We start from the raw sequence: 55,756 nt of genomic DNA on the forward strand, positions 1-55,756 counted from the left end.
CCGTTCTCTCGCGCGGGACGAAGGCAGGAGCGCGAGCCGCCCCCGCCACCCCCGCACGATGAGGAACGAACGAGCGAGCCGGCATGCGGGGTCGACTCTGTCTCGGGAGGTCAGGCCTCAGGAGCGGCTACGGATCACCGCATACCGGCTCGCTCAAGACGTTCGCCAGCAGGATCAGAACCAACGTCTTATGACGCCATTAGGAGCGCAGGCCCGGCCGGGGGCCGGGCCGCGCGCGGTGAGCGGAGCGAGCCGCCTTGAACCCGTGAAGAAGGTTGTAACTCACGACCGGCTGTGTCTGCGATCACGGGATGGCTGTGTCAGAACGGTGGTTCGTCGGCCCATCCGGCCTTCGGCCCTGCGTTCCAGGGTGAGCTGTGCGCTGGTGGGTCGGTGTCGCAGAACAGGAAGGGGTTCTGCTGGCCTTCGATCCCGGACGGGTCTTCGCCCCAGGTTTCAAGGGCGCTTATGGCTTGCTCTCGGTGCTGCCATAGCTCGCTGGTTCCGAGTGCCTGCCGTATTTGAGGGATCACAGTCGATCGATGGTGGATCAACTGAGGGTCGTCCAGCAACGGGATGCAGGCTCCTATCGCCGATTCGCGTACGTGGCGGTCGGTGCTGTCGGCGTAGGTGAACACGGCGGGGAACAGCAGCGGCCGTATCTCACGTACGGCTATGGCCGGCCCGTAGTCGTCGAGAGGAAACCCGTGCTGTCGGCTTACGGCTTCAGCCTCGTCGGTGACCTCACGGGAGACAGAGGCGATCCAGGCCAGTAGCTCTGCACGCATGTTGCCGGGGAAGTCTTGGCGGCGCTTGTCGACCGGTCGTTCAGTCCTTGGGTCGGACAGGATCGCGGCGACGTATAGCGCCGCGGGGGCTGTCACCGCGTAGAGCGTGTTCTGGTGGTGCAGGATCTCGTGGATGTCGCTCAGCGCCCTGGTCCTCACTGCCTGGCGCTCGTCCAAGAGCCCGCTGAGCATTCGAGGAGCGTCTACGGCCGGGCCGTAGGCATGGTCCAACCGGACCCAGTCGGTTCGGATGAGCGTTTCCTGGGCCGCGGGTAGATCGGTAAGGGCTGAATGCTTGGGGTTGCCCCTCACACGATCCGCCACAAGGGCGCTTCGTACTGCCTCGGGCGCACGCTGATCAGTAGTCGGCGGAGATCGTCTCGCTGAGAACCGTTGAGGTTCAACACCTCGGTGAGGTGCCGGAACGTCGTGTGGGTGATGCCGCGGCTGCGGGCCTCTGCCTCGAACTGGTCGAGCCGAGGAAGCAGCGACTCGGGGTCGAGATTCGTCGGCCTTTGCTCCTTGAGCCACAGCGCCTTGTTGCGTTCGTAGTCGATCTCCGAGTAGCCGCAGATTTCGCGGCTGTGCGCTTCGACCTCGTCGAGGCTCTCCGTCGCCATGATGGCGCGGGCCAGCTGGTTACGACTCAACGCGTCGTCCATGTCGGCCTCGTGGACTGTCGGCCCTTCGACCGTGAGCGGTACGGGAAGCCCGGCGTCCCGTACTTCGCAGGTGCCGCGTACTCCTCGTGCCGTTGCCGCGAGCATCCCGGTCGCCTCCGACGGGTGCCACTCCAGGACCGAGCTGATCGGCTCCGTGTCCTTCGCCGTGAAGGTGTGGGCGAGGGGGCCGAGCATGACGCGCAGGTCTTCAGACGGGAGTTCGCCGTCCAGGCCGGGGCCGGCCACCAGGAGACGGATGGGCGCGTTCACCTGGCAGCACGTGGCCAGGGTGAGGGCGTCGGCAAGTGGGCTCTTGAGCGTCGGCTCATCGCCTCGCGCCAATATGTCGCCGCCGACGTCCAGCAGGTCGATCGACGCTGGCTCCAAGTGGCTGATCAGCTCTTCAAGTTGGCGAGTGACACCCTCGACGCCCTGGTGCGGGTCGATCAGCGCGAACGTGTGCGGGAGCTCTGCCGCGAGCCGGGGGAGGGTGGAGCCTGCCGGAGCGACCGGGTGGGCTTTCGCCGGCACCGCCGACACGGATGGGGTGAGCTGTTCGAGGCCGGTGAAGTCACGAGCGCCTCGCGGCCCCGGTACGGGGTCGATCAGCAAGCGGTCCCACGCGTACGTGAGGATCACTGCCCGGTCGCTCTCGCCGCCGTACAGGGCGGCGTCAAGCATTGCGGCGGCGACTGCGTCGCCCCCTCCTCCTGCTGCGACGATCAACCGCGTCATGGGGCCCAAGCGTACGGGGTGCGGGCTTGACCATTCACCCTATAGTGGCTAGAGGCCTTAGCCACTTTGCCCTAGCGGGCGGCACCAGGACGAGGAGGGCGCATGCCCCAGATCGAGGAGGCGCAGCCGAAGTATCTCCAGATCGCGCACTTCATTCGCGATCAGATCCTTCGGGGCGACTTGCGGGCGGGGGACGAGGTTCCCTCGGAACGGCAACTGGCGTCGGACTGGAAGGTTTCCAGGCCAACGGCGGCGCGAGCGCTGGAAGCGCTGAGCCATCAGGGGCTTGTCGAGAAGCGGCAGGGATCCGGCACGTACGTGCGCAGCCTCGAAGTCAACCGGCGCGCACGCGAGTTGTACGGCCGCGCCCGTCAGACGGGGAAGATCTACACGACCGGCGAGTACGCCGTCATCACCTCGGCCGGCTGGCTGGATGCGCCGGATCATGTGGCTGAGGCGCTGGGCCTGGCGAAAGACCGTCGGGCCGTGCATCGTCGGCGAGTAACCAACAACCAAGACGGGCCGATCACTTTGTCCACGTCGTGGTTCGCGCCGGATTCAGGAAGGCACCCTGATGTACGTCGAGAACATGACGGGACGGCAGGGGAGTTACGCCGAGGACCGGATGTGTGCCCGGACGGCGACCGACGAAGAAGCGGCCGATCTCCGGCTTGAGCCTGGATCCGCTGTCCTGGTCGTGCATCACGTCGTCTACGACCTCCAGGACCGGCCGTTGGAGTTCGCCGAAGCCACTTACCCGCCGCTTCGCTGGGCGTTCGAGCAGGGCTACCCGCTCACCTGACGGCTCGGCGCACGAGTTCCGGCGAACTGCTTGCGCGCTGCAAGTGGCCAATGCCACTATCCAGTAAGTGGCTAATGCCACTTGATCGGAAGGGGGCACGGCGTGACGAGTCAGCGGCCGGATCGGGACACGTCCTTACCCTGCCGGGGTTGCCGAGGGCGCGGCTGGAAGCGCGTCGGTTCGCGTACGACCCTGGCGCTCGCCGCTACCGCCGACCGTGCCCGTGCCACATCGAAGCGGCGCTGCCTCGACTGTGAGGGCAGCGGCAAGGAGTGAGCGCGGATGGCCTACACGATCGACCGCTACCCCTCTGAGGAGTCCCCGCGACTCGGCGCGATGACCTTGCATCCGGTCGCCGAGTCCGTACCCCGGGCCCGACGCTGGTTCCGGAAGTTCATCGCCCCGTATGGCCCGACCTGTGCCCTCGGCGACTGCGAATTGATGATCTCGGAGTTAGTCACCAACGCCATCCTCTACGGAAGATCCGAGGGTGACTGGGTCGTACGGGTGGAGTGGTTCCGAGAGAAGAACTCCCTCCGGGTCGACGTGCACAACCCGGGATTCCCTGCCGCCGTCCGGCTGCGGCACCCGGATGCCGACGACGCCCACGGGCGCGGACTCCTCCTGCTCGACTCCATCGCCGACTCGTGGCACTCCGGCCCCAGCCCCTTCGGTGGCACGGTGGTCTCGTTCGTGGTGGACGATGCTTGGTCGGCGTGAAGGAGCGTCCGGGTTCTCTTCTATGTGCACTGCCGCTAGTCTGGTTGACCAGTTGACTTGGCCAATCTCGACAGGCGGCGGCGCGCATGGCGTATGAAGTGGAGGCACCTAAGTACGTCCGCCTCGCTCAGACCATTCAGGGTCGCATCGAGGACGGAACGTACGCGCCCGGCAGCCGCGTCCCCAGTGAGAACCAACTGGTGCAAGCCTTCGGAATGTCTCGCCCGACCGTCGTCCGAGCGCTGGAGCTCCTGAAGCGTGACGGCTGGCTGGAATCCCGGCAGGGGTACGGCACGATCGTGCGCGGCCGTCCCGCCGTCGTCGAGCAGAAGGACCGCCGGGGCACCGAAGCGCTGGCACGGGATGAGTCTCAGGCTCCAGGGCGGCTGATCGCCGTCGAGAGCACCCCTGTTCCGGTGCGCGTCGCCTCGGTGCTTGGTCTGCCGAAGCGAGCCCAGGTCCTCATGCGCCGGTTCCTCGTCGAGGAGGACGGCGAACCCGTCGAACTGATCTCGTCGTACTTCCCCGCCGGCCTGGTCGAGGGCACCGAGTTGGCGAAGTCCGATCCTCTGGGTGGCAGCACCCGCGCCCACCTGGAAGCGCGGAAGAAGGTCCGCTTCGACCACGTGACAGAGCGCGTCTCGGCTCGACTCCCCGAGCCCGGCGAAGCCGAACTGCTCGACCTTCCGGCCGGCGTTCCGGTGCTCAGCGTTCTCGTGATCGCCTATGACGCATCCGGGCAAGCGCTGCAAGTCTCTGACGTGCTCCTTCCTGCCGATCGGCAGGAGTTGGAAGACACCTACCGCCTGAACTGAGCCTGATCCAGGGCCAGTTAACCCCGGAACCACACTTGACAAGTCAACCTGGCATCCCTAACTTCGAACTTGCTAAGTCAACTTGTCAGGTGGCTGGTTGATCGAATCTTGAAGGAGACATCCCTGTGCGCATGATCCGAATCGACGCCTCGACCGCCACGATCCTGCTCACTGAAGCGCCGGCGCCGAAGGTGCGCGACCGGCAGACCGGTGAGATCGCCAAGGACGCCGTGAGTGGTGAGGCGCTGATGACCGTCGGCGTCGTCTACATCGACGAGGGCGAGTCGTCGCTGATCCAGGTCACGATCCCCGAGAGCGGTGTGACGGACGGATTGACCGTCGGTGCTCCGGTCTCGCTGCCGGGGCTCGTCGCCCGTCCGTGGGAGAGCGTGTTCAACGGTCAGCAGCGGCACGGCATCGCCTACCGGGCTACGGCCATTGCTCCGGGCGCCTTCCCGCTGGCTCAGGCGGGCTGATCGACGTGACCGACCTGGTGACGGTGGCCGAGCTGGGCGGGGCGCTTGCTGCGTTAGGTGGCGCGGCCTATGCCCGGCACGCCCACCCGGCGGCGTATTGGTCCACGGTCGGGCTGCCGGTCTCGGTGGTCCGGCTCATGGCCTCGTACTCCTCGACCATGGACGCGTGCGGCCTGACGGTCGAGCCGTCCCGCTGGCGGGCGCTGGCCGTCAAAGCGACCACTCGCCGTGAGGTACGGCCAGTCCCTCCCCGCCGGGGCATGATCCGCCCCACCTCGACCGGCCTTCGGATCCGGCTTCGGCTGGCTCCGGGCCAGGAACCGGCGGACGTAGCGGCATCTGCCGAGCGTCTCCGGCATGCCTGGGGCGTCCACGCCGTGTACGTCCGGGACGTCAAGCCCGGCGTCGTCGAACTCCGGCTCGTCGGCTTCGACGTCCTGCGGAAGGTGCGGATGCCACGCCGGACCGACAGCGGACACCTCCGAGTGCCCGTGGCTCTGCGGGAGGACGCAACCGCGGTCGTACGCGACTACCGCGCCGTTCCGCATGAACTCGTCCTCGGCGCCACCCTGTCCGGCAAGTCCATGTACCAGCGGAACCTGCTCACGGGCCTTGCGACTCAGCCCGTGGTCCTGGTCGGCATCGACTGCAAGCGGGGAGTCGAGCTGGCGCCGTTCGCCCCTCGCCTGTCCGCGCTGGCGACCGACCCGGACCAGGCGGCCGAACTGCTGCCCGTCCTCGTGAAAGAGATGGAGGACCGATACGACCTGATCAAGGCTCGTCAGGGCATCGTCCCCGGTACCCCCGATGAGCTGATCACCTCGGACGTCTGGGGGCTCCCCGAGAGCGAACGCCCGGCTCCCATCGTCCTGTTCATCGACGAAGTGGCCGAACTCTTCCTCGTCGCCACCAGGAAGGAGGAGGAACGGCGGGACGAGATGGTCACTCAGCTCATCCGCCTCGCTCAACTCGGTCGTGCGGCCGGGATCTACCTGGAGGTCTGCGGGCAGCGCTTCGGCGCCGAACTGGGCAAGGGAGCGACCATGCTCCGCGCGCAGCTGACCGGCCGCGTCTGCCACCGCGTCAACGACGAAGCCTCCGCGAAGATGGCACTCGGCGACATCGCACCCGAGGCGGCCTACGTCGCCTGCGCCATCGCCGCCGACCTGCCCGGATTGGCCGTCGCCGGCGACACCTCCGGCGGCTGGTCCCGCATCCGCACCCCCTATCTCTCCCTCGCCGATGCAGCGGCCACCTGCCGCGAAATGGCCCACCTCGCCCCGGACGTACCGGCGTTCACGCCCTTCCGGCCCTACGTCCCGCCCGTCCCTGCGCGGGACTCCGGACCGCTGACGACTCCTCGCCCGGTCACCGAATAACCCCACTGCCCCCAACGGCTGGCGCGGCCGTCCCCCGCCAAGTCCCTACCTCCGCCTTGCCGGAAACAGGAGAGGAATCCCCGTGACTGCCTCGATGTCCTTCTACGCGGACACCCACACCACCGTTCGCCTCAGCAAGTACGGCACGCGCCACGCCCCGATCCTCGCCCTGGACGGCGAGGACCACACCCTGACCGTCTCCGCCTTCGACCACGTCCCGATCGCCGACCACCTGTCCTTCGCCCGAGAGCTGGCCGCCGCCTGCACCGACTACGTCAACGCGCTGGAGACCTACGCCGCCGCCTTGTCCGACGGCGACCAGGAGCCGGACGGGGAGCGCGGATGAGGCTGCCCGTCCAAATCGACGCCGTACTCGTCCAAGCCCTGATCGCCGCCGCGTTGTCGTTCGCCCACCTGCATGACCTGGCCTCGGCTGCCGGTCAGCAGGGATGGAAGGCGTGGGCCTACCCGGTCTCCGTCGACCTGCTGTTGGTCGCGGCCTGGCGGCGACTGCGCTCCGGCGGGTCGAAAGCGGCTGGGTGGTGTTGGTTCCTGGTCGCGCTGACCGCGTCACTGGGCGCCAACGTCGCCACCGCCGGACTGCTCGACCTGAACGCCGTCCCGGCCTGGCTCCGCATCCTCGTCGCCGGATGGCCCGCCGTCGCCTTCCTCGGCGGAACGCTCCTCGCCCATGGACCGACGACGCCCCATGAGGTCCCGGCAGTCAAGAAGGAAGCGGCTGCGCCGCCGCCCGCCCCTGAACTGCCCACCCGAGAGCCGGAATCGACTCCGCCCTCAACAGCCTCCGTCCCGCCGGCACTCGTCGCCCTCGCTCGCAAGGTCGCCGACGAACACCGCGCACGGACCGGCTCCGCCATCGACACCTCGACGCTCCGCGTCCGGCTCGGCGTCCCGATGCCGCTCGCCGAAGCCATCGTCACCCAACTCATCTGAACCCGGAGGACTTTCCTCGTATGCGCCCCACCACGCTCCGCGCGCTGAAACGCGCAGCCGAGCTGACCCGCCAGAACCGCCTCACCGAAGCCGTACTGATCGCCGAACCGGTCATCCTCGCCGCCGACCGCTACGAGGGCGACGAGATCTTGCGCTGGCTCGCCGACCACGTCACCGACTTCACGGGCGAGACGAAGAAGGAGATCGCCTGATGCCCGCCAACCGCCGTTTCCGCAACGTCATCCGTATCGGCCCCGTCCAGGTCGGCACGTACTACGACGGCCGGGGCCGCGAGAAGCACACCGCCGCCTGCACCGCCCCGCGCTGCGGCTTCTCCACCGACTACGACAGCCGCCCCGCCGCCGAGCTGGCCGCCCGCACCCACCGCTGCCCCGTCCGCTGAGGAGAGAACGCCGTGACCGTCTCGCTCCCGCTCGTCTTCGTCCTGGGCGTCATCGCCTGGGCCGCGATCAAGTTCCTCGGAGTCCGCCTCTGGGTCGCCGTCGTGATCGCTCTGTTCGGCTTCTGGCTCTCGCACACCTTCCTCGCCCCCGCCATCGAGTCCGGCACCCGCTCCGGGGTCGACGTCGTCAACGGCACCAACAAGTGAGAAGGAGTCCCGTGATGTTCCGCCCCAAGCTGCCTGACACCCCGTACGTCCCGAGCATCACCACGCACGTTCCGACGGACCACGTCCCGGCTCCTGCTGCCGCTCGTCCGGTCGCCCCCTACGTGGGGGCCGTCGCAGCCGTGGTCGTCGTCGGTGTCGTGCTCACCGCGCTCCTGGCGGCCGTCGCCATATCGGCCGTGTCCGTGGCCATCGCCGCCGTGGTCCTGCGCTCCCTCTTCAACAGCGCGAACAAGCGCTGACCGGCCGCCGGGGCGGCAACAAGCCGCCAAGCATCCCGCCGCCCCGGGGCCGTCCCTCCCAACCGCCGAAACAGCCGAAAGGAACTCCCATCATCACCCGGCAGACTCCGCCCCCACTGGCGGAACTCTCCATGCTGGCCTCCCTCGGCACCCTGCCCGAGCTGGGCCGCCAACTCTCCGGCCTAGGCGGCTGCACTCACCCCGTCCGCCTCGACGGCCACCGCACGGAGTACGCCGTCAACACGGCAACCGGCGAAATCGGCAACGTCCTGCGCCACCTGGACTCCGCCACGCTTCCCGCCGGCCAGCTCCTCACCCGCTGCAACAACCGCCGTGCCACGCGCTGCCCGGCCTGCGCCGAGGTCTACCGCCGCGACACCTACCACCTGATCACCGCCGGGCTCCGTGGCGGCAAGGGCACACCTGAGTTGGTCTCAGCCCACCCACGCGTCTTCGCCACGTTCACCGCACCGAGCTTCGGTCCGGTCCACAACCGCCCCTCCAGCGGGCGGCCCTGCCGCTGCGGCATCCGGCACGACGACCCAGACCCGGTCCTCGGTACGCCCCTCGATCCGGACACGTACGACTATGAAGCGGCCGTGCTCTGGAACGCCCACGCCGGGGCCTTGTGGCGACGGTTCTCCATCTACCTCCGCCGTGAGGTCGCCAAGCGCGCCGGCCTCACCCAACGGGCCTTCCGTGACCACGCCCGCATCTCCTTCGCCAAGGTCGCCGAGTATCAGAAGCGCGGCGCGGTCCACTTCCACGCGGTCATCCGCCTCGACGGCCCCGAGGGCGGCGAGACCTCGCCCCCGGTCTGGGCCACGGCCGAGCTGCTGAGCGACGCGATCCACGCCGCTGCCACCGCCACCCGCGTCCACGGCCCGACCGTCGACGGCCGTCCGCACTCCTTCGTCTTCGGTCGTCAGCTTGATGTCCGTCCGATCCGGTCCGCCGACTTCGACGACGGCCAGGACCTGACCGACCGGGCCGTAGCGGCGTACATCGCCAAGTACGCCACCAAGGGCGCGGAGACGGCAACGGGCACCCTCGACCGGCCGATCCGCTTCCTCGCCGAGCTGGCCGGAGCCCGGATCACCGACCACGCCCGCCGCATGATCCGAACCGCTTGGACTCTCGGCGCGCGTCCCGAGCTGGCAGACCTCCGCCTACGCGCATGGGCCCACATGCTCGGCTTCCGCGGCCACTTCTCCACCAAGTCCCGCCGCTACTCCACCACCCTCGGCGCCCTCCGCAACGCCCGCGCCGAATGGCGCCGCGCGCAAGCCGCCCCGCCAGCACCCCAGGACGGCGAAACCACGCTCGTCCTCGCTCACTGGGTCTTCGCCGGAACGGGCCTCAGCGCGGGCGAGACCTGGCTTGCCGCATCCCTCGAACCCGCCCCCGGAACGGAAGGAGAGCCGACCACATGAACGACCGCTACCTGTCCGTCGACCAGGTCGCCGAGCTGCTGGGCACGACTGTCCGCTTCCCCCGGCGGCTCGTCGAGGAGCGGCGCATTCGTTACGTCAAGGTCGGTCGACACGTCCGCATCCCTGAGAGCGCACTTCGCGAGTACCTCGCCTCTCGCACCGTGGAACCGCTGAGGCGGCGGCCTCGATCTCGCTTCGGGAGGGCTGCTGCCTGATGGCCAACAGCAAGGGCAGGCGCCGTCGTTTCGGCGCGATCAGACGGCTTCCCTCCGGCCGCTATCAGGCGCGCTATCCAGGCCCTGACGGCGTGATGCGTCCGGCTCCCATCACCTTCGAGACGACGGCGGATGCCGACGACTGGTTAGCCGAGAAACAGACGGAGATCCGCCGGGGAGACTGGCGCGACCCCGAGGCAGGCGCGGTGAGCTTCCGGGCCTACGCCGATAAGTGGGTCGACGAACGGGAGCTCGCACCGCTCACCCGCGACCTGTACCGCTACCTCCTCGACAAGCACCTGTTCGCCTTCGCCGAGTCGGACTTGGACGAGATCACAGCTCCGCGTGTCCGGGAGTGGCGAGCAGATCGGCTGCGGACCACGAACGCCAAGACGATGACGGCAAAGGCGTACCGGCTCCTCAAGGCCATCATGGAAACGGCCGTGGACGACGAGCTGATCAGCCGCAACCCGTGCAGGATCAAGGGCGCAGGGAAGGAGAAGGCGGCCGAGCGGCGCATCGCCACCGTCGCCCAGGTCGACGCCCTCGCCGAAGCGGTAGGGATGCGGTGGCGGCTCATGGTCTACCTCGGCGCGTACGGCCCGATGCGGCCTGAGGAGCTGGCCGGCCTCCGCCGCCGTGACGTCGACCTCGACAACCTAAGAGTCCGCGTCCGCCTCGCCGAGCCAGAGCGCATGAACGGACGGCGCGTCCAGGGCGACACCAAGTCGGAGGCGGGCACTCGGACTGTGATCCTTCCCGCGTTTCTCCACCGGGAGCTCCGCTGGCATCTGGAGAGCTACGCCGAGCCGGGCCCCGATGGGCTGATCTTCGTGGGGGAGAAGGGCGCTCCGTTCCGGCGCAGCACCTTCGGGCGGAAGTGGCGGCGGGCGAGGGAGGTCGTGGGGATGCCCGAGGGCTTCCGCTTCTACGATCTCCGGCACACGGGGCACACGCTGTCCACGCGCTCCGGGGCCACGCTCAAAGACACCATGGTCCGGGCCGGGCAGTCCTCGGAGAAGGCGGCGCTGATCTACCAACACTCCGACGACAAGCGACAGCAGGAGGTCGCTGCGGGACTCGACGCGACTGTCCGCAAGGCACGTCAGGCTGCAGGGGAAGCCGCTGCCGTGCCAGATTCGCCAGAGGAGCGCTGACTCGCCAAGGGGGCAAGGTTTTGGACGTCTGGGGCAGCAAGGCGGTAGTCAGATGCTGGCGAATGCGGACAGCAGAGTGTCGGTGCGGAGCTGGAGCTCGGGCGTCTCGGCCCCGGTGACACTGACGGACATCACCTCACTGCCGACAGAGCGGGCGAGGCCGACTTCCAGGGTGGCGCTCGTGCCGGCGAGCGGATACGAGTACCAGCCGTCGGACTTCTCGTCGTCGGTGTTCCAGACACCGGTTTCGATGGTGTCCCAGTCGGTGTCATCGAATGCATAGCCGGCGTAGCGGGACAGCAGCTCCAGGAAGGCGCGCAGGTTGCGATCCATGATCCATCCGGCGATCTGCTTGCTCATGTCCTCCCCCAACGATCCAGACGATCAGTGTTCTGGCACGGATCTGGCACGCGGCCAGTGGTCGCGGCGGACAGCAAAACGGCCCAGGTCTCTGACCTGGGCCTTAATCATGGAGCGGGTGACGAGAATCGAACTCGCGCTCTCAGCTTGGGAAGCTGATGTTCTACCATTAAACTACACCCGCATAAGACGCCGAATGAGTCGGTGTCCGAATGCTCGCTCACTGTACCTCATGGCAGACCCCCGGTGCTCAGGCCGTGGGGTCTGACTGGTTTTCAGGGGTGGGATGCGGCTGCGGGGGGCCGGAGTTGGGGCGTACCGTGGGGGCGTTGGAGAGGGTCCGGGTGGGATCGGAGTGCCGCCTGGAGGGCCGTCCCTTCCATCCCGTAATGTGCCTTTTGTCGTCAGGCAAGCAGCAGCCAGACGCGGCTCTTGGGGAAGGGACTCTTGGACTTGATGGAGCGCACCGTCGTCCGTTGTGCCGATGGGCACGTGTTCAGCACCGCTTCGTTCCCGATGCAGCAGGCCGATCGGCTCGGCCCCGGCCGGCTCGTGAGGTGTCCGCGGTGTGCCCGGCTCCGCAGTGCGGTGCCGGTCGCCATGGAGAAGCGGTAGCGGGACAGCGGTAGCAGGACAGCAGCAGAGCGGTAGTGAAGGCGCGCGGGCCGTCCGATTGTGGTCGGTCCGCGCGCCTTGCGTATCCTCGGGGCGTGCTTCTCTCAGACAAGGACATCCGGGCCGAGATCGACGCCGGGCGGGTGCGGATCGATCCCTACGACGAATCCATGGTGCAGCCGTCCAGCATCGACGTGCGGCTTGATCGGTATTTTCGGGTGTTCGAGAATCACCGGTACCCGCACATCGACCCGTCGATCGAGCAGGCCGATCTGACGCGGCTCGTGGAGCCGGAGGGCGACGAGCCCTTCATCCTCCACCCCGGGGAGTTCGTCCTCGCGTCGACGTACGAGGTCATCTCCCTGCCCGACGATCTTGCCTCGCGGCTCGAAGGCAAGAGCTCGCTCGGGCGGCTCGGGCTTGTCACCCACTCCACAGCCGGGTTCATCGACCCCGGTTTCTCCGGGCACGTGACGCTGGAGCTCAGCAATCTCGCGACCCTGCCCATCAAGCTGTGGCCGGGCATGAAGATCGGGCAGCTGTGCATGTTCCGGCTCAGCTCGCCCGCCGAGTTCCCCTACGGCAGCGATCGGTACGGGTCCCGGTACCAGGGGCAGCGTGGACCTACCGCCTCCCGTTCTTTCCTCAACTTCCATCGGACCCAGGTGTGAGTGACGCAGGCATGAGCGAAGTACGCGAGAACCTGACCTACGAGCGGTTCGGCACCGCCATCCGTGAGCTCGCCCAGACCATCGCCGACGACGGGTACGAGCCCGACATCGTGCTCTCCATCGCCCGTGGCGGGGTGTTCGTCGCCGGCGGGCTCGCCTACGCCCTCGACTGCAAGAACATCCACCTTGTGAACGTCGAGTTCTACACGGGCGTGGGCACCACCCTCGAAATGCCCGTCATGCTCGCGCCCGTCCCCAACGCCATCGACTTCTCCGACAAGAAGGTCCTGATCACCGACGACGTCGCCGACACCGGCAAGACGCTCAAGCTGGTGCACGACTTCTGCCTCGACCATGTCGCCGAGGTCCGGTCCGCCGTGATCTACGAGAAGTCGCATTCGCTGGTGAAGTGCGAGTACGTGTGGAAGCGCACCGATGAGTGGATCAACTTCCCGTGGTCCGTCGAGCCGCCCGTCGTGAAGCGGGCGGGGCAGGTGCTCGACGCCTGAAGCAACACTGAGGCCATAAACGGAGGGGCTCCCGGTGCGTATGCGCGCCGGGAGCCCCTCCCCTTACCCCTCGAAGAATCAGAACGTGCCCAGCTTCACGATCGACAGCAGCGCGATCAGCTGGATCGCCGACGCGCCCAGGGCCTTCGGCCACGGCAGGTCGTGGGAGCGGGTGACCATGGTGGTCAGGAGGGCGCCTGCCGCGACCCACGTCGCCCAGCCCAGGATCTGGACGAAGGGGGCGTCGCCGCCGAGGAACATCGCCACGACCAGGCGCGGGGCGTCGGTCAGGGACATGATCAGCATGGAGAGGCCCACCGTGGGCTGCCAGGCGCCGTCGCCGCCGAGCTGGCGGGCCAGGGTGTGGGTGACCACGCCCAGGACGAAGGACGACAGGACCATGGCGACGGCCGTCGTCAGGACGATCGGGACCGCGTTCGCGAGGGTCGCGTTGATCGCGTCCTCGCGGGCCGTGTCGAAGCCGAAGACCGCGAGCAGGCCGTAGAGGAACGTCACGATCAGGGCCGGGCCCCACATCGTGTAGTCCCGCATCCGGAGGAAGGTCTGGGCGGGGGAGAGGACGATGCCTCTCAGCAGTTCCTTCCAGTGCAGGCGGGGGCCGGCCGGGGCCGCCGGGGCCGCGCCCGCCTGGTAGGTCTGGCCCTGGTTGTAGGGGTCGTCGTGGACGGAGAACGCCTGGGTGTGGCCAGGGTTGTTCGCCGCGTACGGGTCATGACCGCCGCCGCCCGGACCCTGCGGGTACTGCTGCGCGCCGTCGCCGAAGTACTCCGGCTCACCATGCCCGCCATGACCGCCGTAGCCACCGCCCTGGCCGCCGTGCCCGCCGTACGGCTGCTGGGGCGGCGGAGGGTAGCCGTACGACGGCCCCTGCTGTCCGTACGGGGGTTGTTGCGGTCGCGCTTGCGGGGCGCGGTTGTCCCGGCCGCCGCGTCCGATCCTGAATCCAGCCACGTCTTCGAACGTACCTGGTCCCGGAGAGTGACGTGCCGGGCCCGGCGGTACGGGCCCGGCTTTGCGGCCGAGCTGTGACATCCCCTAAGGGACATCAGGGGACGCGTCGGCGTCCGTCACTGGAGCATCCCCCTGATGAGGCCGTCGCCCGCCACCGAGGTGACACCTGTCGTCGTGACTCCCGATGATGTGCCCGGCAGCCGCAGTGAACTCAGCGTGCCCGTCAGGAACAGGTCCGCGTGACCGTCGCGGTCGGTGTCGCGCAGGCGGACCGTGGAGCCGAAGCTGTCGTCGGCCTCCAACGCCCCCGGAATCCCGGCCGAGTTGCGGGCGAAGGCCTGCGAGCCCGTTCCGGTGACGCCGACGGCACGGCCGTACAGGACGTGGACCATGCCCGCGTACTCCTTGCCGTCGATGGTCTCGCCGTACGCGCCGATCGCGAGGTCCTTGTAGCCGTCGCCGTTGACGTCGCCGGCCGAGACGCTGTCGCCGAAGCTGTCGTACGACTCCGCCGTGCCCGCCACTCCGGTGGTGTTCTGGGTGATGCGGGCGGATGTGCCGGGGCCGGACGAGGAGCCGTACCAGAGGGAGACGCGGCCCTTGTAGCCGCCGTACAGGGACGTGCCGACGGCGATGTCGCCGTAGCCGTCCTTGTCGAAGTCGGCGATGACGCCGTCGCCACCCCGGTGCGTGCTGCCCCCGCCGCCCTGCTGGGACTCCAGGCGCAGGGTCTTGCCGGAGGAGAGGGTGGCGCCGCCCTTGACGAACCAGGCCTCCGACCAGATCTCCTCGGTGTTGACGCCGTCGCCGATCAGGACGAGGTCGGTCTTTCCGTCGCCGTTCACGTTGCCCGCGATGACGGCCGTGGACGAGAAGGAGGCGGTCGACTTGTCGAGGGTGGAGACCGAGCCGTGGACGCCGGTGCGGTTGATGGCGCCGCGGTAGACGTATGTCTTGCCGGCCGCGACGACCGCGAGGTCCTTCTTGCCGTCGCCGTTGAAGTCGCCGACCGCCAGGTCCGAGCCCGTACGGGCGTACGAGGTATTCGACTTGGCGGTGATGGCCGTACCGCCCGAGAGGCCGCTTGCGCTGCCCCACAGGATCGTGACCGCGCCCTGGTCCGTCCGGCCGTCGACGTTCTCGCCGGGCGCGGCCACGGCGAGGTCGCCGTAGCCGTCGGCGTTGAAGTCGGCGGCGGCGCGGACCTCGCCGAACATGTCGTCTGTCTCGTCGCTGCCGGGGACGCCGGAACTCGACTGGCTGACGAACTGGGTCTTCGTGCCCGGGCCGCTCGCGGTGCCGAAGGTGATCAGGACACCGCCGCCCTTGGCATCCCCGTCCCACCTGGCCGCGTAGTCGCGGTACCCGTCCCCGTTGAAGTCGTCGGCGTACTTCGCGGACGCCGCAGAGGCGGGGGTCGCGGCCAGGCCCGCGGTGAGGAGGGCGGCGAGCGTTGCCGCTGTGCGGACGCGCATGTCAGCCCTCCAGGACCGTGCCGAAGTACGTCAGGCCGGACGGGCCGCCCAGGGTGGTGCTGCTGAAGGACTTGGCTCCGGTCGTCGTGATGCCGGTGGAGGTGCCGCGCAGGACCCAGACCGCGCTTGCGCCGCCGTTCTCGCCGCGGGCGCCCGCGATCAGCTCGGCGCGGCCGTCGTTGTTGGCGTCGGTGAGGAAGACGGAGTCGCCGAAGTAGTCGTAGGACTCGGCGGTGCCGGGGACGCCGGTGGTGTCCTGGGAGAAGGCCTTGGCGCCGCTGCCGGTCAGGCCGCTCGCGGAGCCGCGCAGGACGATGACGTTGCCCGCGTCCTCCTTGCCGCTCAGGGACTCGTTCGCGACGCCGACGGCGATGTCGGGGTAGCCGTCGCCGTTGGTGTCGCCGGCCGACAGGCTCCAGCCGAAGCCGTCCCACTTCTCGGCGGTGCCGGGGACGCCGGTGGTGTCCTGCGTGAAGCGGACCGGGGTGCGGGTGGTGCTCAGGCCGGTGGAGGCGCCGTAGGTGACGGTGATCGCGCCGCCGAGGCCGCCGTTGGGCTCGTCGGTGGCCTTCTCCATGAAGTTGCCGGTGACGATGTCGCCGTAGCCGTCCTTGTTGACGTCGGCGATGACGGCGTCGTAGCCGCCCGCGAGCCTGCTGCCCGGCGTGAGGCCGGTGGCGGAGCCCTTGTAGAGGACGCTGCGGGTGCGGTAGCCGTCGGTGATCTCCTCCTGGCCCATCACCAGCAGGTCGGTCTTTCCGTCGCCGGTGACGTCGCCCGCGACGAACTGGTCGGTGCTGACGCCGGTCTGCTCCTGGGTGTCGATGCCGACGCGCTCCGCGGCCTCGCCGGTGCGGGTGATCGGGCCCTCGAAGACGTTCACGCTCTCGAAGTGGTTGTTCGCCGCCGCCAGGTCGGTGTCCCCGTCCCCGTCGAAGTCGCCGGTGGCCACCGACCAGCCGAGCTCGTTGCGGTTCTCCGGGAGCGGGGAGGCGATGTCCCTGCCGGAGGTGATCCCGCTCGCGCCGCCCCACAGCACGGTCAGCGCGCCGTAGTCGCCGGTGGTGCCGATCTTCTCGCCGTACACGCCCACGACGATGTCCATGTAGCCGTCGCCGTCCAGGTCACCCGTGGTGAGCCGGTCGCCGAACTTGTCGTCGGTCTCGGGGGTCCCCGGGATGCCGGTGGTGCCCTGGGTGATGATCTGGCGCTTGGTGGTGTCCAGGCCGCTCGCGGAGCCGTAGACGACGGCGACGTAGCCGGCGTTCGACCGGCCGTCGATCTTGGTGAGGGGGGCGCCGATGGCGAGGTCGCGGTAGCCGTCGCCGTTGAAGTCGCCGGACAGGCCGGAGGGTGCGGCCGCCGCCGTGGTGGCCGGGAGGGCGGCGAGCAGGCCGGTGGTCAGGGCCGTGGCCAGCAGGAGGGTGGTCTTCTTGCGCATGGTGGTCCGTTCGGGAATGTCGTGAAGGGGGTGCCCAGTCGGCGAAGCAGCCGCCGAACTCGGGCAGGAAGAACGCGCCGGGCGGGGTCGGTGGCGGTACGTCACTTGGCGATGTCCCAGGCGAAGTTGGCGCCGGCCTTGAGGGAGACGCCGGCCGCGGTCAGGGACTTGGCGCCGGACGTGGTCAGGCCGGAGGCGGTGCCGCGCAGGGTGGTGACGGAGCCGTAGCCGTTCTCGTAGCCGGCGCCGGTCACCAGGTCGGCCTTTCCGGTCTTGTCGAGGTCGATCAGGCGGACGGACATGCCGAAGTAGTCGCCGCTCTCGGCGGTGCCGGGCACGCCCTCGGTGTTCTGGGAGTACGACTTGGCGCCGGTGGTGGTCAGGCCGGAGGCCGAGCCGTACAGGACGGTCACCGTGCCGGCGTCGCGTGCCGAGCCGATGTCCTCGCCGTAGGCGCCGACCGCGACGTCGGCGAAGCCGTCGGCGTTGATGTCGCCGACGTCGACCGCGGTGCCGAACAGGTCGGCCTCCTCGTCAGCGCCGGGCACGCCCGGGGTGTCCTGGTGGACGACGGTGGGCGTCTGCTGCGGGTCGGGGCCGTTCGGGCCGCCGTACCAGACGGTGATGCGGCCGCCCTTGAGGCTCTTCGGGCCGGCGTAGTCGCCGAGGACGAGGTCGCCGTAGCCGTCGCCGTTGATGTCGCCGGTCGCGCCGGGGTCGCCGTCGGCGCCCGGCAGGCTGATCATGGCGTACTCCGACTCGGGGTGGTCGGCGTCGTTCAGGGGGTCGTACGCGAAGTAGCGGATGTCGCCGCCCTCGTCGCCGGTGACCCCGAAGGGGTAGAGGCGCTCGGCCGCTCCGTCGCCGGTCAGGTCGCCGGCGATGACCTCGTACGTCGAGCCCACCTCGTGGACGCCGGTGTGGCTCAGGGGCGTGCCGGTGCGGGTGAAGGGGCCGCGGTAGAGGTGGGTGTGGGTCTGGCCGGTGACGGTCACGTCCGTCTTGCCGTCGCCGTCGAAGTCGCCGGTGGCGACGCCACGGCCGTAGCCGCCCCATACGGCCAGCTCGTCCGCGGAGGGCTGCGGCAGGGCCGAGCCGCCGGTCAGACCGGACGAGCCGCCCCAGATGACGGTGACCATGCCGACGCCCTGCCGGTCGCCGATGCTCTCGAACTCGGAGCCCACGACCAGGTCGGCGTAGCCGTCCGCGTTCAGGTCACCGGCGGCGAGGCTCGCGCCGAACCGGTCGTCGGACTCGGCGGTGCCCGGGACGCCGGTGGAGTTCTGGGTGATCACGGTCTTCTTGGTGGCCGCGATCCCGGTGGACGAGCCGTACAGCACGACCACGGCACCGGCGCCGCTCGCGGAACCCACGTCGGCGCTCATCGCGCCGATGGCGACGTCCCGGTAGCCGTCGCCGTTGAAGTCGCTCGCCAGCCCGGAGGGCGCGGCGGTGGCAGTGGCCGCCGGGAGGGCGGTGAGCAGGCCGGTGGTGAGCGTGGCGGCCAGCAGCAGGGTGCGCTTGCGCAAGGCGTGACTCCAGAAGAGGGTCGGCCGCCGGGCCCGGGGGTGCGGGGCCCGGCGGACGGGTGTGGTGCGGGGGTGGTTCGGGGGTGGGGCTACGGCGGTCAGGGCGCCGGTGCCACGGCGGCTTGGTCGCCTTTGCCGCCGTGGCTCGGTGGCTCAGTGGTTCAGTCGGCGAAGTTCATGCCGAACGAGGGGGTTCCGGTCGTCGAGACGCCCGAGGTGCTCGGCGAGATGGCCCGCGAGCCGGTGGTGGTGATCTTCGTGCCGTTGGACGGCAGATAGGTGACGGCGCCGTTGCCGAGGTTCTCGTCGGAGCCGATGGCGAGGTCGGCCTTGCCGTCGCCGGTGAGGTCGTCGATCTTGACGTCCAGGCCGAAGTAGTCGTTGTCCTCGTCGCTGCCGGGGACGCCCGCGGTGTTCTGGGAGAAGAGCTGGGCGCCGGAGGAGGTGTTCAGGCCGCTCGCGGCGCCGTAGATGACGGTGACCGTGCCGGTGTTCACCGCCTCGCCGAGGTTCTCGCCCGCGGCGCCGATCGCGAGGTCGAGGAAGCCGTCGCCATTGATGTCGCCGAGGTCGAGTTCGTGGCCGAAGTAGTCGTTGCCCTCGGAGGTGCCGGGCACGCCGGCGGTGTCCTGGGTGACGCCCTTGGCGGTGCCGGGGCCCTCGGCCGTGCCGTACGTCACCCAGACCTTGCCGCCGTTGCTGGAGTCCGGTTCGCCGTTCCACGGGGCGCCGGTGACGATGTCGCCGTAGCCGTCGCCGTTGATGTCGCCGATCGCGGTGATGATGCCGGACTTGAGGACCTGATGGCTCGTGGACAGGCGGCTTGCGGCGCCGGGGTAGTAGTAGTTGCGGTTCCAGCCCTCGCCGCTCTCGCCCTCGTAGCCGTCGACGACGAGGTCGGTGCGGCCGTCACCGCTGACGTCACCCGCGGTCAGGTTGAGCGGGCCGCCACCGTTGGCGCCCATGATCGGGGGTGTGAGGGTGTAACGGCCGCCCGCGGTGCCGCTGCCGGAGAAGCCGCCCTTGAAGACGTGGATGGTAGCGGCATTGCTGCCGACGGCCAGGTCGGCCTTGCCGTCTCCGTCGAAGTCGCCGGCGGCCAGGTTCTTGCCCCAGCGGTCGTGCTTGCTGGGAGTCGGGTCGTCGACGGTGACGCCCTTGCCGGTGATGCCCGAGGCCGAGCCCCACAGGATGGCCAGGCTGCCGCCGTCGGTGTCGCCGCTGACGTCCTCGTAGGGGGAGCCGACCGCGATGTCGTCGTAGCCGTCGCCGTTGAAGTCGGCGTAGGCGGTGTCGATGCCGAAGGCGTCGCCCGTCTCGGCGGTGCCCGGAGTGCCGGTGGTGTTCTGGCTGATGGTGTGGCGCTTGGCGGAGGAGATGCCGTCGGCGGAGCCGTAGAGGACGACGAGCTGGCCGGCGGCTTTCTTGCCGCCGACGTAGGCGACGTGCGCGGAGAAGGCGACGTCGCCGATGCCGTCGCCGTTGAAGTCGGCCTTCGCGACGGTGGTGGAGTCCGCGGCCGTCGCGGTCGAGGCCGTGAACGTGAGCAGCCCGCCCGTCAGAGCGGCGGCGGTGGCCGTCGCGAGGGCGAGTCGCAGCGTCTGGTGCATGCGGGTTCTCCTGCTGCATGCGGGGATGCCTGGCGGGGCATCCGCAGTCGATTGGGTGCCGTCGGGACGGGTTGGCCGGGAGTTGTCCCGGGATTCACGCGCCGGTCGGCGAACAGGAGACTCGTACTGGTGCTCAAGGGTTGTACGTGAGTTCAGTAAATCTTTGAGGCGACTCAGGAGGTCAGGAACCCGGCCGTCGAGAAGCTGACGGCGGGCTCAGCCGCGATCAGCCCCTTCTCCGTCCCCGGGTACACGGCGACGGTGTCCCGCGTCTCGCTCCGGTACGTCCGCACGGTCAGGTCGGCGAGCCCGTCCCCGTCGAGGTCGGCCACCGACACCACCCGCGTCGTCCCTGTCCCCGGCGGCTCCACGGTCACCGAGCCCTGCGCCGACAGTCCCGTCGTACGGCCGGGGAAGACACGCAGCCGCGAGCCGCTGGAGACGAGTTCGCTGAGCCCGTCGCCGTCGAAGTCGGCGGCGTCGAGCATGGAGCCGGGGGAGGCGAGGGTGGCGCGGCCGGCGGTGGGGAGGTCGTAGCGCAGGGACGTTTCACCCATGGCGCCCACGGCGGCGTCCAGCGCCGCGCCCCGGCCGAAGCGGCCGAGGGCGACGTCGATGCCGTCGGGCAGGACGGCGCCGGTGCGGGTCGGCCCGGTGGGTCCGCCGAGGACGACGGCCGAGGTGCCGGTGCCTTCCGCGGTACGGACGACCAGGTCGTCGTAGCCGTCGCGGTCGACGTCGGTGGCCGGGCCCGTGGGGACGTTGCCGGGGGAGAGGATCGGGGCGGCGGCGGCCCGTGGGGTGCCCTTGCGGTTGAACGGGCCGCGCAGGAAGCTCAGTTGGCCGCCCGAGGCGTGGACGACGAGGTCCTCGGCGCCGTCGCCGTCGAAGTCGCCGCACACCGGCTGGTCGGGCCAGTCGTTGCCGGCACGCGCGCGTGCGGGGACGGTGAGCTTGACGGCCTTGCCGGTGAGGCCCTCCGGGGAGCCGAAGAGGAGCTGGAGCGGGACCGGGGGCTGTCCCTGGCCGTCGTAGGGCGGGTCGGTGGACACGACCAGGTCGGTGAAGCCGTCCCGGTCGAGGTCGCAGCTCGCCTCCGCGTCGAAGACGGCGGGGAGCTGTCCGTCGGTGGGCACGGCGTGCTGCTGCGGGGTGAGCAACTGCCGGGCGCCGGGCGTGAGTCCGCGCGGGCTGCCGTAGACGATGCCGATGCCGGGGTCGTCGGCGTGGGCCTGTGCCTTGGCCAGGTCGTTGAGTACGAGGTCGCGGTGGCCGTCGCCGTTGAAGTCGTCGGGCGTCTTGCTGCCGTCGCCGTGGGGGACGGGGAGTTGGGCGGGGGCGTCGGCGACCTGTACGGAGGGGGTGGGCGTGGGCTTGGCGGCGGCGTCCGGGTGGGGCCCGCAGGCGGCGAGGAGGAGCAGGGAGGAGCAGCCGAGGGCCACCAGACAGGTCCCACCGCTTCGCACGCGCACCGCTCACCTCGTCAGCATCAATGGCAACGACCTGGTCATCATGCATGTGTTCGACACAGGGCGACAGAGGCGGGGTGAGTCCTGAACCGCCCGCCCTCGGACTGTGGCTGGAACTGCTCCGCCGGGCGTACGCCGACGCCCCCTGCCCGAAGGACGGACAGGGGGCGTCGGGACGGCCGTAGCGGCTACTTCACCGGCTCGGGCTCCGGCTCGGTCTCCGACTCCGTCGACTCCTGCGGGTCAACCGGCGTCTTCACCGACTCCAGCAGCAGCTGGGCGACGTCGACGACCTGGATGGACTCCTTCGCCTGGCCCTCGTTCTTCTTGCCGTTCACGGAGTCCGTGAGCATGACGAGGCAGAACGGGCAGGCCGTCGAGACGATGTCGGGGTTAAGCGAAAGGGCCTCATCAACACGCTCGTTGTTGATGCGCTTGCCGATCCGCTCCTCCATCCACATCCGCGCACCACCGGCGCCGCAGCAGAAGCCGCGCTCCTTGTGGCGGTGCATCTCCTGCTGGCGCAGGCCGGGGACGGCGGTCATGATCTCGCGCGGCGGCGTGTAGATCTTGTTGTGGCGGCCCAGGTAGCAGGGGTCGTGGTACGTGATGATGCCCTCGACCGGGGTCACCGGGACCAGCTTGCCCTCGTCCACCAGGTGCTGGAGCAGCTGGGTGTGGTGGATGACCTCGTAGTCGCCGCCGAGCTGCGGGTACTCGTTGCCGAGGGTGTTGAGGCAGTGCGGGCAGGTGGCGACGATCTTCTTCGAGGACTTCGGCTTCTTCGTCTCCGGGTCTTCGTCGTCCTCGCCGAACGCCATGTTCAGCGCGGCGACGTTCTCCATGCCGAGCTCCTGGAAGAGGGGCTCGTTGCCGAGGCGGCGGGCGGAGTCACCGGTGCACTTCTCGTCGCCGCCCATGATGGCGAACTTGACGCCCGCCATGTGCAGCAGCTCCGCGAAGGCCTTGGTGGTCTTCTTGGCGCGGTCCTCCAGGGCGCCGGCGCAGCCGACCCAGTACAGGTACTCGACCTCGGACAGGTCCTCGATGTCCTTGCCGACGACCGGCACCTCGAAGTCGACTTCCTTCGTCCACTCCAGGCGCTGCTTCTTGGCCAGGCCCCAGGGGTTGCCCTTCTTCTCCAGGTTCTTGAGCATCGTGCCCGCCTCGGACGGGAACGCGGACTCGATCATGACCTGGTAGCGGCGCATGTCGACGATGTGGTCGATGTGCTCGATGTCCACCGGGCACTGCTCGACACAGGCGCCGCAGGTGGTGCAGGACCACAGGACGTCCGGGTCGATGACGCCGTTCTCCTCGGCGGTGCCGATCAGCGGGCGCTCGGCCTCCGCGAGAGCGGCCGCGGGGACGTCCTTGAGCTGCTCCTCGGACGCCTTCTCCTCGCCCTCCATCGTCTTGCCGCCGCCGGCCAGCAGGTACGGGGCCTTGGCGTGCGCGTGGTCGCGCAGCGACATGATCAGGAGCTTGGGGGAGAGCGGCTTGCCCGTGTTCCAGGCGGGGCACTGCGACTGGCAGCGGCCGCACTCGGTGCAGGTGGAGAAGTCGAGGATGCCCTTCCAGGAGAACTGCTCGACCTGGGAGACACCGAAGACGTCGTCCTCGCCGGGGTCGGTGAAGTCGATCGGCTTGCCGCCCGAGGTCATCGGGAGGAGCGCGCCGAGCGAGGTGCCGCCGTCGGCGTTGCGCTTGAACCAGATGTTCGGGAAGCCGAGGAAGCGGTGCCAGGCCACGCCCATGTCGGTCTTCAGGGAGACCGTGATCATCCAGATGAAGGAGGCCGCGATCTTCAGGCCGGCGAAGAAGTAGGTGAGGTTCTGGAGCGTGGAGAGGTCCAGGCCCTCCAGCGCCGAGACGACCGGGTACGAGATGAAGAACGAGGCCTCGTAGCCGTCGACGTGGTGCTGGGCGCCCTCCAGCGCGTGCAGCATGAAGATGCAGACGCCGACGATGAGGATGATCGTCTCGACGAAGTACGCCTGGCCGGTGTTGGAGCCCGCGAAGCGCGACTTGCGGCCCGCCCCGCCCGGCCGCGACAGCTGCCGGATGACGATCAGCGTCACGATGCCGAGCACGGTCATGGTGCCGATGAACTCGACGAACATCTCGTACGGCGCCCAGTCACCGATGACCGGCAGCAGCCAGTCGGCCTGGAAGAGCTGGCCGACGGCGTTCACGATCGTCAGCAGCAGCGTGTAGAAGCCGATCGCCACGAACCAGTGCGCGATGCCGACGATGCCCCAGCGGTTCATCCTGGTGTGGCCGAGGAACTCCTTGGCCAGGGTGATGGTGCGCAGGACGGGGTCGTTGGTCCGCGCCCCGGCCGGGAGGGGCTGGCCGAGCATCACGAAGCGGAAGATCTGGAGGACGGCACGGCCGAACAGGGCGATGCCGACCGCCATCAGGACCATCGACACGATGATCGCGGCGAGTTGCATTTCGGGGCTCCTCGGGCCTGCGAGGGGTTCTGCGAGGGAATCCTCGACATTACTAAGCGGTAACTTATGCAGTCCGTCTGAGACTACCCGTATCCTCCATCGCACTGTAGCCAGGCGCGGGGTGATCTGAGTCGCTGAGGGTTGCCTTAAGAGCTGAACGTGTTATTGCTACGAAATTGGTACATTTGCGCCTACTTTAGACCCGTGCTCTACGGGATCGCCGCGGCCGTTGCCGCTCTCCTTCTCTCCGCCGTCCTGGCCGCCCTGCTGCGGACCCCCGCCCTGCGCCGCGGCGTCCTCGACCGCCGACGCCACCGGAAGGTGCCGCTCGCCGGTGGCGCGGCCGTGGCCCTGACGGTCTGCCTGGTCGCCGCGGCGGGCCACTGGACGGACATCGCCCCGCTCGGCGAGGGCGGCCTCGCCCTGCTCACCGCCGGCGCCGCCGTGGCGCTCCTCGGCCTCGTCGCCGACCTCCGCCGCGTCAAGGCGCGGTTCCTCGCCGGCGGTACGGCCGTGGCGGCGGCCTGCGTGGTGCCGTACGAGGAGACGGGCGTCGTGGGCGGGCTGCTCGCCGTCGGGTGGGTCGTCCTCGTCACCCTCGGTTTCCGTGCGCTGGATCACGCCGACGCCCTCGCCGGGACCGTCGGGGTCGTCACCGCCTTCGGGGTCGGCGCGTGCGCGGCGGCGGAGGTGCTGGACGGGCTCGCGGTGCTGCTGAGCGTGCTGGCCGCCGCGCTGACCGGGTTCCTGATGCACAACTGGCATCCCGCGCGCGTGGGGCTCGGTGCGTGCGGGGCGATGTTCACCGGGTTCGTGCTCGCGTCCGCGGCCGTGGCGGTCCGCGCCGGATACGGCTTCGCCTCCACCACGGCGGTGCTGTTCGGGCTGACCGCCGTGGTGGCCGCCGACGTCCTCCTCGTCGCCCTGACCCGGGGCGGCGGCCCCCGTCATCTCGCCCACCGGCTGCGCCGGCTCGGGCTGACCCCGCAGGGCGGCACCGTCGTCCTCGGTGCGGGGGCGTTCGGGGGAGTGGTCGTCGCCGTGTTCGTGCATCTGGGGTGGGTCGCGGGATCGGGGGTTCTCTGGGTGGCCGCGGGTGCCCTGGCCGGCGTACTAGCGCTCCTGCGGGTCAAGCCGTCTTCGCAGGTCAGAGGCCAGTTGCGCGTAAGGAACGGATAAGAGTTGAGCGTCACAGACTCAGGTCTGTTGACCGAGCGCGGGGCCTCATGCACACTTGAGTCCGTTCCACTCAAGTCAGCTGGAGGAATCAACCATGGCACGTGCGGTCGGCATCGACCTGGGCACGACTAACTCCGTCGTCAGCGTTCTGGAGGGCGGCGAGCCCACCGTCATCACCAACGCCGAGGGCGCCAGGACCACGCCGTCCGTCGTCGCCTTCGCGAAGAACGGTGAGGTGCTGGTCGGCGAGGTCGCCAAGCGCCAGGCGGTCACGAACGTGGACCGGACCATCCGCTCGGTCAAGCGCCACATGGGCACCGACTGGAAGGTCGAGCTCGACGGGAAGCCCTTCAACCCGCAGCAGATGTCCGCGTTCATCCTGCAGAAGCTGAAGCGCGACGCCGAGGCGTACCTGGGCGAGAAGGTGACCGACGCGGTCATCACCGTCCCGGCCTACTTCAACGACTCCGAGCGCCAGGCGACGAAGGAGGCCGGCGAGATCGCCGGTCTGAACGTCCTTCGCATCGTCAACGAGCCCACCGCGGCCGCGCTCGCCTACGGCCTCGACAAGGACGACCAGACGATCCTCGTCTTCGACCTCGGTGGCGGCACCTTCGACGTGTCCCTCCTGGAGATCGGCGACGGCGTCGTCGAGGTGAAGGCCACCAACGGTGACAACCACCTCGGTGGTGACGACTGGGACCAGCGCGTCGTCGACTACCTGGTGAAGCAGTTCGCCAGCGGCCACGGCGTGGACCTCGGCAAGGACAAGATGGCGCTCCAGCGCCTGCGCGAGGCCGCCGAGAAGGCGAAGATCGAGCTGTCCTCGTCCACCGAGACCTCGATCAACCTCCCCTACATCACCGCCTCCGCCGAGGGCCCCCTGCACCTCGACGAGAAGCTCACCCGCGCCCAGTTCCAGCAGCTGACCGCGGACCTGCTGGAGCGCTGCAAGACGCCGTTCCACAACGTCATCAAGGACGCCGGCATCTCCATCAACGAGATCGACCACGTCGTCCTCGTCGGCGGCTCCACCCGTATGCCCGCCGTCGCCGAGCTGGTGCGCGAGCTGACCGGCGGCAAGGACGCCAACAAGGGCGTCAACCCGGACGAGGTCGTCGCCATCGGCGCCGCCCTCCAGGCCGGTGTCCTCAAGGGTGAGGTCAAGGACGTCCTGCTCCTCGACGTGACCCCGCTGTCCCTCGGTATCGAGACCAAGGGCGGCATCATGACCAAGCTGATCGAGCGCAACACCACGATCCCGACCAAGCGGTCCGAGATCTTCACGACGGCCGAGGACAACCAGCCGTCCGTGCAGATCCAGGTCTACCAGGGCGAGCGCGAGATCGCGGCGTACAACAAGAAGCTCGGGATGTTCGAGCTGACCGGTCTGCCGCCGGCCCCGCGCGGTGTCCCGCAGATCGAGGTCGCCTTCGACATCGACGCCAACGGCATCATGCACGTGACCGCGAAGGACCTGGGCACGGGCAAGGAGCAGAAGATGACCGTCACCGGTGGCTCCTCGCTGCCGAAGGACGAGGTCAACCGGATGCGCGAAGAGGCCGAGAAGTACGCGGAGGAGGACCACGCCCGCCGCGAGGCCGCCGAGACCCGCAACCAGGGCGAGCAGCTCGTCTACCAGACCGAGAAGTTCCTCAAGGACAACGAGGACAAGGTCCCGGGCGAGATCAAGACCGAGGTCGAGGGCGCCGTCGAGGAGCTCAAGGCCGCGCTCAAGGGCGAGGACACCGCCGAGATCCGCACCGCCACCGAGAAGGTCGCGGCCGTCTCGCAGAAGCTCGGCCAGGCGATGTACGCCGACGCCCAGGGCGCCCAGGCCGCCGGCGGTGCCGGTGCCGAGGCCCCGAAGGCCGACGACGACGTCGTGGACGCCGAGATCGTGGACGACGAGCGCAAGGACGGTGCCGCGTGACGGAGGAGACCCCGGGCTTCGAGGAGAAGCCCGACGTCCCCTCCGGCGCGACCCCCGACGACGCCGAGTCGAAGGCCGCACCCTCGTCGAACGGCGAGGGGGCGGCCCCGGCCGGGGACGGCAACGTAGACGCGGCCCTGGTGGCCCAGCTGGACCAGGTGCGTACGGCGCTCGCCGAGCGCACGGCGGACCTCCAGCGGCTCCAGGCCGAGTACCAGAACTACCGCCGCCGCGTGGAGCGCGACCGGATCACGGTCAGGGAGATCGCCATCGCGAACCTCCTGACCGAGCTCCTGCCCGTGCTCGACGACATCGGCCGCGCGCGGGAACACGGCGAGCTCGTGGGCGGGTTCAAGTCGGTCGCGGAATCCTTGGAGACCGTGGCCGCCAAGATGGGCCTGCAGCAGTTCGGCAAGGAGGGCGAGCCCTTCGACCCGACGATCCACGAGGCGCTGATGCACTCGTACGCGCCGGACGTCACCGAGACGACCTGCGTCGCGATCCTCCAGCCGGGGTATCGCATCGGCGAGCGCACCATCCGCCCCGCGCGGGTGGCCGTCGCCGAACCGCAGCCGGGCGCGCAGACGGTGAAGGCCGAGGAGGCGTCCGAGGCCGCCGAGGAGAAGGACAACAGCTCTGAAGAGGGCTGACGTCGTCATCATTGACCGGGAGGAGGGACGTCGGGGATGAGCACCAAGGACTTCATCGAGAAGGACTACTACAAGGTCCTCGGCGTCCCCAAGGACGCCACCGAGGCCGAGATCAAGAAGGCGTACCGGAAGCTCGCCCGCGAGTTCCACCCGGACGCCAACAAGGGCAACGCCAAGGCGGAGGAGCGCTTCAAGGAGATCTCCGAGGCGAACGACGTCCTCGGTGACCCCAAGAAGCGCAAGGAGTACGACGAGGCCCGCGCCCTCTTCGGCAACGGCGGCTTCCGCCCGGGGCCGGGCGCGGGCGGCGGCTCCTTCAACTTCGACCTGGGCGACCTCTTCGGAGGCGGCGCCCAGGGCCAGGGCGGAACCGGCGGCTTCGGCGGCGGAATCGGTGACGTCTTCGGGGGCCTGTTCAACCGCGGCAGCTCCGGCACCACGCGTGTGCAGCCGCGGCGCGGCCAGGACATCGACACCGAGGTCACCCTCAGCTTCACCGAGGCGATCGAGGGGGCGACGGTCCCGCTGCGGATGTCCTCGCAGGCGCCGTGCAAGGCCTGCTCGGGCACCGGCGACAAGAACGGCAACCCGCGGGTCTGCCCGACCTGCGTCGGCACCGGCCAGGTGGCGCGCGGGTCCGGCGGAGGCTTCTCCCTGACCGACCCCTGCCCGGACTGCAAGGGCCGCGGACTGATCGCGGAGGACCCCTGCGAGGTCTGCAAGGGCAGCGGACGCGCGAAGTCCTCCCGGACGATGCAGGTCCGCATCCCGGCCGGGGTCTCGGACAACCAGCGCATCCGGCTGCGCGGCAAGGGCGCACCCGGCGAGCGGGGCGGCCAGGCCGGCGACCTGTACGTCACGGTGCATGTGGACGCCCACCCCGTGTTCGGCCGCAAGGACGACAACCTCACGGTGACCGTCCCGGTGACGTTCGCGGAGGCGGCCCTCGGCGGCGAGGTCAGGGTCCCGACCCTGGGCGGCCCGCCGGTCACCCTGAAACTCCCGCCCGGCACCCCCAACGGCCGCACCATGCGCGCCCGGGGCAAGGGCGCGGTCCGCAAGGACGGCACCCGCGGCGACCTGCTGGTCACCGTGGAGGTGAGTGTCCCCAAGGACCTGACGGGGAAGGCTCGTGACGCCCTGGAGGCGTATCGCGAGGCGACCGTGGACGAGGATCCGCGGGCGGAGCTGTTCCAGGCCGCGAAGGGAGCATGAGTCAGATGGACGGTCGTCGACGCAACCCGTATGAACTGACCGAGGAGACCCCGGTCTACGTCATCTCGGTGGCGGCCCAGCTCTCCGGCCTGCACCCGCAGACGCTGCGCCAGTACGACCGCCTGGGCCTGGTGTCTCCGGACCGCACCGCCGGACGGGGCCGCCGCTACTCGGCCCGCGACATCGAACTGCTGCGCACCGTCCAGCAGTTGTCGCAGGACGAGGGCATCAACCTGGCCGGCATCAAGCGGATCATCGAGCTGGAGAACCAGGTCGCTGCCCTGCAGTCCCGCGTCGCGGAACTCCAGTCGGCCCTGGAGGGCGCGGCGACCGCGATGCAGCAGCGCGAGGCGGCGGTGCACGCGTCGTACCGCCGCGACCTGGTCCCGTACCAGGAGGTCCAGCAGACCAGCGCGCTGGTGGTGTGGCGGCCGAAGCGGCAGCAGAACGACTGACGCGCGCGGACATACGGAAGGGGCCCGGAGGAATCTCCGGGCCCCTTCCGGCGTCTACGGCGTGGTGACCGCCGAATCGCCCGCCGGCACGGACTCCGTGCCGTCCGCCATGACGGCCGTGACCCAGTAGTGCGACGTGGTCCCGCGCGGGACGCCGGTGTCGCGGTACAGAGTGACGTCGGCGCCGACGTCGGCGATCTTCTCGTATGCGCCGCTGTCCGCGTTCCAGCGGTAGACGCGGTAGCCGGTCGCGTCAGCGGGCCCGTACCACTTGAGCTCGTTGCCCTCGTCGCCCTCGGCCGCGGTCACCTCAAGGGAGACCGGCGAACCCTCGGGCGTCGCCACGCTCGGCGTCATGTCCAGCTCGGTCGCCACGACGATCTGGGCCTCGCCGGTCCACTTGAAGGAGGAGTTCCAGGCGTCGTCGACGGAGTCGACGACGAAGCAGGACTCCTCTCCGTCCGGGACGGTGGGGTAGGCGTAGGAGGTGGTGTCGGCGGACACGTAGAAGCCCGGGTAGAGGGAGCACACCTGCTCCTCCTCGTCGCCCCACAGCTCGCCCCGACGCACCACGTAACGCGCCAGGTCGGGCGTCGGATTGGCGTCCCAGGACACCTGGAAGCCGTACTCCGTCGGGACGACGGTCACCCCGGTCACGGCGGACGGCGGGGTGAGGTCGGCGCGCTTGCCGCTGACGTAGGCGGACTTCACGGACTCGTTGCCCGCCGCGTCGAGGGAGGTCACCCGGTAGTAGTAGGTGCTGTCCTCGACGGCCGAGGCGTCCACGTAGCTGTCCTCGGTGGTGCTGCCCACCCGCGTGTACGTCCCGTCCGCGGTCGCCGACCGGTACACCCGGTACGACGCCGCATCCTCGACCGCGCCCCAGCCCAGCCACAGGCCGTCCGGGTCGGAGTCGGTCTTCAGCCCGCCGGGTGCGCCGAGTGCGGTGCGGTCGGCGGTGGTGACGGGCAGACTCGCCGTCAGCGGCGACAGGTTGCCGGCCTTGTCGTAGGCGCGGACCGCGTACTCGAATGCCTCGCCGGTCACCGGGAGGGTGGTGTCGGTGTACGAGGTGGAGGTCGTCGTGGCGAGCCGTGTCCAGGTGCTGGTGTCCTTGGCCCGCCGGTAGACCCGATACCCGGCGAGGTCCATCTCCTTGTTCTTCGCCCAGGTGGCCGTGGCCTTGCCGGTGGCCGAGTCGTATGTGACAACCGCCCCGGTCGGGGTGAGCGGCTTGACCGTGTCGACGCTCGCCGAAGTGCGCGGCGTGTACGCGAACTTGACCTTGGCTGCGCCGGTCCAGTTGACGTAGTCGATGCGCAGGGTGTGCTTGCCCGGAGGGATCGTGACGTTGACGGTCTTGGAGACGGTCGTGGTCGTGTTCGTCCACAGGTTGATCTTGCGGGCGTTCTCGGTGCCGGGGTCGAGGTAGACGCGGATGCCGTCGAGGCCGGAGGCGGCGAGGGTGAAGGGGCCGCCGGAGCCGAAGTCGCGGGTCACGGTCCAGCGGACGCCGAAGTTGTTCGTCGGCAGGCCGGTGGCGGGGGCGCCGGTCCCCCAGTCCTGGTTGACGGCGCTGTCGCAGTCCGTCTTCTTCGGGGTGCCGGAGAAGGTGGTGTTCGCGTAGAACGTCCGCTTGAAGACGGGGGAGGTGCAGGTGGTTGCCGCGGTGGCGGGGGCGGCGATCGCGGTGAGCAGACCGCCTGCGGCGGCGAGCACGAGGGTTGCGGCCGTCGTGCTTCTGGCTGGGTTCATTCGGTCCTCTGAGTCGTGCGGGCACAGCTGTGCGAGAGCTGTCGTGATCACGACTCGCGAGGAAAGAAGTTGGTTGTACGGATCTCGCCACCGCGATGCGTCAGCGGCGCGTGGAGGGTCCGTAAAGGGTGCTTGTAGGTGATTCCGCCAGGCCTTCACAGGCCAAGCGGAGCGTGGTGTTGCGGACTCGTTAAGTGATTCCGCTTGACGCTGGGGGGCGCCGCCGCGTTGGCTTTTCAGTCACCGGGGTCGCATAGTTGCGCCCGCGTCCCGAAGGCACCAGAAGTGAGTTCCCCAATGCGTCGTATCGCCATATCCGTGGCCGCGTCCTCGATGGCCCTGTCGCTGTCCGCCTGCGGAGCGCTCGGCGTGACAGGGGACAGTGCCGACGCGAGCCCGACCAAGGGCAACGACATCACGCTGGGCCTGTTGCTGCCGGAGAAGGCGAACACCAGGTACGACAAGTTCGACCACCCCATCATCGCGAAGAAGGTCGCCGAACTCACCGACGAGCAGGGCAAGGTCGTCTACGCCAACGCCGACGCGGACGCCAGTGAGCAGAGCCGGCAGATGCAGAAGATGATCGACGACAAGGTCGACGTCATCCTGCTGGACGCCGTGGACTCCAACGCCATCGCGAGCAGCGTGGAGAAGGCCAAGGACGCCGGTATCCCGGTCATCGCCTACGACCGGCTCGCCGAGGGCCCGATCGACGCGTACATCTCCTTCGACAACGAGCTCGTCGGTGAGGTGCAGGGGCGCTCCCTGATGGAGGCGTTGGGCGAGGACGTCGACACCGCCACCAAGATCGTCATGATGAACGGCTCGCCGACCGACCCGAACGCCAAGCAGTTCAAGGCGGGCGCGCTGAACGAGCTCAACGGCCAGGTGACGATCGCCAAGACCTTCGACACCAAGGACTGGAAGCCGGAGAACGCCCAGGCCAACATGGTCGAGGCGATCAACGAGATCGGCGTCGACAACATCGCGGGCGTCTACTCCGCCAACGACGGCATGGCCGGCGGCGTCATCAAGGCCCTGGAGGCCGCGGGCGTCACCGAGCTGCCGCCGATCACCGGCCAGGACGCCGAACTGGACGCCGTGCAGCGGATCGTCACGGGCGAGCAGTACATGAGCGTCTACAAGTCGTACCCGGAGGAGGCCGAGGCCGCCGCCGAGATGGCCGTGGCCAAGGTCCAGGGCAAGAACCTGAAGTTCGACTCCCTCACCGCCGACCGCGTCGACAGCCCCACCACCGAGGACATCCCGGCCCAGCTGGTTCCGGTGGTCGCCCTGACGACGGAGAACATCAGGGACACCGTCATCAACGACGGCATCTACAAGCTGTCCGAGATCTGCACGGCCAAGCTCAAGGACGAGTGCAACGCGGCAGGGCTGTAGGGAGAGGGGAGCCGTCGGGCTCCCCTCCCTTTCCTTTTCATCCCACCCGTGTGAACTCCACCGTCACCTCCGGCGGTCCGCCCGCCACCCCGCGGTAGATGCCCTTGTGCGGGGTGACGTCGTCGTAGTCGCGTCCCCGTCCCACGACCACGTGCGACTCGTCGGCCGGGGTGCGGTTGGTCGGGTCGTAGCCGCACCAGTCGCCCGCCCAGTACTCGATCCAGGCGTGGCTCTGGCCCGCGACCGGGCGGTGCAGCTCCGCCTCCCGCTCGGGGTGCAGATAGCCGGAGACATAGCGCGTGGGCAGGCCCAGGCCGCGCAGCAGGGCGATGGTGAGGTGGGCGATGTCCTGGCAGACGCCCGCGCCCTGCTCCCAGGCCTCGGCGGCCGAGGTGTTCACGCCCGTGGCGCCGGGGAGGTAGCCGACCCGGTCGGCGACCAGGGACGAGACCGCGACCGCCGTCCCGTGCGGGTCAAGGCCGGCCGCCGCCTCCCGGGCCGTGTCGACCAGCGCGGCCGGAACCGTCGTACGCGGGGTGGCGCCCGAGAACTCCAGCAGGCGGGAGTTGGTGACCCGTTCGGCCACCTCCGCCCAGCCGGGCGCCTCGGGCAGCGGGCCCGGCGGGTGGGTCTCGACCAGGCTGGAGGCCGTGATGGTGAGGTCGCCGTGCGGGTCCATCAGATCGAAGCCGGTGACCTGCGTGCCCCAGTAGTCCCAGTACGACCAGGTCGCCGCCGCCGGACTGACGGTGACCCGGGCGTCCAGGGTGGTCTGGCCGGGCAGCGTCAGCGGGGTCATGCGCACCTCGTTGTGCGAGGAGGCGGCCGGCTGGGCGTACGAGACCTGGGTGATGTGTCTGATGCGGAGCCTGCGCGTCATCTCACGCTCCTTCCTGGGCCCACTCAACGGGCCCCTGGTACGGGAAGAACTGCTCCGCCACCGCCTCCGCCGAGGCCATGCAGGACTGCTGCAAGTCCCTCAGCAGCGGTGGGAGCTGGTCCTCCAGGGCCTGTGAGTCGAGGTATTCGAGGCGGGTGCGCATCCGGCCGATCGGGCGGCGGGCCGGGTCCTGGCGGGGCCGGCCGAGCGCGGCCAGGCACTCCTCCGCCGTGGTCAGCGCGTGCAGCGCCGAGCGCGGGAAGTCCCGGTCCAGGAGCAGGAACTCGGCCACCCGCGGGCTGTCGCCGAAACCGCCGTACACGCGCGCGTACGCCTCGTCGGCGCCGGACGCGCTGAGCAGGGTGGGCCAGTCGGGCGCGTGGGCGGCGTCCAGGACGCGCACCGACAGCAGCCGTACGGTCATGTCCACCCGTTCCAGGCTCCGGCCGAGGACGACGAAGCGCCAGCTGTCGTCGCGGCTCATGGTGGAGTCGGCGAGCCCGAAGAAGAGGGCGGCGCGGCGGCGGACGAGCTCCAGATAGGCGTAGGGGCCGGTACGGCGGGCCGCGAGGCGCTGGTCGGCGAGGGCGTGCCAGGTGGAGTTGAGGCACTCCCACATCTCCGAGGAGACCGCCTCACGGGCGCTGCGCGCGTTCAGCCGGGCGGCGCCCAGGGCGCCCTCGATCGAGGTCGTCGAGCGGGCGTCGAAGGCCAGTTGGTCCAGCACCTGCTGCATGTCGACGCGCGCGCCGCCCGCGTCCATGCCGAGGATCGCGTACAGCGACCGGCAGGCCACGTCCTCGTCGCGCCAGGGGTCCTCCAGCATGCGGTGCAGATAGGCGTCGAGGATGCGGCCCGTGGCGTCGGCCCGCTCCACGTACCGCCCGGTCCAGGTCAGGGCCTCCGCTATCCGGGAGAGGATCACGTCGTTCACTGCTGCTGCACCCCTTCCTGTACGACGGTGGGGGAGCCGTCGGGGCCGAGCTGACGGGGGGCCACGTCGGGCGGCACGGACGCGGGAGGCGCCGGTCTGCCGGCCGGGCCGTCCGCGAGGACCCAGGTGTCCTTGGAGCCGCCGCCCTGGCTGGAATTGACGATCAGATTGCCCTCCTGGAGGGCGACCCGGGTCAGGCCGCCGGGCAGGACCCACACATCGGAGCCGTCGTTGACGGCGAAGGGCCTGAGGTCGATGTGGCGCGGGGCCATGCGGTCGCCGGCCAGGGTGGGGGAGGTGGACAGGGCGACGGGCCGCTGGGCGATGAACCCGCGCGGGTCGGCGACGAGGGCCCGCCGGGTCCGCTCCAGGGTCTCCTTGTCCGCCTTCGGGCCGATGACGATGCCCTGCCCGCCGGCCCCGTCGACCGGCTTGACGACCAGCTGGTCGAGCTGGTCGAGGACGGCCTCCAACTGGCCCGGCTCGTCGGGGCGGTAGGACTCCACGTTCGGCAGGACCGGTTCCTCGCCGAGGTAGTAGCGGATCAGGTCCGGGACGTAGGTGTACAGGAGCTTGTCGTCGGCGATGCCGTTGCCGACGGCGTTGGCGAGGGTGACGTTTCCGGCCATGGCCGCGCCGAGGATCCCCGGGCAGCCGATGACCGAGTCGGGGCGGCAGTGCAGCGGGTCCAGGAAGTCGTCGTCCAGGCGCCGGTATACGACGTGGACGGGCACCTCGCCGCGCGTGGTGCGCATCCACACGCGGTTGCTACGGCACACCAGATCGTGCCCCTCGACCAGCTGCACGCCCATCAGCCGGGCCAGCAGGGCGTGTTCGAAGTAGGCCGCGTTGCTGGGCCCGGGGGTCAGTACGACCACCCGTGGATCCTGTGTCCCGCCGGGGGCGGCGGCGCGCAGGGCCGCGAGCAGCTTCTGCGCGTAGCCGTCGACGGGCAGGACGTGCTGCTCGGTGAAGAGGGAGGGGAAGACCCGGGTCATCGCCCGCCGGTTCTCGATGACGTACGAAACCCCGCTGGGTACACGCACGTTGTCTTCGAGAACCCGGAAGTCCCCTGCCTCGTCCCGCACAAGGTCGATTCCGGCCACGTGGATGCGTACTCCGCCCGGAGGTTCGATTCCGTGGGCGGCCCGGTGGAAGTGCGGGGAGTTGAGCAGCAGCCGCCAGGGCACGACACCGTCCTCGAAGGCGCGGGCGTGCCCGTAGGCGTCGGCGAGGTAGGCCTCCAGGGCTCTGACCCGTTGGCTCACCCCGCGTTGTACGAGATCCCATTCGAGGGCGTCGAGGATTCTGGGCACGAGGTCCAGCGGCCAGGGCCGCTCCTCGCCCGCGAAGGCGTAGGTCACGCCTCGGTCGGTGAAGGCACGCGCCATCTGGTCGGCACGGAAACGGAGTTCACTCGGCTCGATCGGCTCAAGGGCAGCCAGCACCGGCTCATAGGCGGTCCTGACCTCACCCGGCCGCTCGAACATCTCGTCCCACGCGTCGGCCAACGCGTATGCGTCAAATATGTCCGCCATGGCCTGACGTTAGAGGCGGCGCGTAACGCGACGATCACTCGGTGATTTCCGGGAGCTGACGCGGCGGCCCGGGATCTGCCCGGGGCACGGGCCTCAGCTTGCTGAAATGCAGTCGGCGGAGGTGGTGACATAGCGGGACACAGTGGGGCCGAACGGCGTGCAGGGGCGGCCGAGGCGTGTTGCGGACCACGCGCTGTCCGCGCATAGTTGCGCTGCGAGACGCTGAAACCGGGGGTGAAATGGGCGATGGCCGGGCACGGGACGGACGAGCATCCTCATGGTGCTGACCGACTGTGCGAGGCCGGGGATCGGGTGTATTCCCGGGCCGTACGGCGCGGCCGGGTGCCGCGCACGGACGCGGAGGCGGTGCCCTGCCTGCTGGAGCTGGCCCTGCTGCACCCGGACCCCGACGACATGGCCTGGCTGGTCCCGACCTCCCCGCAGGAGGTCATGACGCGCCTGCTGCGCGGCGTGTACGACGAGGTCAGCGCGAGCCAGCGGCGGATGGGCTCGGCGGTCGCGGCCTTCGAGTGGTACGCCGGTCTCGGCACGCAGCCGCGGCACGCCGCCGTGGAGGGCACGGCGATCCGGGTGCTGGACGGGCTGTCCCGGATCCAGGCCGCCATGGACGAGGCGACCGAGGCGTGCCGCACGGAGGTGCTGACCGTGCAGCCGGGCGGCATCCGCCCCGAGCACGAGCTGTCGGAGGGGCTGCACCGGGCGATGGCGCTGCGCGCCCGCGGGGTCCGGATGCGCGACCTGTACACGCATGTGGCGCGGCACGGCCAGGGGCTGCTCAACTACATGGAGCTGATGGGCGAAACGGTCGAGGCGCGCACCCTGGACGAGGTGATCGACCGCCTCATCCTCTTCGACCGCACGGTGGCCTTCATCCCCGCCAACGCGGACCGCACCCTCGCCCTGGAACTGCGCCATCCCGCGCTGGTCCAGTACCTGGTCACGGTCTTCGAACGGCTGTGGCGGCTCGCGATCCCGCTGACGGCACCCCTGCCCGACACAGGGATCGAGGGCATCTCCCACCGCGAGCGCTCCATCGCCGCGCTGCTGGCGGAGGGCCACCAGGACGCGGTGATCGCGGAGCGGCTGGGGATCAGCGTCCGTACGTGCCGTGCGCACATCGCCCGCCTGTCGGAGACCCTGGGCGCGGCCAGCCGTACCCAACTGGGCGTCCGTATCGCGCAGATCGGCCTGGACGGGCCGCCCCGCTCGCTCAGCCTCCCTGATCAAGAACCCCGGACTGTCCGATGAGGTAGCCGAGTTGGGCGCGGCTCTCGCTGCCGAGTGTGGCGGCGAGCTTGGCGATGTGCACGCGGGCGGTGCGGACGTTCATGCCGAGGCGGTCGGCGATGACGGCGTCGGTGTGGCCTTCGACGAGAAGGCGGGCGATGGCGCGCTGGCGCGGGGTGACGCCGTTGAGGGTGGGCTGCTGGACGGCCTCGGGGTACATCGGCGTGGCCAGGTGCCACAGGCGGTCGAAGGTCGTGGCGAAGTAGGAGATCAGGGCCGGGTGGCGGATCTCCAGGGCGTTGGTGCGGTCCTTGTCGGCCGGGATGAACGCCACGGTGCGGTCGACGACGATCAGCCGGTCGGTGACCTCGTCCAGGGTGCGGGCCTCGACATCGCCCGTCAGATGCTCGTAGCGGGCCATGACCTGGGGGGAGTGGCGGAGCGTGTGCGGGTAGAGGGTGCGGATGCGGCCGCCGCGGTCGAGCAGGTCCTGGTCGCGCTTCATGGCCGTGATGTGTGTGTCGGGGCTCGTGTGGGCGCCGTAACTGGTGTGCGGCTGGATGGTGAGCACCTCCTGCGCCGCGTCGGCCATGGCCTCGGTGATGACCTGGTTGATGCGCTGTTTCCCGCCGAGCACCGTGATCAGCGGCGTCTCCGTCTCGGCCGCCCGCCGCCCGTCGATCCGCATCCACGACTGGAACGTCTCCGTCAGCCGCAGCTCCCGCCGGCGCTCGGTGGCGACGCGTTCCGCCGAGGACCGCAGCAGCCGGTGCAGGGCGACGACCGGGGCGACGGGTTCCAGTACGTCCATGTCCTCGACGGTCGGCTGCAACAGCCCGAAGTCGACCAGACAGGGGGCCTCGGCCACGTCCTCGGCGCGTACCGAGCCGTGGCGCAGGGCGCGCTCGTACAGCAGCGCTCCCGGGCCGCACAGCTCCTCCACGGTGTGCTCCGGGTGCGGCGTCCCGCTCATTGCTCGCGGTCCAGGATTCCGGACTGTGCGATGAGGTAGCCGAGCTGGGCGCGGCTGCCGCTGCCGAGGGCGGTGGCGAGCTTGGCGATGTGGGCCCGGCAGGTGCGGACGTTCATACCGAGGCGGCGGGCGATGGCCTCGTCGACGTGGCCTTCGACGAGGAGTTTGGCTATGGAGTGCTGGATTTCCGTGAGGCCGTCGGGCGCCGCTTCGTAGGGAGTTCCGACCTTGAGGGTCACGGCGCGCGTCCACATGAACTCGAAGACCTTGATCAGATAGCGGACCAGGCCGGGGTGCCGGATCTCCAGGGCAACCTGCCGGTCTTCCTGGATGGGGATGAACGCCACGCTCTCGTCGCAGATGATGAGCCGCTCGACGAGTTCGTCGATGGTGCGGATCTCGACCTTGCCGCTGGAGATCATCTGGTCGACGTAGGCCAGGGTCTCGGGGCTGTGCCGCGCGGTGTGCTGGTACAGCGTGCGGAAGCGGACGCCCCGCTCCATCAGCGGTCTGTCGCGCTCCAGCCCTTTGAGGAGGTTCCCCTCCCGGCGGCGGCCCCCCGGCTGCACGGTGAGCACCTCGGTGTGGCACTCGGACGTCGCGCTGTTGAGCGCCTCGTTGATGCGGTCGCGACCCTCCAGCACGGTGATGGAGTGTGTGGCCGTGGCGCCCTGGGCGCTGACGTTCATGAACGGCTCAAAGGCGTCTGCCAGCTGGGTGGACAGGAGCCTGCGGTCGGTGATCTCTCGTTCCAGGGGGTCGAGTCGCTGGGCCAGGGCGACCGAGGGCGGCACCGGCCGCAGCCAGTCGTCGTCGTCGGGGTCGGGGCGCAGAAGGGCGAACTCCAGCAGGCAGGGAGCCGACTCCACGTCCGTGCGAGCAATGCGGCCAGCTCGGAGCGCACCGGTATAAAGACGGGCGCCTTCGGCGCAAAGCTCGGTTATGGCGTGGGGATGCGCCGCTTCTGTACCGTGTGTCCCCATTTTTCCACCCCCCAGGGTCCTGAACATGCAGGAACATGATGCACCGATCGTGTGGCCATGACGTGCCTGAATGAGCCATCGTCTTACTCGACGGGGGAAGAGGGGACCTTCAAGTGAGGACGAAGCCGACTATGCGTAAGAGAATGCTTCGCTCGGTACTTGTTGCCGCCTTCTCCACCGTTGTGGCCTTTGGAGCACTGACTGGCCTCTCGGGTGTGGAGAGCGGTGGGCACGAGGTGGGCGGCGCTCAGACTGTGATCGTCGTGGGTGAGGAAGCGCCGGCCAGCGCTGCTGACACTTCGTGGGACTGATCGCCATGACTACCCCACCCGACGACCGCTCCTTCCGCCGCGAAATGGCCACCGCCTACCGATCCGGCTGGCACTTCATCGACCTGGTCACCGCCATCCCCCACCCTGGTGACTCGTTGATGGTGACTGTCTTCGGTGAGCCGGTCGTCGTGACGCGGGACGAGGACGAGGACCTGAGGGCTTACCGGTGCCTGCGGAGGCCCCGGGGTGCTCCGCAGCCCGTGCGATGTGCCATTCGGTACGGAATGATTTTTGTGAACCTGGACCAGCGGGACCACCATCAGGTGGTGGAACCGGAGGTCCCGGCCCCCCGGACAATTTCAGCCACCCCCCGCAGTGCCTGACGCGATTCCCCCGTCGTAACAGATCGCTCAGGTGCTTCCCCCCGCAGCGGCGTCACCGTGACCTGAACACGGTGACGCCGCTGCAGTTTTGCGGGACATTTCCGGGTATCCGCCAAGTCGCCCTTGGCCGAAAACCGTCAGCCGCGCCCCATGGCCCGTTCCAGCTCGATCTCGATCACCACGCGTGACGGATTCGGCGACGGCGTCCGCTCGTAGCGCTCGGCGTACCGCCGTTCCGCCTCCGCGATCCGCTCCGGCTCGGTGCGCACGTACGCCCGTCCCTCCAGGGTCGCCCACCGCCGCCCGTCCACCTGGCACACCGCGACGCGGGCCCCGGCCGGGCCGGCCGCCAGTACGTTGCCCACCTTCGTGCTGGCCTTGTTCGCGATCACCCGGGCCAGCCGTGCCCCGGGGTCGTAGGTCACCCCGACCGGCACCACGTGCGGGCTGCCGTCCGGGCGGGGGGTCGTCAGCGTGCACAGGTGTCTTTCCCGCCAGAAGCTGAGGTACGAGCCGTCGGGATCGCCCGGGTCCACGGAGTATGTCGTCGCCATGACGTCGGAACTTAGTCCCCTGGGCCTCCCGGACGCTGCCTTGAGTGGAATAGACTCAACTTTGTGTACGCTGATGGAGTCAGTAATGGGAGACGCTGACGTCAGGAGGAGAACGGACACGTGGACGCCGAGCTGACCAACAGGAGCCGGGACGCGATCAACGCGGCCAGCAACCGGGCCGTGACCGAGGGGCACCCGGACCTCACCCCCGCTCACCTGCTCCTGGCGCTGCTCCAGGGGCAGGACAACGAGAACATCACCGATCTGCTGGCCGCCGTGGAGGCCGATCAGGCCGCCGTGCGGGCGGGGGCCGAGAAGGTGCTCGCCGGTCTGCCCAGCGTGACCGGGTCCACCGTCGCGCCCCCGCAGCCCAGCCGTGAGCTGCTCGCGGTGATCGCCGAGGCGCAGGCGAAGGCGAAGGAGCTCGGCGACGAGTACCTCTCCACCGAGCACCTCCTCATCGGTATCGCCGCCAAGGGCGGCCAGGCCGGCGACGTACTCTCCCAGCAGGGCGCCACGGCGAAGAAGCTGCTGCAGGCGTTCCAGGAGTCAAGGGGAGGACGCCGGGTGACCACAGCCGATCCGGAGGGGCAGTACAAGGCCCTGGAGAAGTTCGGCACCGACTTCACCGCAGCCGCGCGGGAGGGCAAGCTCGACCCCGTCATCGGGCGGGATCACGAGATCCGGCGGGTTGTGCAGGTGCTCAGCCGCCGCACCAAGAACAATCCCGTGCTCATCGGTGAGCCCGGCGTCGGCAAGACCGCCGTCGTCGAGGGGCTCGCCCAGCGGATCGTGAAGGGTGACGTGCCCGAGTCCCTCAAGGACAAGCGGCTCGTCGCGCTGGATCTGGGGGCCATGGTCGCGGGCGCCAAGTACCGCGGTGAGTTCGAGGAGCGGCTGAAGACCGTGCTCGCGGAGATCAAGGACTCCGACGGGCAGATCATCACCTTCATCGACGAGTTGCACACGGTCGTCGGGGCCGGGGCCGGCGGGGACTCCGCCATGGACGCCGGGAACATGCTCAAGCCCATGCTCGCCCGTGGTGAACTGCGCATGGTCGGTGCGACGACGCTCGACGAGTACCGGGAGCGCATCGAGAAGGACCCCGCCCTGGAGCGGCGCTTCCAGCAGGTGCTCGTCGCCGAGCCCACCGTCGAGGACACCATCGCGATCCTGCGCGGGCTCAAGGGGCGGTACGAGGCCCACCACAAGGTGCAGATCGCGGACAGCGCGCTGGTCGCCGCGGCCACCCTCTCCGACCGGTACATCACCTCCCGCTTCCTGCCCGACAAGGCCATCGACCTCGTCGACGAGGCCGCGTCCCGGCTGCGCATGGAGATCGACTCCTCGCCCGTCGAGATCGACGAACTCCAGCGCGCCGTCGACCGGCTGAAGATGGAGGAGCTGGCCCTGAGCCGGGAGACCGACGCGGCCTCCCGCGAGCGTCTTGAGCGGCTGCGCCGCGACCTCGCCGACAAGGAGGAGGAGCTGCGGGGCCTGACCGCCCGCTGGGAGAAGGAGAAGCAGTCCCTCAACCGGGTCGGCGAGCTGAAGGAACGCCTCGACGACCTGCGCGGCCAGGCCGAACGCGCCCAGCGCGACGGCGACTTCGACACCGCCAGCAAGCTGCTCTACGGCGAGATCCCCACCCTGGAGCGTGACCTGGAGGCCGCCTCCGAGGCCGAGGAGGAGGCCTCCAGGGACACCATGGTCAAGGAGGAGGTCGGCCCCGACGACATCGCCGACACCGTGGCCGCCTGGACGGGCATCCCGGCCGGCCGGCTGCTGGAGGGCGAGACGCAGAAGCTGCTGCGCATGGAGGAGGAGCTGGGGCGCAGGCTCATCGGGCAGACCGAGGCCGTGCAGGCCGTCTCCGACGCCGTACGACGCACCCGCGCGGGGATCGCCGACCCGGACCGCCCCACCGGCTCCTTCCTCTTCCTCGGCCCGACCGGCGTCGGCAAGACCGAACTGGCCAAGGCGCTCGCCGACTTCCTCTTCGACGACGAGCGGGCCATGGTCCGCATCGACATGTCGGAGTACAGCGAGAAGCACAGCGTGGCCCGGCTGGTCGGCGCGCCCCCCGGCTACGTCGGCTACGAGGAGGGCGGCCAGCTGACGGAGGCGGTGCGCAGGCGCCCGTACAGCGTCGTGCTGCTGGACGAGGTGGAGAAGGCGCACCCGGAGGTCTTCGACATCCTGCTCCAGGTGCTGGACGACGGGCGGCTGACGGACGGTCAGGGCCGTACGGTCGACTTCCGCAACACGATCCTGGTGCTGACGTCCAACCTGGGCAGCCAGTTCCTGGTCGACCCGATGACGACCGAGGAAGAGAAGAAGCAGCAGGTCCTGGAGGTGGTCCGGACCGCCTTCAAGCCGGAGTTCCTCAACCGGCTCGACGACCTGGTCGTCTTCTCGGCGCTGTCGAAGGACGAGCTGGGCCGGATCGCCCGCCTCCAGATCGACCGTCTGGCGGCGCGCCTCGCGGAACGCCGGCTCACCCTGGAGATCACCGAGGAGGCCCTGGCCTGGCTCGCCGACGAGGGCAACGACCCGGCCTACGGCGCCCGCCCCCTGCGCCGCCTCGTCCAGACCGCCATCGGCGACCGCCTCGCCAAGGAGATCCTCTCCGGCGAGATCAAGGACGGCGACACGGTCCGGGTGGACACGTTCGGGGAGGGGCTGATCGTGGGGCCGGCGACGGGCAAGACCCTGTAGCGCCGCGACCGCCCCGGGCGGCCCGCCCCGCGCACCGCCGGGGCGGGCCGTCGGCGTGTCTGCGCACGGCACGCCCTCCGCGCCGGTCCCTGCCGCTCCCTGCCGGTCACGCTCGGCCGGATCAAGTCAGCCGAGGGCTGACAGGCCCCGGCGGGGCTTGCCACCCCCCTCCCCGGATGGGGGAGGATGGCGGGATCCGTACGAAGGGAAAAACACGGTGAGCATCGACCCGTCCTCGATTCCGAACTTCGGGGGTCAGCAGCAGCCGCAGCCCGGCCCGCCGCCCGGCCCCGTGGTCCCGGATCAGGACCTCGTGAAGCAGCTCCTCGACCAGATGGAGCTGAAGTACGTCGTCGACGACGAGGGTGACCTCGCGGCGCCGTGGGAGCAGTTCCGTACGTACTTCATGTTCCGTGGCGAGGGGGACCAGCAGGTCTTCTCGGTGCGGACGTTCTACGACCGCCCGCACCAGATCGACGAGAAGCCGCAGCTGCTGGAGTCCATCGACGACTGGAACCGGCGGACCCTGTGGCCCAAGCTCTACACGCACACCCACGACGACGGCACCGTCCGCCTCATCGGTGAGGCGCAGATGCTGATCGGCACCGGTGTCAGCCTGGAGCACTTCGTCTCCTCGACCGTCAGCTGGGTGCGGGCGGCCATCGAGTTCGACAAGTGGCTCGTGGAGCAGCTCGGCCTGGAGCAGGAGGTCAACGAGGCCGAGAAGCCCGAGGACGACGAGGAGTGATCCTCCGCTAGAGAGGCGTGTTCGCGACTACGACGAGATACGCGCCGTAAGCGAACGAGAGCCCGGCCAGGGCGCCGACCACCACGGTCGCGTGCCAGGGCCGGGCTCTCGCCGTCCGTACCAGGGCCCGGGCCAGCGGCAGGAGCAGGGGAAACGCCGGGAGCAGGAAGCGGGGCTTGGACTCGAAGAAGCCCGAGCCGCCGAGCGTGATCAGCAGCAGGACGCCGCTGTAGGCGAGGAGGGGGAGCGGGGCGCGGTCGGCGAGGAGGAGGCCGTAGAGCAGGACGGCCGCGGCGACGATCACCATGGTCATGGGGAAGACCAGGTGGCCGCCGTGCAGGAGCAGATGGCGGACGAAGCGCAGTGAGCCGTGGCCCAGGTCGAAGGTCGAGCCCCACCGGCGCTGCACCTCGAAGTAGCCGCCGAGAAGGTCGCCCCTGCGGTGGCCGACATGGAGCACGTACGCGATCCAGCCGAGCGGCGCGAGCGCGGCGCCCGTCCACAGCCTGTGGGTAACCTTTCCGCGCTCCCGCCGGACCGCGTACGCCGCGCCCGCCAGCACCGCGGCCGCGACCGCGAACCCGTTCGGCCGGGAGAGGCCCGCGAGCGCCGCCAGCGCCCCCGCCCACAGCCAGCGTCCGGTGAGCACCGCGTACAGCGCCCAGGCGGCGAAGGCGGTCAGCAGCGGCTCGGTGTACGCCATCGACAGCACCACCGAGTGCGGCAGCAGGGCCCACAGGAGGACGAGGACGGTGGCCACGGCGCGCCCGTACAGGCGGGAGCCGAGGGCGTGGATCCCGCAGGCGGCGATCCCGGCGGCCGTCCAGGACACGACCAGGCCGGCCGCGCCCCACCCGAGCGGGCTCACCGACGTCACGGCCCGCACCAGCCCCGGGTACAGCGGGAAGAACGCCAGGTCGCTCTGGACGATGTCCGGCCCGAAGCGCAGGGTGCGGCCGTAGCCGTGCGCGGCGATCCCCAGGTACCACAGGGAGTCCCAGGACCGGCCGAGCAGCGCCAGCGGCTGCCGGCCGGTGGCCCAGGCGACGGCGGCGAGCACGGCGACCCCGGTGAGCCGGGCCGCCGCGAACAGACCGAGCGCGGCGCCGAGCGACACCGCGAGCGGGTAGCGGCGCGCGGTACGCCCAGGGGGGCCGGGGTGGGGTGTGACGGTGGGTGGGGCGAGGGTACTGGCGTGGGTCACATCCGCACATTGCAGGGTGAACCGGGCAGGCGCGAGCGCTGCGCGCCCGCCCGGGTGCACCCTGCATCCGGCGGCACCCGGCTCAGCCCGCCAGGGCCTTCAGCCGCTGCACCGCCTCCTCCAGCACCTCGGTCCGCTTGCAGAACGCGAACCGCACGAAGGGCGCGCCCGCCTCCCGGTGGTCGTAGAAGACGGCGTTGGGGATGGCGACGACCCCGGCGCGCTCCGGCAGCGCCCGGCAGAACGCGAAGCCGTCGCTCTCGCCGAGGGGGCGGATGTCGGTGGTGACGAAGTAGGTGCCCGCGGGCCGGAACACCGCGAAGCCCGCCTCCTCAAGACCGGTCGCCAGCAGGTCCCGCTTGGCCAGCATGTCCTCGCGGAAGGCGGTGAAGTAGCTCTCGGGCAGCGCCAGCGCCTCGGCCACCGCGTGCTGGAACGGCCCCGACGCCACATACGTCAGGAACTGCTTCGCCGAGCGCACCGCCGTCACCAGCTCCGGCGTCCCGGTCGCCCAGCCCACCTTCCAGCCGGTGAACGAGAACGTCTTGCCGGCCGAGCCGATGGTCACCGTCCGCTCCCGCATTCCGGGGAAGGCCGCCAGCGGCAGGTGCTCGGCCCCGTCGAAGACCAGGTGCTCGTAGACCTCGTCCGTGACCACCAGCAGATCGCGCTCCACCGCGAGCTCGGCGATCGCGGTCAGTTCCGCGCGGGTGAGGACCGTGCCGGTCGGGTTGTGCGGGGTGTTGACCAGCAGCAGCCGGGTGCGGTCCGTGACCGCGGCGCGCAGCTCGTCGAGGTCGAGCCGGAAGCTGCCCTCGTGCGGCCGGAGGGTGACCGGCACCCGGCGGGCGCCCGCCATCGCGATGCACGCCGCGTAGGAGTCGTAGTACGGCTCGAAGGCGATCACCTCGTCGCCCGGTTCGAGCAGCGCGAGCAGGGAGGCGGCGATGGCCTCCGTGGCGCCGGCGGTGACGAGGACCTCCGTGTCCGGGTCGTACGGCAGCCCGTACAGCCGCTCCTGGTGCGCGGCGACGGCCGTACGCAGCTCGGGGACGCCCGGGCCCGGCGGGTACTGGTTGCCGCGCCCGTCACGCAGCGCGCGCACCGCCGCCTCCCGGATCTCCTCGGGGCCGTCCGTGTCGGGGAAACCCTGCCCCAGATTGATGGACCCGGTCCGCAGGGCCAGCGCGGACATCTCGGCGAAGATCGTCGTGCCGAACTCGGCGAGTCGGCGGTTGAGCAGCGGGCGCGGGGTGGAGGTCATGGCGGCCATCCTGCGCCCAAGCTCTGGAGTTCCTCAACTCTGCTTTGGCCGGTCGGACGGGAGGGCATTTCACCGGCACGCACAGAACGAGGCGCCCACGGGGGGCCGCTTCGGGGGAACGAAAGGAGGATGACGCCATGAACTTCGGCATCGTCCTGGCCGTGGCGGCGGTCCTGACCGTCGGACTGGTGATCATCGGCAAGGCGCACTCCGGGTCGACGGCCTCGGCCGGCCGGTCGCGGCGCCGCGGCCGCCACCACGGCAGCGACTCCGGCGGCAGCTGGTGGGCCGGCGGGGGAGACAGCGGCCACTCCTGCGGTGGCGGGTCGTCCTGCGGCGGTTCCTCGTCGTCCTGCGGAGGCGGCGGGGGCGGATGCGGCGGAGGCAGCTGACACGGGGCAGCTGAGCTCCGGCAGGGGGAGCCGCATCCGGGGAGCGGGGTCCGGTCACGGGGGACGGGCCCCGCTTCTCTGTGTTTCGTGCATCCGCTCCCTGTGATCCAGGGGTCCGTTCCCTGCGTTCCAGGTATCCGCTCCCCGTGTTCCGTGTATCCGTGCTCCGGCGTACGCCCCCGCCGACACGGCGTACGCCGTGGTTGAACAGTTGAGCTGTGGAGCCCTCTGAGGGATGGAAACCCTACGAAGTTGGGTAAAAACGCTGTGGCGGCGCCGCCGTTCATGATTCCCTCTAAATCACCAACGCAGCCCCACGGACGTCCCGCGGACCCCCCCTGACTCGCCGACCGGGCTGACCGGGCCTGCCCCGGTGTCGACTTGGGTGCGCCGGACCCACACCTCCCTTTCTTGCGTGCTAGCGGAGCCGATCCATGCTCACGACCCTGAACACCTCCTACACCGACACGCGCGCGGCCGACCTCGCCTGGGCTCTGGGGCGCGAGCCGCTCCCGGCCCTGGCCACGCTCGACCTCGAACTGGCCGGGGCAAAGCTCCAGTTGAGACTGCTCGGCGCGTCCCACCAGGTACTCCTGGAGGAGGAGCGGGGCTGCTGCTCGGAGACGGTGGCGTGCATCCCCGGCAGCAGCACGCCCCTTCCGCTCGGGGTGGCCAAACGGGTCGGGGACTGGGAGTACGAATTCGCCGCGCGTGTCGAAGTGCTGTCGCCGGGTCAGTTCGCGGGCCGGGCACAGGAGTTGCTGGCCCTCGTGGCCGACCACCCCAACGGTCTGGCCGGTGTCTTCCCCGGCAGCCCGCACGCCTTCACGGCGATGCTGGCGCAGCGGCACGAGGGGCAGGTGCACTGGCGGACCTGGCACGCCTACCCGCAGGACGGGCAGTTGGTGGCCACGCGGACGCGGGTCGGGGTGCGGGTGCCGGCGCCGGTGCCGGTGCCGGTGCCGGTGAGCGTGCTCAGCCCGTCCGGGGTGTGAGTGCGGGCGTGGTCGTGCGTGGTCGTGCGTGGTCGTGCTTATGTGCGCTCAAACGCCGAGCGGTCGATTGGGCGCCAGTTCCACACGTGTGGGTGACGAAGCGTGACGTGCACGTGACGTAACGTCGCAGGGTGATCGAACCGCACGCGCCCGCCCCGCCCGGCACCCCGCCACCCTGGGGCGGTCCGGCGCGGCTTCCCGTCCGGCCGGGGACGGGACGTTTCCTGGTCCTCGCGTGCGTCTTCGTCTGCGCCGCCTGTGGACTTGTGTACGAACTCGAACTGGTCGCCCTCGCCTCGTACTTGATCGGCGACTCGGTCACCCAGGCCTCCGTGGTGCTGTCCCTCATGGTGTTCGCGATGGGCCTCGGATCCCTCGTCGCCAAACGGCTCCGCTGGCACGCCGCGGCCGGCTTCGGCGCGATCGAGGCCGTACTCGCGCTCGTCGGCGGATGCAGCGCGCTCGCCCTGTACGGCGTCTTCGCGTGGACCGGGGACTGGGGCGGGCTGTGGGCCAACGGCCCGCGGGTGCTGCTGGTGACCTTCTCCCTCGCGATCGGACTGCTGATCGGCGCCGAAGTCCCCCTGCTGATGGAGCTGATCCAGCGGATCCGGCGCCAGGACGCGGGCGGGGCGGTGGCCGACCTGTTCGCCGCGGACTACGTCGGCGCGCTGGTCGGCGGCCTGGCCTTCCCGTTCCTACTGCTGCCGCTGCTCGGCCAGTTGACGGGGGCGCTGATCACCGGGGCGGTCAACGCGGTGGCCGGAGGGGCCCTCGTCCTCGGCCTGTTCCGCCGCGATCTGACCCGGCGCGGCCGCTGGCTGCTGCTCGTCGCCAACCTTGCCGTCCTCGGCGTCCTCGCCACCGCCGCGGTCCATGTCGACGACTTCGAACGGGCCGCGCGGCACGCGGTGTACGGCGCGGACGTGCGGGTGGCGGTCCAGACCGGCGTGCAGGAGGTGGTCATCACGGGCGGTACGCACGGCCGTCCCCTCGACCTCTTCCTCGACGGACGGCTGCGGGTCAGCGGCCGCGACGAGCACCGCTACCACGAGGCGCTGGTCCACCCCGCGATGAACGGCCCGCATGCGCGCGTGCTCATCCTCGGCGGCGGCGACGGACTGGCGGCGCGGGAGGTGCTGCGGCATCCGGGGGTGCGGCGGGTGGACGTCGTGGAACTCGACGCGGAGCTGGTGGGCCTGGCGCGCCGCGATCCCGCGCTCGCGCGGCTCAACGGGCATGTGTACGACGATCCGCGCGTCCGCGTCACCACCGGGGACGCGTTCCGGCATCTGCGCACGGCGCCGGCGACCCGCTACGACGTCGTGATCTCCGACCTTCCGGATCCCGGGATCACGGCGAGCACGAAGCTGTACTCGCAGGAGTTCTACGGACTGGCGCGGCGGATGCTGGCCGACGAGGGGCGGCTGGTGGTGCACGCGGGTCCGGTGGCCTCCCGCCCGCGGGTCTTCTGGACGGTGGACGCGACCATGCGCGCCGCCGGACTGCGCACGGCGCCCTACTGCGTGGCCGGCCGCGCCCCCGGCTTCGCGGCCGGCCCCGACCGCTCGGCGGGCCGCGCGGAAGCCCCCCACGACTGGGGTTTCATCCTGTCGTCCGGGACCGCGCGCCCCGCGCTGGACCTGCCGGCGGACGGCCCCGATCTGCGCACCATCACAACGGCCCGCCTGCTGGAGGACGCGAGGGCGGCGGAGGCGTTGCGGGTACGGGGGTTGGGGGCGTCGACGCTGGTGCATCCGCGGTACTGAGCGACCGGGCGTGGCCACACCGACGTGCGGGGAGATTACGCCGACGGGGGGTGCAGGGGTGGGTCTGCTGGGTAGGCTCCGCAGACATGGAGCTTGAGGTGTTCGTTCCGGTGGCCGCCGCCCGGTTGCGGGAGGCGCTGGCCGACCCCGTGCGGGTGGCCCGGGCGGTTCCCGGGCTTCAGCAGGATGCCGGCGCCGAGACCCCGGTCAGCGGGCGGCTGAAGATCCGGGTCGGCGGCCACACCATCACCTACCGCGGATCCGCCCGCCTCTCGGCCCGGGACGACGGTTCGTACGCCGTCGAGGCCGACGCGACCGAGGCCCGCGGCACCGGATCCGTGAAACTCACCCTCACCCTGACCCTGCGCGACACCACCGACGGCGCCACCCTCACCTTCGACGGCTCAGCCACGGCAGACGGCCGCATCGCCCACCTCCCACCTGACTCCGTCACCTCGGCCGTCACCAGACTGCTGAACCGTTTCGCGGAGGGGTTGGGGGAGACGGCGGGCGAGAAGCGGGAGCCTACGACCGCCGACCCGGCATCCGCCGATCCTGCGGCCGCCGAGCCCGCGTCCCCGGAGCCTGCGGCCGCTGAGTCCGCGGCCGTCGAGTCTGCAGCCGTCGAGTCCGCGGCCATCGAGTCGGCAGGCCCGGAGTCCGCAGCCGCCGAAGGCCAGGATGTCCCGCAGGGGCCACCCGCACCGGGCGAGGGCGGGGCCGAGACCGCCGAGTCGGCAGCCGCCGAGCCCGCGTCCCCGGAGTCCGCAGCCGCCGAAGGCCAGGATGTCCCGCAGGAGCCACCCGCACCGGGCGAGGGCGGGGCCGAGACCGCCGAGTCGGCAGCCGCCGAGCCCGCATCCCCGGAGCCTGCGGCCGCTGAACCCGCAGCGCCGGAGCCCGTAGCCGCCGAGGACGTCTCGCAGGGGCCGGCCGCACCGGGCGAGGGCGGGGCCGGGACTGCCGAGTCGGCAGCCGCCGAGCCCGCGTCCCCGGAGTCCGCAGCCGCCGAAGGCCAGGATGTCCCGCAGGGGCCACCCGCACCGGGCGAGGGCGGGGCCGAGACCGCCGAGTCGGCAGCTGCTGGGCCCGCAGGCCCAGAGTCCGCAGCCGCCGAGTCCGCAGCCGCCGAACCCGCAGCCGCTGATGGCGAGGACGCCCCGCAGGAGCCACCCGCACCGGCCGAAGGCGAAGCCGACGCCGCCGAGCCCGCGGCCGCCAACCGCTCGCTTCCCGAGGCCGCTCACGCGCGGCGCACGATGATTGGGCGCAGTGCGGAGGAGGTCGATCATGCTCCGCCTCGTGGGCGGTACGCCCCCGTGCCCGCCCCGCAGACTGCGCAGCCCGTCTCGACCCTGCGCTGGGCGGCGCCCGCCGCGGCGCTCGCGCTCGCCTCGGCGATTGTCGTCGGCCGGATCCTGAGGAGACGCCACTGAACCGGACCGGCCCTCTTGATCACCCCAGTAGGGTCGTCCTGTGAGTAACGATGACATCACGCTGACCGCAGGCGACGCGGAACTGACGGTGACCCCCGCGGGCGGCGGCCGACTCGGCGCCCTGCGCGTCGGCGGCCTCGACCTGCTCCGCCGGGGGGACCGCTTCGGCTGCTTCCCGATGGTGCCCTGGTGCGGACGGATCAGGGACGGCCGTTTCCTGGACGGCGCCGCCGTCCGCCAGCTGCCGCTGAACTCCCCGCCGCACGCCATCCACGGCACCGCCCGCGACGGCGCCTGGCGCACCGCCCGCACGAGCACCGACGAGGCGGTCATCACGTACGACCTGGTGGATCCCTGGCCGTACGCCGGCCGGGTCACCCAGGTCATCGCCCTCACCGAGGACTCCCTGACGCTCACCATGGCCGTGGAGACGTACGAGGACTCCTTCCCGGCGCAGATCGGCTGGCACCCCTGGTTCAACCGCAACCTCGGCAAGGAGGACGTCGGCCTCGGCTTCACCCCCGGCTGGCAGGAGGAGCGCGGAGACGACCACCTGCCCACCGGCAACCGCATCGACCCCAAGCCGGGCCCCTGGGACGACTGCTTCGGCATGCCCGAGGGCGTCGACGTCACCCTGACCTGGCCCGGACAGCTCCAGCTGAAGGTCACCAGCCCCGAGCGGTGGGTCGTCGTCTACGACGAGCAGGAGGCCGCCGTCTGCGTGGAGCCGCAGACCGGCCCGCCCAACGGCCTGAACACCCTCCCGCGCCTGGTCACCCCCCTGGAACCGCTGGAGGCCACGACCACCTGGAGCTGGACCCGCCTCTAAGCTGTTCGGCATGACGGACGTACGCGGCGCGCTGCTGCAGCAGATCAAGGACAAGGCCGTGGTGCACGGCAAGGTGACCCTGTCGTCGGGTCTTGAGGCGGACTACTACGTCGACCTCCGGCGTATCACCCTCGACGGGGAGGCCGCCCCGCTGGTCGGGCAGGTGCTGCTCGACCTCACCGCGGACCTCGACTTCGATGCCGTCGGCGGGCTCACCATGGGCGCCGACCCGGTGGCCGCCGCCATGCTGCACGCCGCCGCCGCCCGCGGGCAGAGGCTGGACGCGTTCGTCGTCCGCAAGGCCGCCAAGGCGCACGGTCTGCAGCGCCGCGTGGAGGGCCCGGACATCGCCGGCCGCCGCGTCCTGGTCGTCGAGGACACCTCCACCACCGGCGGCTCCCCGCTGGCCGCCGTCGAGGCCGTGCGCGAGGCGGGCGCCGAGGTCGTGGCCGTCGCGACGATCGTCGACCGGGCCACCGGCGCCGCCGAGAAGATCCAGGAGGGCGCGCGTGTGCCGTACCGCTACGCCTTCTCCAAGGACGAGCTCGGTCTGGACTGAGGTCCGGTCTGAGACGGCTCTCGGAGCATCCCGGTTCGTCTGGAAAGATGGGCCCGACGATGACGTCGCATCCCAAGGTCTAGGTCAGGGCCAAGGACAGAGCAGTACGCCAACCCGCATATCAAGGAGCGGACAGATGCCCATCGCAACTCCTGAGGTCTACAACGAGATGCTCGACCGGGCGAAGGCAGGCAAGTTCGCCTACCCGGCCATCAACGTCACCTCGACGCAGACCCTGCACGCGGCGCTGCGCGGCTTCGCCGAGGCCGAGAGCGACGGCATCATCCAGATCTCGACCGGTGGCGCCGAGTTCCTGGGCGGCCAGTACAGCAAGGACATGGTCACCGGCGCCGTGGCCCTGGCCGAGTTCGCGCACGTCGTCGCCGAGAAGTACCCGGTGACGGTCGCGCTGCACACCGACCACTGCCCGAAGGACAAGCTCGACGGGTACGTACGCCCGCTGCTCGCGGTCTCCGAGGAGCGCGTCAAGGCCGGCCGCAACCCGCTGTTCCAGTCGCACATGTGGGACGGTTCGGCCGAGACCCTGGCCGACAACCTCTCCATCGCGCAGGAGCTGCTCGCCCGCGCCGCCGCCGCGAAGATCATCCTTGAGGTCGAGATCACCCCGACCGGCGGCGAGGAGGACGGCGTCTCGCACGAGATCAACGACTCGCTGTACACGACCGTCGACGACGCCTTCCGTACGGTCGAGGCCCTCGGTCTCGGTGAGAAGGGCCGCTACCTGCTCGCCGCCTCCTTCGGCAACGTCCACGGCGTCTACAAGCCGGGCAACGTCGTCCTCAAGCCCGAGCTGCTGAAGGAGCTCAACGAGGGCGTCGCCGCCAAGTACGGCAAGGCGTCCCCGTTCGACTTCGTCTTCCACGGCGGCTCCGGCTCCACCGAGCAGGAGATCGCCACCGCGCTGGACAACGGCGTGGTGAAGATGAACCTCGACACCGACACCCAGTACGCCTTCACGCGTCCGGTGGCGGCCCACATGTTCCAGAACTACGACGGCGTCCTGAAGGTCGACGGCGAGGTCGGCAACAAGAAGACCTACGACCCGCGCACCTGGGGCAAGCTCGCCGAGGCCAGCATGGCCGCGCGCGTGACCAAGGCCTGCGCCGACCTGCGTTCGACGGGCACGAAGATCAAGTAATTGATCGGGTAATTCTCCTTTTCAGCGAGCCCGGTGCTACGGCGCCGGGCTCGCTGTATACCTGGGGCCATGACCGATGTCCGGCTGGCCTCGCCCCAGGGCAGATGGATCCTGCTGACCACCGTCCTCGGCTCCAGCATGGCGCTGCTGGACTCGACCGTCGTCAATGTCGCGCTGCCCCGGATGGGCGAGGACCTGGACGCGAGCCTGTCCGCCCTCCAGTGGACGGTCAACTCGTACATGCTCACCCTGGCCGGCCTGATCCTCCTCGGCGGCTCCCTGGGCGACCGCTACGGCCGGCGCAAGATCTTCGTCATCGGCGTCATCTGGTTCGCCGCCGCCTCCCTGCTGTGCGGGCTCGCCCCGAACGCCGGTGTGCTGATCGCCGCGCGGGCCTTGCAGGGCGTCGGCGGAGCGCTGCTCACGCCCGGCTCGCTCGCCCTCATCCAGGCCTCCTTCCATCCCGACGACCGGGGCCGGGCGGTGGGCCTGTGGTCCGGCTTCGGCGGCATCGGGGCGGCCGTGGGACCGTTCCTGGGCGGCTGGCTGGTGGACGGGCCCGGCTGGCGGTGGGTGTTCCTGCTGAACGTTCCGCTGGCGCTGCTGTGCGCCCCCATCGCCGTACGCCATGTCCCCGAGTCGGGGGACGGCACCAGGCACGGCCGTTTCGACGTGCTCGGCGCGGCCCTCGGCGCGCTGGCGCTCGCCCTGGTGACGTACGCGCTGATCGAGGCGGACTGGATCACGGCGTCGGTGGGCGTGGCCCTCGGGGTCGCGTTCGTCTACGTCGAGAAGCGGCGCCCCGACCCGATGATGCCGCCGGCCATCTTCGCGTCCCGCCAGTTCACCGCCGTCAACCTGGTCACCCTGTGCGTGTACGCGGCCCTCGGCGGGTTCTTCTTCCTCGCCGTGATCCAGCTCCAGGTCGTCGCCGGCTACTCGGCCCTGGCCGCCGGTACGGCACTGCTGCCGACGACCGTCCTGATGCTGCTGCTCTCCGCCCGCTCCGGCGAGCTGGCCGACCGGATCGGGCCGCGCATCCCGCTCACCGTCGGGCCGCTGGTCAGCGCGGCCGGACTGCTGCTGATGCTGCGGGTCGGTCCGGACGCCTCGTACCTGGCCGACGTCCTGCCCGCCGTCCTCGTCTTCGGGCTCGGCCTGGTCACCCTGGTCGCCCCGCTGACCGCCACCGTCCTCGCCTCCGTGGATGTCGCGCGGGCGGGTCTGGCCAGCGGCATCAACAACGCGGCGGCCCGCGCCGCCGGTCTCGTCGCCGTGGCCGCGCTGCCGTTGCTGACCGGGATGGGCGAGGACGCCTACCGCTCGCCGGACGCCTTCGACGACGCCTTCCGCGAGGCCATGCTCTGGTGCGCGGGGGTGCTGGTGGTGGGCTCCGCCCTGGCCTTCGCGACCGTGCGACGGCTGCCGCCGGACTGCCGGCGGCCCGAATGCCTCACCCATGGCTCGATCACCGCTCCGCCGCTGGAGGGGGAGCGGGCCAAGCGGCGTATCGGCTAGCCGATGCTCCAGACTGGAACCCATGACGATTCACGAGAACCTCCTCGGGGGCCCGCCCCCGACCCACCTCCCCGACGACCCGGAGCCCCGTGAGCTCCTCGCGTCCGGTACGGCGTCCGCCGATGTCGCCGCGAAGTATCCGACGTCCTCCCTGGCCTGGGCGCAGCTGGCCGACGAGGCGTACGAGCGGGGCAGCGTCGTGGAGTCGTACGCCTATGCCCGTACGGGCTACCACCGCGGTCTGGACTCCCTGCGCCGCAACGGCTGGAAGGGCCACGGCCCGGTGCCGTGGGAGCACGAGCCGAACCGCGGCTTCCTGCGCGCCCTGCACGCCCTCGCCCGGGCCGCCGGTGCCATCGGCGAGCAGGAGGAGTACGAGCGCTGCTCGCAGTTCCTGAAGGACTCCTCGCCGACGGCGGCACAGACGCTGGGCTAGCGGATTCCACTGGTGCGGGCCCGGCTGTGTGATGCGGTCGGGCCTTGCACATTCCGGGGGTGACCCCTGAGGATTCGGGTGGGGACCGGGGCCCCCGTGTCGATAACGGCAGGGGCGGACCGCTACCCGGAGTGACAACAGGAGACAGCGATGTCCCAAGAGGCTCACGAGATCCAGGAGCCCGAGACCCCGCATCTCGACTTCGAAGGCACGACGCCGTACGAGGACTACGTCAAGGCGGACGTGCTCACCCATCTCCAGCA

Annotated in this window: 54 protein-coding genes, 1 tRNA gene and 1 pseudogene (1 of these 56 cut by a window edge); 36 read left to right on the plus strand and 20 right to left on the minus strand. The window is 70.2% G+C overall.

Annotated features, from left to right (window positions below):
* Positions 1-320: 320 nt before the first annotated feature.
* Together AB0Q90_RS27965 and AB0Q90_RS27970 are read right to left on the minus strand one after the other, a co-directional pair.
* Entirely contained in the window at positions 321-980 is a 660-nt protein-coding gene (locus tag AB0Q90_RS27965; RefSeq protein WP_363161163.1) for a hypothetical protein, read from the minus strand.
* A 116-nt stretch (positions 981-1,096) separates the two neighbouring features.
* A complete protein-coding gene (locus tag AB0Q90_RS27970; protein WP_363161162.1) occupies positions 1,097-2,185 on the minus strand; it encodes a DUF1152 domain-containing protein in 1,089 nt (362 codons plus the stop codon).
* 102 nt (positions 2,186-2,287) lie between these two features.
* On the opposite strand from AB0Q90_RS27970, the pseudogene AB0Q90_RS27975 reads away from it, so the two are divergent.
* The 14 genes and pseudogenes from AB0Q90_RS27975 to AB0Q90_RS28040 all read left to right on the plus strand — a co-directional run bounded on the left by AB0Q90_RS27975 (position 2,288) and on the right by AB0Q90_RS28040 (position 11,006).
* A pseudogene (locus AB0Q90_RS27975) lies at positions 2,288-2,987 on the plus strand (GntR family transcriptional regulator).
* A gap of 282 nt (positions 2,988-3,269) precedes the next feature.
* On the plus strand, positions 3,270-3,707 hold the full coding sequence (locus AB0Q90_RS27980) for an ATP-binding protein (protein WP_363161161.1): 438 nt from the start codon (positions 3,270-3,272) through the stop codon (positions 3,705-3,707).
* Between the two features lie 86 nt (positions 3,708-3,793).
* A complete protein-coding gene (locus AB0Q90_RS27985; protein ID WP_363161160.1) occupies positions 3,794-4,522 on the plus strand; it encodes a GntR family transcriptional regulator in 729 nt (242 codons plus the stop codon).
* Positions 4,523-4,647: 125 nt separating this feature from the next.
* Positions 4,648-4,998 (plus strand): hypothetical protein, encoded by a 351-nt coding sequence (locus AB0Q90_RS27990; protein ID WP_363161158.1) that lies wholly within the window; start codon positions 4,648-4,650, stop codon positions 4,996-4,998.
* 5 nt (positions 4,999-5,003) lie between these two features.
* The gene (locus AB0Q90_RS27995) at positions 5,004-6,377 is read left to right on the plus strand and encodes an FtsK/SpoIIIE domain-containing protein (protein WP_363161157.1); all 1,374 of its coding nucleotides are present in this window, start codon (positions 5,004-5,006) and stop codon (positions 6,375-6,377) included.
* 82 nt (positions 6,378-6,459) lie between these two features.
* Positions 6,460-6,723 carry a hypothetical protein gene (locus AB0Q90_RS28000; RefSeq protein ID WP_363161156.1) on the plus strand — a complete coding sequence of 88 codons (264 nt, stop codon included), beginning with the start codon at positions 6,460-6,462 and terminating at the stop codon, positions 6,721-6,723.
* Positions 6,720-7,331 (plus strand): DUF2637 domain-containing protein, encoded by a 612-nt coding sequence (locus AB0Q90_RS28005; RefSeq protein WP_363161155.1) that lies wholly within the window; start codon positions 6,720-6,722, stop codon positions 7,329-7,331. The genes AB0Q90_RS28000 and AB0Q90_RS28005 overlap by 4 nt, the downstream gene beginning before the upstream one ends.
* A gap of 20 nt (positions 7,332-7,351) precedes the next feature.
* Positions 7,352-7,543 (plus strand): hypothetical protein, encoded by a 192-nt coding sequence (locus AB0Q90_RS28010; RefSeq protein WP_363161154.1) that lies wholly within the window; start codon positions 7,352-7,354, stop codon positions 7,541-7,543.
* A complete protein-coding gene (locus tag AB0Q90_RS28015; protein WP_363161153.1) occupies positions 7,543-7,734 on the plus strand; it encodes a mobile element transfer protein in 192 nt (63 codons plus the stop codon). The genes AB0Q90_RS28010 and AB0Q90_RS28015 overlap by 1 nt, the downstream gene beginning before the upstream one ends.
* A 12-nt stretch (positions 7,735-7,746) precedes the next feature.
* Positions 7,747-7,941: a hypothetical protein gene (locus tag AB0Q90_RS28020; protein ID WP_363161152.1), complete on the plus strand. Its 195-nt coding sequence runs from the start codon at positions 7,747-7,749 to the stop codon at positions 7,939-7,941.
* 14 nt (positions 7,942-7,955) lie between these two features.
* Entirely contained in the window at positions 7,956-8,201 is a 246-nt protein-coding gene (locus tag AB0Q90_RS28025) for a SpdD protein (protein WP_363161151.1), read from the plus strand.
* Between the two features lie 131 nt (positions 8,202-8,332).
* Entirely contained in the window at positions 8,333-9,634 is a 1,302-nt protein-coding gene (locus tag AB0Q90_RS28030; protein WP_363161150.1) for a replication initiator, read from the plus strand.
* Positions 9,631-9,849, plus strand: coding sequence for a helix-turn-helix domain-containing protein (locus AB0Q90_RS28035; RefSeq protein WP_363161149.1), 219 nt, complete (start codon positions 9,631-9,633; stop codon positions 9,847-9,849). Before AB0Q90_RS28030 ends, AB0Q90_RS28035 begins: the two co-directional genes overlap by 4 nt.
* The gene (locus AB0Q90_RS28040; RefSeq protein WP_363161148.1) at positions 9,849-11,006 is read left to right on the plus strand and encodes a tyrosine-type recombinase/integrase; all 1,158 of its coding nucleotides are present in this window, start codon (positions 9,849-9,851) and stop codon (positions 11,004-11,006) included. Before AB0Q90_RS28035 ends, AB0Q90_RS28040 begins: the two co-directional genes overlap by 1 nt.
* A 48-nt stretch (positions 11,007-11,054) precedes the next feature.
* On the opposite strand, the gene AB0Q90_RS28045 is transcribed toward AB0Q90_RS28040, so the two are convergent.
* Both AB0Q90_RS28045 and AB0Q90_RS28050 read right to left on the minus strand, forming a co-directional pair.
* On the minus strand, positions 11,055-11,366 hold the full coding sequence (locus AB0Q90_RS28045) for a hypothetical protein (RefSeq protein WP_363161147.1): 312 nt from the start codon (positions 11,364-11,366) through the stop codon (positions 11,055-11,057).
* Positions 11,367-11,476: 110 nt separating this feature from the next.
* Positions 11,477-11,550 (minus strand) — tRNA-Gly (locus AB0Q90_RS28050).
* Between the two features lie 526 nt (positions 11,551-12,076).
* Between AB0Q90_RS28050 and dcd the strand changes: the two genes are divergently transcribed.
* Complete coding sequence (gene dcd, locus AB0Q90_RS28055) at positions 12,077-12,652, plus strand: dCTP deaminase (protein WP_363161146.1); 576 nt, start codon at positions 12,077-12,079, stop codon at positions 12,650-12,652.
* A gap of 11 nt (positions 12,653-12,663) precedes the next feature.
* Positions 12,664-13,161, plus strand: a complete 498-nt coding sequence (locus AB0Q90_RS28060; RefSeq protein ID WP_363161145.1) for a phosphoribosyltransferase — start codon at positions 12,664-12,666, stop codon at positions 13,159-13,161.
* A 78-nt stretch (positions 13,162-13,239) separates the two neighbouring features.
* Here the strand turns inward: AB0Q90_RS28060 and AB0Q90_RS28065 are convergent, their stop codons facing one another.
* The 7 genes from AB0Q90_RS28065 to AB0Q90_RS28095 form a co-directional block, all read right to left on the minus strand.
* Positions 13,240-14,214 (minus strand): Yip1 family protein, encoded by a 975-nt coding sequence (locus AB0Q90_RS28065; protein ID WP_363161144.1) that lies wholly within the window; start codon positions 14,212-14,214, stop codon positions 13,240-13,242.
* A 35-nt stretch (positions 14,215-14,249) separates the two neighbouring features.
* Entirely contained in the window at positions 14,250-15,608 is a 1,359-nt protein-coding gene (locus AB0Q90_RS28070; protein ID WP_363161143.1) for an FG-GAP-like repeat-containing protein, read from the minus strand.
* Position 15,609: 1 nt separating this feature from the next.
* Complete coding sequence (locus AB0Q90_RS28075) at positions 15,610-17,049, minus strand: FG-GAP-like repeat-containing protein (protein ID WP_363161142.1); 1,440 nt, start codon at positions 17,047-17,049, stop codon at positions 15,610-15,612.
* Between the two features lie 101 nt (positions 17,050-17,150).
* Positions 17,151-18,578 carry an FG-GAP-like repeat-containing protein gene (locus AB0Q90_RS28080; RefSeq protein ID WP_363161141.1) on the minus strand — a complete coding sequence of 476 codons (1,428 nt, stop codon included), beginning with the start codon at positions 18,576-18,578 and terminating at the stop codon, positions 17,151-17,153.
* Between the two features lie 161 nt (positions 18,579-18,739).
* Positions 18,740-20,188, minus strand: coding sequence for a VCBS repeat-containing protein (locus AB0Q90_RS28085; protein ID WP_363161140.1), 1,449 nt, complete (start codon positions 20,186-20,188; stop codon positions 18,740-18,742).
* A 173-nt stretch (positions 20,189-20,361) separates the two neighbouring features.
* Entirely contained in the window at positions 20,362-21,660 is a 1,299-nt protein-coding gene (locus AB0Q90_RS28090) for a VCBS repeat-containing protein (RefSeq protein ID WP_363161139.1), read from the minus strand.
* A gap of 185 nt (positions 21,661-21,845) precedes the next feature.
* Positions 21,846-24,113 (minus strand): (Fe-S)-binding protein, encoded by a 2,268-nt coding sequence (locus AB0Q90_RS28095; RefSeq protein WP_363161138.1) that lies wholly within the window; start codon positions 24,111-24,113, stop codon positions 21,846-21,848.
* 204 nt (positions 24,114-24,317) lie between these two features.
* Here AB0Q90_RS28095 and AB0Q90_RS28100 point away from each other — a divergent pair, with 204 nt between their 5' ends.
* The 5 genes from AB0Q90_RS28100 (at position 24,318) to AB0Q90_RS28120 (ending at position 29,545) form a co-directional block, all read left to right on the plus strand.
* On the plus strand, positions 24,318-25,292 hold the full coding sequence (locus tag AB0Q90_RS28100; protein WP_363161137.1) for an MraY family glycosyltransferase: 975 nt from the start codon (positions 24,318-24,320) through the stop codon (positions 25,290-25,292).
* A 94-nt stretch (positions 25,293-25,386) separates the two neighbouring features.
* The gene (gene dnaK / locus AB0Q90_RS28105) at positions 25,387-27,225 is read left to right on the plus strand and encodes a molecular chaperone DnaK (protein ID WP_363161136.1); all 1,839 of its coding nucleotides are present in this window, start codon (positions 25,387-25,389) and stop codon (positions 27,223-27,225) included.
* Positions 27,222-27,875: a nucleotide exchange factor GrpE gene (gene grpE, locus AB0Q90_RS28110; protein WP_363161135.1), complete on the plus strand. Its 654-nt coding sequence runs from the start codon at positions 27,222-27,224 to the stop codon at positions 27,873-27,875. Before dnaK ends, grpE begins: the two co-directional genes overlap by 4 nt.
* A 36-nt stretch (positions 27,876-27,911) precedes the next feature.
* On the plus strand, positions 27,912-29,090 hold the full coding sequence (gene dnaJ, locus AB0Q90_RS28115; RefSeq protein ID WP_363161134.1) for a molecular chaperone DnaJ: 1,179 nt from the start codon (positions 27,912-27,914) through the stop codon (positions 29,088-29,090).
* A 5-nt stretch (positions 29,091-29,095) separates the two neighbouring features.
* On the plus strand, positions 29,096-29,545 hold the full coding sequence (locus AB0Q90_RS28120; protein WP_363161133.1) for a helix-turn-helix domain-containing protein: 450 nt from the start codon (positions 29,096-29,098) through the stop codon (positions 29,543-29,545).
* A 54-nt stretch (positions 29,546-29,599) separates the two neighbouring features.
* On the opposite strand, the gene AB0Q90_RS28125 is transcribed toward AB0Q90_RS28120, so the two are convergent.
* Positions 29,600-31,300 (minus strand): PA14 domain-containing protein, encoded by a 1,701-nt coding sequence (locus AB0Q90_RS28125; protein ID WP_363161132.1) that lies wholly within the window; start codon positions 31,298-31,300, stop codon positions 29,600-29,602.
* Between the two features lie 297 nt (positions 31,301-31,597).
* On the opposite strand from AB0Q90_RS28125, the gene AB0Q90_RS28130 reads away from it, so the two are divergent.
* On the plus strand, positions 31,598-32,701 hold the full coding sequence (locus AB0Q90_RS28130; RefSeq protein WP_363161131.1) for a substrate-binding domain-containing protein: 1,104 nt from the start codon (positions 31,598-31,600) through the stop codon (positions 32,699-32,701).
* A 37-nt stretch (positions 32,702-32,738) separates the two neighbouring features.
* Here the strand turns inward: AB0Q90_RS28130 and AB0Q90_RS28135 are convergent, their stop codons facing one another.
* Genes AB0Q90_RS28135 through AB0Q90_RS28145 form a run of 3 tightly spaced genes read right to left on the minus strand, consistent with a single transcriptional unit; the run spans position 32,739 to position 36,053 of the window.
* Entirely contained in the window at positions 32,739-33,581 is an 843-nt protein-coding gene (locus AB0Q90_RS28135; protein WP_363161130.1) for a transglutaminase family protein, read from the minus strand.
* 1 nt (position 33,582) lies between these two features.
* The gene (locus tag AB0Q90_RS28140) at positions 33,583-34,515 is read right to left on the minus strand and encodes an alpha-E domain-containing protein (protein ID WP_363161129.1); all 933 of its coding nucleotides are present in this window, start codon (positions 34,513-34,515) and stop codon (positions 33,583-33,585) included.
* Positions 34,512-36,053: a circularly permuted type 2 ATP-grasp protein gene (locus AB0Q90_RS28145; protein WP_363161128.1), complete on the minus strand. Its 1,542-nt coding sequence runs from the start codon at positions 36,051-36,053 to the stop codon at positions 34,512-34,514. Before AB0Q90_RS28145 ends, AB0Q90_RS28140 begins: the two co-directional genes overlap by 4 nt.
* Positions 36,054-36,299: 246 nt before the next feature.
* Here AB0Q90_RS28145 and AB0Q90_RS28150 point away from each other — a divergent pair, with 246 nt between their 5' ends.
* A complete protein-coding gene (locus AB0Q90_RS28150; RefSeq protein WP_363161127.1) occupies positions 36,300-37,322 on the plus strand; it encodes a LuxR C-terminal-related transcriptional regulator in 1,023 nt (340 codons plus the stop codon).
* On the opposite strand, the gene AB0Q90_RS28155 is transcribed toward AB0Q90_RS28150, so the two are convergent.
* Positions 37,285-38,274, minus strand: coding sequence for a LuxR C-terminal-related transcriptional regulator (locus AB0Q90_RS28155; protein WP_363161126.1), 990 nt, complete (start codon positions 38,272-38,274; stop codon positions 37,285-37,287). The genes AB0Q90_RS28150 and AB0Q90_RS28155 overlap by 38 nt on opposite strands.
* Positions 38,271-39,257, minus strand: a complete 987-nt coding sequence (locus AB0Q90_RS28160) for a helix-turn-helix transcriptional regulator (RefSeq protein WP_363161177.1) — start codon at positions 39,255-39,257, stop codon at positions 38,271-38,273. Before AB0Q90_RS28160 ends, AB0Q90_RS28155 begins: the two co-directional genes overlap by 4 nt.
* Positions 39,258-39,573: 316 nt before the next feature.
* Here AB0Q90_RS28160 and AB0Q90_RS28165 point away from each other — a divergent pair, with 316 nt between their 5' ends.
* Entirely contained in the window at positions 39,574-39,912 is a 339-nt protein-coding gene (locus tag AB0Q90_RS28165) for a hypothetical protein (protein WP_363161176.1), read from the plus strand.
* 137 nt (positions 39,913-40,049) lie between these two features.
* Here AB0Q90_RS28165 and AB0Q90_RS28170 read toward each other — a convergent pair whose 3' ends face one another.
* Positions 40,050-40,466 (minus strand): pyridoxamine 5'-phosphate oxidase family protein, encoded by a 417-nt coding sequence (locus AB0Q90_RS28170; protein WP_363161125.1) that lies wholly within the window; start codon positions 40,464-40,466, stop codon positions 40,050-40,052.
* 120 nt (positions 40,467-40,586) lie between these two features.
* Between AB0Q90_RS28170 and clpB the strand changes: the two genes are divergently transcribed.
* On the plus strand, positions 40,587-43,184 hold the full coding sequence (gene clpB / locus AB0Q90_RS28175; RefSeq protein WP_363161124.1) for an ATP-dependent chaperone ClpB: 2,598 nt from the start codon (positions 40,587-40,589) through the stop codon (positions 43,182-43,184).
* Between the two features lie 217 nt (positions 43,185-43,401).
* Positions 43,402-43,932: a YbjN domain-containing protein gene (locus tag AB0Q90_RS28180; RefSeq protein WP_363161123.1), complete on the plus strand. Its 531-nt coding sequence runs from the start codon at positions 43,402-43,404 to the stop codon at positions 43,930-43,932.
* 7 nt (positions 43,933-43,939) lie between these two features.
* Here the strand turns inward: AB0Q90_RS28180 and AB0Q90_RS28185 are convergent, their stop codons facing one another.
* The gene (locus tag AB0Q90_RS28185; RefSeq protein ID WP_363161122.1) at positions 43,940-45,136 is read right to left on the minus strand and encodes a hypothetical protein; all 1,197 of its coding nucleotides are present in this window, start codon (positions 45,134-45,136) and stop codon (positions 43,940-43,942) included.
* An 82-nt stretch (positions 45,137-45,218) separates the two neighbouring features.
* Positions 45,219-46,409, minus strand: coding sequence for a pyridoxal phosphate-dependent aminotransferase (locus AB0Q90_RS28190; protein ID WP_363161121.1), 1,191 nt, complete (start codon positions 46,407-46,409; stop codon positions 45,219-45,221).
* Between the two features lie 128 nt (positions 46,410-46,537).
* On the opposite strand from AB0Q90_RS28190, the gene AB0Q90_RS28195 reads away from it, so the two are divergent.
* The 10 genes from AB0Q90_RS28195 to AB0Q90_RS28240 all read left to right on the plus strand — a co-directional run.
* Positions 46,538-46,792 (plus strand): hypothetical protein, encoded by a 255-nt coding sequence (locus tag AB0Q90_RS28195; RefSeq protein ID WP_363161120.1) that lies wholly within the window; start codon positions 46,538-46,540, stop codon positions 46,790-46,792.
* 434 nt (positions 46,793-47,226) lie between these two features.
* The gene (locus tag AB0Q90_RS28200; RefSeq protein WP_363161119.1) at positions 47,227-47,787 is read left to right on the plus strand and encodes a DUF2617 family protein; all 561 of its coding nucleotides are present in this window, start codon (positions 47,227-47,229) and stop codon (positions 47,785-47,787) included.
* Positions 47,788-47,918: 131 nt separating this feature from the next.
* The gene (locus AB0Q90_RS28205; protein ID WP_363161118.1) at positions 47,919-49,556 is read left to right on the plus strand and encodes a polyamine aminopropyltransferase; all 1,638 of its coding nucleotides are present in this window, start codon (positions 47,919-47,921) and stop codon (positions 49,554-49,556) included.
* 86 nt (positions 49,557-49,642) lie between these two features.
* Entirely contained in the window at positions 49,643-50,992 is a 1,350-nt protein-coding gene (locus AB0Q90_RS28210; protein ID WP_363161117.1) for an SRPBCC domain-containing protein, read from the plus strand.
* Positions 50,993-51,032: 40 nt separating this feature from the next.
* Positions 51,033-51,821 carry an aldose 1-epimerase gene (locus AB0Q90_RS28215; RefSeq protein WP_363161116.1) on the plus strand — a complete coding sequence of 263 codons (789 nt, stop codon included), beginning with the start codon at positions 51,033-51,035 and terminating at the stop codon, positions 51,819-51,821.
* 10 nt (positions 51,822-51,831) lie between these two features.
* Entirely contained in the window at positions 51,832-52,380 is a 549-nt protein-coding gene (gene pyrE, locus AB0Q90_RS28220; RefSeq protein ID WP_363161115.1) for an orotate phosphoribosyltransferase, read from the plus strand.
* Positions 52,381-52,516: 136 nt separating this feature from the next.
* Entirely contained in the window at positions 52,517-53,539 is a 1,023-nt protein-coding gene (fbaA, locus tag AB0Q90_RS28225) for a class II fructose-bisphosphate aldolase (protein WP_363161114.1), read from the plus strand.
* Positions 53,540-53,608: 69 nt separating this feature from the next.
* Positions 53,609-55,057 (plus strand): MFS transporter, encoded by a 1,449-nt coding sequence (locus AB0Q90_RS28230; protein WP_363161113.1) that lies wholly within the window; start codon positions 53,609-53,611, stop codon positions 55,055-55,057.
* 22 nt (positions 55,058-55,079) lie between these two features.
* The gene (locus AB0Q90_RS28235) at positions 55,080-55,493 is read left to right on the plus strand and encodes a DUF3151 domain-containing protein (protein WP_363161112.1); all 414 of its coding nucleotides are present in this window, start codon (positions 55,080-55,082) and stop codon (positions 55,491-55,493) included.
* Between the two features lie 150 nt (positions 55,494-55,643).
* On the plus strand, positions 55,644-55,756 hold the 5' end (the start) of the coding sequence (locus tag AB0Q90_RS28240) for a tryptophan 2,3-dioxygenase family protein (protein WP_363161111.1). Its footprint extends 727 nt past the window's final position; 113 of the gene's 840 nt are visible here — the first part of the coding sequence; it begins with the start codon at positions 55,644-55,646; its stop codon lies beyond the right edge, outside the window.

It is taken from the genome of Streptomyces sp. NPDC079141 (assembly GCF_040686775.1).
GTDB lineage: Bacteria > Actinomycetota > Actinomycetes > Streptomycetales > Streptomycetaceae > Streptomyces.

What these genes read in the sequence shown, in the direction of transcription:
- AB0Q90_RS28010 (WP_363161154.1), top strand. Translation starts at nt 7,352, where the DNA reads ATGCGCCCCACCACGCTCCGCGCGCTGAAACGCGCAGCCGAGCTGACC.
- AB0Q90_RS28045 (WP_363161147.1), bottom strand. Translation starts at nt 11,366, where the DNA reads ATGAGCAAGCAGATCGCCGGATGGATCATGGATCGCAACCTGCGCGCC.
- AB0Q90_RS28025 (WP_363161151.1), top strand. Translation starts at nt 7,956, where the DNA reads ATGTTCCGCCCCAAGCTGCCTGACACCCCGTACGTCCCGAGCATCACC.
- AB0Q90_RS28060 (WP_363161145.1), top strand. Translation starts at nt 12,664, where the DNA reads ATGAGCGAAGTACGCGAGAACCTGACCTACGAGCGGTTCGGCACCGCC.
- dnaJ (WP_363161134.1), top strand. Translation starts at nt 27,912, where the DNA reads ATGAGCACCAAGGACTTCATCGAGAAGGACTACTACAAGGTCCTCGGC.
- dnaK (WP_363161136.1), top strand. Translation starts at nt 25,387, where the DNA reads ATGGCACGTGCGGTCGGCATCGACCTGGGCACGACTAACTCCGTCGTC.
- AB0Q90_RS28135 (WP_363161130.1), bottom strand. Translation starts at nt 33,581, where the DNA reads ATGACGCGCAGGCTCCGCATCAGACACATCACCCAGGTCTCGTACGCC.
- AB0Q90_RS27965 (WP_363161163.1), bottom strand. Translation starts at nt 980, where the DNA reads ATGCTCAGCGGGCTCTTGGACGAGCGCCAGGCAGTGAGGACCAGGGCG.
- AB0Q90_RS27970 (WP_363161162.1), bottom strand. Translation starts at nt 2,185, where the DNA reads ATGACGCGGTTGATCGTCGCAGCAGGAGGAGGGGGCGACGCAGTCGCC.
- AB0Q90_RS28190 (WP_363161121.1), bottom strand. Translation starts at nt 46,409, where the DNA reads ATGGCCGCCATGACCTCCACCCCGCGCCCGCTGCTCAACCGCCGACTC.
- AB0Q90_RS28120 (WP_363161133.1), top strand. Translation starts at nt 29,096, where the DNA reads ATGGACGGTCGTCGACGCAACCCGTATGAACTGACCGAGGAGACCCCG.
- AB0Q90_RS28040 (WP_363161148.1), top strand. Translation starts at nt 9,849, where the DNA reads ATGGCCAACAGCAAGGGCAGGCGCCGTCGTTTCGGCGCGATCAGACGG.
- fbaA (WP_363161114.1), top strand. Translation starts at nt 52,517, where the DNA reads ATGCCCATCGCAACTCCTGAGGTCTACAACGAGATGCTCGACCGGGCG.
- AB0Q90_RS28155 (WP_363161126.1), bottom strand. Translation starts at nt 38,274, where the DNA reads ATGAGCGGGACGCCGCACCCGGAGCACACCGTGGAGGAGCTGTGCGGC.
- AB0Q90_RS28165 (WP_363161176.1), top strand. Translation starts at nt 39,574, where the DNA reads ATGACTACCCCACCCGACGACCGCTCCTTCCGCCGCGAAATGGCCACC.
- AB0Q90_RS28075 (WP_363161142.1), bottom strand. Translation starts at nt 17,049, where the DNA reads ATGCGCAAGAAGACCACCCTCCTGCTGGCCACGGCCCTGACCACCGGC.
- AB0Q90_RS28130 (WP_363161131.1), top strand. Translation starts at nt 31,598, where the DNA reads ATGCGTCGTATCGCCATATCCGTGGCCGCGTCCTCGATGGCCCTGTCG.
- pyrE (WP_363161115.1), top strand. Translation starts at nt 51,832, where the DNA reads ATGACGGACGTACGCGGCGCGCTGCTGCAGCAGATCAAGGACAAGGCC.
- AB0Q90_RS28085 (WP_363161140.1), bottom strand. Translation starts at nt 20,188, where the DNA reads ATGCACCAGACGCTGCGACTCGCCCTCGCGACGGCCACCGCCGCCGCT.
- AB0Q90_RS27980 (WP_363161161.1), top strand. Translation starts at nt 3,270, where the DNA reads ATGGCCTACACGATCGACCGCTACCCCTCTGAGGAGTCCCCGCGACTC.
- AB0Q90_RS28005 (WP_363161155.1), top strand. Translation starts at nt 6,720, where the DNA reads ATGAGGCTGCCCGTCCAAATCGACGCCGTACTCGTCCAAGCCCTGATC.
- AB0Q90_RS27985 (WP_363161160.1), top strand. Translation starts at nt 3,794, where the DNA reads ATGGCGTATGAAGTGGAGGCACCTAAGTACGTCCGCCTCGCTCAGACC.
- AB0Q90_RS28195 (WP_363161120.1), top strand. Translation starts at nt 46,538, where the DNA reads ATGAACTTCGGCATCGTCCTGGCCGTGGCGGCGGTCCTGACCGTCGGA.
- AB0Q90_RS28230 (WP_363161113.1), top strand. Translation starts at nt 53,609, where the DNA reads ATGACCGATGTCCGGCTGGCCTCGCCCCAGGGCAGATGGATCCTGCTG.
- AB0Q90_RS28125 (WP_363161132.1), bottom strand. Translation starts at nt 31,300, where the DNA reads ATGAACCCAGCCAGAAGCACGACGGCCGCAACCCTCGTGCTCGCCGCC.
- AB0Q90_RS28235 (WP_363161112.1), top strand. Translation starts at nt 55,080, where the DNA reads ATGACGATTCACGAGAACCTCCTCGGGGGCCCGCCCCCGACCCACCTC.
- AB0Q90_RS28015 (WP_363161153.1), top strand. Translation starts at nt 7,543, where the DNA reads ATGCCCGCCAACCGCCGTTTCCGCAACGTCATCCGTATCGGCCCCGTC.
- AB0Q90_RS28145 (WP_363161128.1), bottom strand. Translation starts at nt 36,053, where the DNA reads ATGGCGGACATATTTGACGCATACGCGTTGGCCGACGCGTGGGACGAG.
- AB0Q90_RS28065 (WP_363161144.1), bottom strand. Translation starts at nt 14,214, where the DNA reads ATGTCACAGCTCGGCCGCAAAGCCGGGCCCGTACCGCCGGGCCCGGCA.
- AB0Q90_RS28030 (WP_363161150.1), top strand. Translation starts at nt 8,333, where the DNA reads ATGCTGGCCTCCCTCGGCACCCTGCCCGAGCTGGGCCGCCAACTCTCC.
- AB0Q90_RS28160 (WP_363161177.1), bottom strand. Translation starts at nt 39,257, where the DNA reads ATGGGGACACACGGTACAGAAGCGGCGCATCCCCACGCCATAACCGAG.
- AB0Q90_RS28200 (WP_363161119.1), top strand. Translation starts at nt 47,227, where the DNA reads ATGCTCACGACCCTGAACACCTCCTACACCGACACGCGCGCGGCCGAC.
- AB0Q90_RS28070 (WP_363161143.1), bottom strand. Translation starts at nt 15,608, where the DNA reads ATGCGCGTCCGCACAGCGGCAACGCTCGCCGCCCTCCTCACCGCGGGC.
- AB0Q90_RS28210 (WP_363161117.1), top strand. Translation starts at nt 49,643, where the DNA reads ATGGAGCTTGAGGTGTTCGTTCCGGTGGCCGCCGCCCGGTTGCGGGAG.
- AB0Q90_RS28095 (WP_363161138.1), bottom strand. Translation starts at nt 24,113, where the DNA reads ATGCAACTCGCCGCGATCATCGTGTCGATGGTCCTGATGGCGGTCGGC.
- AB0Q90_RS28035 (WP_363161149.1), top strand. Translation starts at nt 9,631, where the DNA reads ATGAACGACCGCTACCTGTCCGTCGACCAGGTCGCCGAGCTGCTGGGC.
- AB0Q90_RS28150 (WP_363161127.1), top strand. Translation starts at nt 36,300, where the DNA reads ATGGCCGGGCACGGGACGGACGAGCATCCTCATGGTGCTGACCGACTG.
- AB0Q90_RS28170 (WP_363161125.1), bottom strand. Translation starts at nt 40,466, where the DNA reads ATGGCGACGACATACTCCGTGGACCCGGGCGATCCCGACGGCTCGTAC.